Origin of the sequence: Actinoallomurus bryophytorum (assembly GCF_006716425.1) — a bacterium.
GTDB classification, from domain to species: domain Bacteria; phylum Actinomycetota; class Actinomycetes; order Streptosporangiales; family Streptosporangiaceae; genus Actinoallomurus; species Actinoallomurus bryophytorum.
The window spans coordinates 224,803-280,690 of sequence record NZ_VFOZ01000002.1; the positions used below are offsets into that span (position 1 = coordinate 224,803).

Below are 55,888 nucleotides of genomic sequence, written 5' to 3' on the forward strand. Positions count from 1 at the left end.
CGGCGGTCGCCGGCGCGAACATCGCCATGTTCGTCGGCGGGAGCGGCATGTACCTCCTGCTCACGCTCATCACCCGCTACGCGCAGACGCCGCACAGCGCCGGCTACGGCTTCGGACTGACCACCTTCGTGGCGGGGCTGGTCCTCATCCCGTTCTCCGTGCTGGGGTTCGTCGCCGGCAAGCTCACGCCGCGGGTCCGGAGGTGGATCGACGGCCCCCTGCTCCTGGCCGGCAGCGCCGCCATCGTCGGCGGCGGGTTCGTCCTGTTCGCCACCGCCCGGTCCAACCTGGCCGAACTGCTCGCGGCCATGGGCGTGCTGGGCTTCGGCGTCGGCAGCTTCTCGGCCGCCATGCCCGGCGTCATCCTGGCCGTCACCCCGAAGAGCGAGACGTCGAGCGCCATGAGCTTCAACTACGTCGTCCGCAGCGTCGGGTACTCCCTGGGCAGCGCCATCGGCGGTCTGGTCCTCGCCGCCGGCACCGCCACGGGCCGCCTCTTCCCCGACGACAGCGCCTACACCACCGCGGCGCTGGTCGGCATCGGCGCCATGGCGATCGCGACGCTGACAAGCCTCGCTCTCGCCCGCCGACGCTCGTCCGAGACCACCCCGTAAGTCAGACGCACTCATCCCGACACTGGAGGTTCCATGCCCAAGGGCTACTGGGTCAGCGCCTACCGCACCATTTCCGACCCCGAGAAGCTGGCCGCCTACAACAAGCTGGCCCCTCCGGCCGTCAAGGCCGGGGGCGGGCGGGTGCTCGCCCGCGACGGTCGGGTCGTCGCACACGACGCCGGAATCGCCGGGCGCACCGTCCTGATCGAGTTCGACAGCTTCGAACAGGCGGTCGCCGCACATGCGAGTGCGGCCTACCAGGAGGCGCTGGCCGCACTTGCTGACGGCGTCGAGCGCGACTTCCGCATCATCGAAGGCCTCGACTGACGATCGAGGCCGCGTCGGCGACGATCCGGCGTGACGAGCGACGTATCAGGTTCTCCTGGATCATTTCCGGTGGTCCCCGCGCCGGTCAGCGCGTGCTCGCGCGGGCGGCGGGGAACTCAACCAGGAGAACGCCGGTAACACCCCAGGAGAGGCCTCATGCCGAAGCCGTACGCCAGCGCCGTCCTGCCCGTCTCCGCCGATCTGGTGTGGGACTACCTCCGCGACTTCGCCAACATCGCCGACTGGCATCCGGGCATCTCCACCGGGGAGATGGAGGACGGCACCGGCGACCGGGTGGGGAGCGTACGCCGGCTGACCGGTCCGGGCGGTGAGGTGTTCCGCGAACGCCTGGTCGCGCTCGACGACGGCGAGCGCCTCTACACCTACGACCTGATCGAGGGCCCGTTCCCGATCCGCTCGTACCGCTCGACGCTCCGGATCGCGCCGGTGACGGACAGCGGGCTCGCGTTCGCCGAATGGTGGTCCTACTTCGACGCCGACGCGAAGGACGAGGCGGGACTGACCAAGACCTTCGCTCGCGGGGTGTACGCCACCGGCCTGGCCGCACTGCGCGAGCGGTTCAGCTAGTCAGGACCCGCCGTACGGCGATCGGTGGCCCGTCGACGCGCTGAGACCGGGGCGAGCCGTCGCCGGCTCGTCCCGTACGTGACCCGCCACCGGGTGCCGTTCTAAGCTCATGCCCATGGCGGCGACTCACACCTACGACGTGACGGTCGAGTGGACCGGCGACCTCGGGTCGGGCACGGACGGCTACAAGTCGTTCAGCCGCGCCCACGAGGTACTCGGGGACGGCAAGCCGCCCATCGCCGCGTCGTCCGATCCGGCCTTCCGCGGCGACGCCACGCGCTGGAATCCCGAGGAACTCCTGGTGGCCTCCGTCTCCCAGTGCCACATGCTCTGGTACCTGCATCTGTGCGCGACGAACGGGGTCGTCGTCACCGACTACGCCGACCACGCCCACGGAGTGATGACCATGGACGAGAGCGGCGGCGGAGGCCAGATCACCGCGGTCACGCTGCGGCCCGAGGTGACGGTCGCCGAGGCGTCGATGACGGAGAAGGCCCTCTCCCTGCACGACGACATCAACGCCGTGTGCTTCATCGCCCGCTCGGTGAACTTCCCGATCACCCACGTCCCAGTGATCCGCGCGGGCTAGAAGCTCGGTGGCCGCTTTTCGCGCAGGGCGCGTACGCCCTCGCGAAGGTCGGGGCCGGCGAAGCCGAAGAACTCCATCGCCAGGGAGGCGTCGAAGGCGGGCCCGGCGCTGCGGAGCCAGTTGTTGAGGGCCAGCTTCGTGAAGCCGATCGCCTGGGTCGCTCCCCCGGCGAGACGTCCGGCGATCTCGAGTGCCTTGTCGTGCACCTGGTCGTCGTCGACGCAGACGCTGACCAGCCCGATCCGCTCGGCCTCCTCTCCGGTCAGCGGCTCGCACAGGAGCAGGTGGTATTTGGCCTTGGCCAGTCCGCACAGCAGCGGCCAGACGATCGCGGCGTGGTCGCCCGCGGCGACGCCCAGGCGCGTGTGGCCGTCGATGATCTTCGCGGTACGGCCGGCGACGGAGATGTCGGCGAGCAGGGCGACGGCCAGGCCCGCGCCGACCGCCGGGCCCTGGATCGCGCTCACCACGGGCTTGGAGCAGTTGATGATGTTGTAGACGATGTCGCGGGCCTCGCGCAGGACGCGGGAGCGTACGTCGTAGTCGGCCATCATCTCCTCGATCATGTCGAGGTCGCCGCCGGCCGAGAACGCCTCACCCTCCCCGCGTACGACGATCGCGCGGACGTCGTCGTCGGCGTCCGCATCGCGCCAGATCTCGGCCAGCTCGCGGTGGCCGGTCGCGTCGACGGCGTTGCGTCTCCCCGGCGCACTGATGGTCACCCGCAATACGCCATCGGCGGCCCAGTCGATCTTCAGCCGCTCGTACGACTCGTAGGTCATCGCTCCTCCTCGCCGAAGGCCTGCCGGAGCCGGCTCACCGCCCACGCGCGGGCGACGGCGGCGTCGTCGAACACCTCCGGCAGCGTCATGAAGTTGTGGATCATGCCGTCGTAGCGTCGCAGCTCGACCGGTACCCCGGCGGCCTCGAGCGCGCGGGCGTACTCCTCGCCCTCGTCGCGGAGGATGTCGTACTCCGCGGTGAGTACGGTCGCGGGCGGCATCCCGGACAGGTCGCCGGCGCGCAGCGGCGCGATCCGGGGGTCGGACCGGTCGGCGCTTCCGATGTAGTGCCCCAGGAACCACGCCATGGTCGCGGCGCTCAGGCCGTATCCCACGCCGAACTCGGCGAAGCTGGGCGAGTCGAGCCCGGAGTCGGCGTTGGGGCACATCAGCAGCTGGTGGACGAGCGCGATGCCGTCGTCGCGGGCGATACGGGCGGCCACCGTCGCCAGATTGGCGCCCGCGCTGTCACCGCCCACGGCCACCGCCTCCGGCCTGACCCCATGGTGGTCCGCACGCCGTACGACGTCGGCCGTCACGGCGCAGGCGTCCTCGACGGCGGCCGGGAACGGATGCTCGGGGGCGAGCCGGTAGCCGGCGCTGATGACCACGCAGCCGGCCTCGTCCGCGAGCCGCCGGCACATCGGGTCGGCGGAGTTGAGGTCGCCGATCGACCAGCCGCCTCCGTGGAAGTAGACGAGTGCCGGCAGCACGCCGTCCGCGGGGCGGTAGGTCCGGACGGGGACGTCGCCGACGACACCGTCGGTGACCTCGGTCAGGGCCGGCCCGTCACCGCGCTCCGGATTCGCGCTCGTGATGGCGCGCATCGCCTCGATGTCGGGCTCCGCCAGGGCCGCGTTCGCCTCCATGACCTTCAAGAACGCGACGGTCTGCGGGTGCAGCGGCATGCGGGCGACCTCCAGACTCGGCTCGGGCCGACCTTATCTCAGGGCCGCCCGGCGAAGATCAGTCGCGGGCCTCGGCGACGAGGGCCTCGATGAGCCGGGGATCGTCGGACTCTTCGGGATGCCACTGCACGCCGATGCCGAAACGGTGCCCCTGAAGCTCGATCGCCTCGATGACCTGGTCGTCGGCCCACGCCACCGTGGAGAGCCCCTTGCCGAGGCGCCTGACGGCCTGGTGGTGGCCGCTCGCCACCTCCGCGTGGTCGCCGAGCGTCTTGCCGAGCACGCTGGCCACGCTGATCTGGACCGAATGCCGGCCCAGCCGGCCCGGCCCCGGCAGGTGGGCGTGGCCGCCGACGACTTCGGGCAGGTGCTGGATCAGGCTGCCCTCGCGTACGACGTTCAGCGCCTGCATGCCCCGGCCGATGGCGAGGAAGGGCAGGTCCGCGTCGATCGCCGCGCGCATGAGGGCGAGCTCGAAGCGGTCGCGATGCGGCTGCGGTGGCGCGGTCTCCTCGTGGGGTTCCTCGCCGTACAGCGACGGGTCGACGTCCACGCCGCCGGAGAAGATCAGGCCGTCGAGCCGCTCGATGAGAATGGGCACCGTGCCGCGGACGGACGGCGGCACCAGGACGGGTACGGCACGCGCTCGCTCGATCGCCCGCTGGTACGCCACCGGGAGCAGCGCCGCCTCGCGAACCCAGTCGCCCCAGCGGGCCGGTTCGAGGTTGGCCGTGATCCCGATGAGTGGGGGAACCGCATCGTACGTCGCCCCTGCCATGCCAGAGCCCCCTCCACGACGTCGCACCTCAGGACGTCTCGTTCGCGTCTGATCATCATTGCGCATAGTCGCGCTTTTCGGGCCCTTCGCCCCCAAGCCCCACCTTCCGGACCGGACCCGGCCGCCGGCGCGCACGCGAGGCACGGCGGTCCGGGCGGTCCGGGCGCGGCGGACGTCGGCACGGCCCGCAAAACTTTCGGATGGGCCGTGGAGTAGATGATCCTTAAAACTCGTTGGTATTTCTTCTATCCCCGTCGGGGAGATGATATCAGCGGATCTCGGAAGACTATTCTATACCGAGCGGTATTTGCATGTGCGAGGCAATTACTCTCCGATCACACATAATCCCCAGCCGATTACGCTTCGTATATGCCCTGACTCGACCGCCGTAAGAGGTTGATGTTGCCGCTGGTGAGATGCGAAAATCGTGGGCAGGGGAGCGTGATCGAGATCATCGAGCCGACAATGGGGGGATTGATGAAATCGCTGAATCCCCGGATCATCAAGGAAAGCTTCGCCCTCTTCGAACCCCGGGCGGAAGAGATATCCGCCTATTTCTACGGTCGTTTATTCGCCGAGAACCCTCGTCTCCGGGCGTTCTTCCCACCTGCCATGGATCGTCAACGCAGTCGTTTGTTCCATGCCCTGCGGGAGATCGTCTGGAGTCTCGACAGCCCCGACACGTTGTCGGCGTTCCTGTCCCGCCTGGGCCGCGACCACCGTAAGTTCGGGGTCACGCGCGAGCACTACGACGCGATGGGCCGGGCCCTGCTGGCCACGCTGCGTAAGTTCGGCGGTGATTCGTGGACGGCGGAGATGGAGTCGGCCTGGCGCGCCGCGTACGCGACGGCGGCCACGATGATGAACGAGGCCGCCGAGCAGCACGCGGCCGAGCAGCCGCCGTGGTGGACCGGCGAGGTGGTCGGGCACGAGCTGCGCGGACCCGACATCGCGCTGATTACGGTGCGACCGGAACACCCCCTGCCGTACCGGGCGGGCCAGTACGTCACGATCCAGACCGCCCGCTGGCCGTGGATGTGGCGGCCGTACTCCGTCGCCAACGCCCCCCGTCCCGACGGGCTGCTGCGCTTCCACGTACGCGCCGTGCCGGCGGGATGGGTCAGCGGCGCGCTGGTGCGCGACGCGAGGATCGGCGACTCACTGCTGCTCGGCCACGCGGCCGGCGCGATGACCCTCGACCCCGACTCCGGCCGCGACATCCTCTGCGTCGCGGGCGGCACGGGCCTCGCCCCGCTCAAGGCACTGGTGGAGGACGCGAACGACCGCGGACTGCGCCGCGACATCCACCTGCTGGTCGGCGCGCGTACGCCCGCCGAGCTCTACGACCTGCGGGACCTGCACGCCCTGGAGACGGACAGCCCGTGGGTACGCGTCGTGCCGGTGGTCTCCGACGACCCGTCCTTCGACGGCATGCACGGCCGGGTGCCGGACGTACTCGACCGCTTCCACGACTGGTCGGACCACGACGTGTACATCGCGGGCCCGCCGGAGATGGTCCAGCGGACCGTGGCGGCCCTGGACGACCTGGGGGTGCCGGCCGCCCGCATCCACCACGACCGGCTCGACCGTTAGAGGCGCCCGGCTCCGCGACGATCACCCGGCACGTAATGCGGTTCCCGTCGTGCCTGCCCGGGCGTGGTTTCTCTGGGCGAAGCAGACCAAGGCCGACGGTCTGTCCGGTTCGGCGGGAGTCGCGGCATCGGCCACGCCCGCGACGCACTCGCGCCTGACGTTCTGAGAAAGATTTCGAAGGCGGTGTCGGATCGGGTCAGGGGTGTTCGTAGCAGGGATGTAGGCCGCCCACGAGGGGCGCCCCGACGAGCCGAGAAGGACGTTCCCGATGACCACCTTGACCGAGCCGGGCGCGGTCACCGCACGCCGCTCCAGCCGCCTGATGTGGGCGATCCTGGGGCTGGTGCTGCTCGCCGACGCCCTCGACGTGATCGATGCGACGGTCACGAACATCGCCGCTCCCACCATCGCCGGCGAGCTCAACGGCGGTGAGAGTTTGATCAAGTGGCTGGGGCCGGCGTACATGCTCGCCATGGGTGTCCTGCTCGTGGTCGGCGGACGGCTGGGTGACAAGTTCGGCCAACGCAGGCTCTTCCTGATCGGCATCGGCGGGTTCACCCTGGCTTCGGCGGTCGCCGGGTTCTCGCCCGACCCGACCCTGCTCATCGCCGCCCGGGTCGCTCAGGGAGCGTTCGGGGCTCTGCTCATCCCGCAGGGCATGGCGATCATGACGAAGGCATTCGACCGAGACATGCTCGCCAAGGCGTTCGGGCTGTTCGGCCCGGTTCTCGGTCTCTCCAGTGTCGGCGGCCCGGTCCTGGCCGGTTTCCTCATCGGCACCGACGTGTTCGGTCTGTCCTGGCGCCCGATCTTCCTCATCAACATCGTCCTCGGCGTGGCCGGGCTGGTCATGGCCGTCAGGATCCTGCCGCGTGACGACGACGGCGACCGGTCCACCGTCGTCGACGGCTGGGCCTCCGGCCTGCTCGCGGTGACCATGCTCGGGCTGCTGTACGGCCTGATCGAGGGCTCGACCAACGGCTGGGGCGTCATCCCGACCGTCTCGATCACCGTCGGCGTCCTGTTCTTCGCCGCCTTCGCCCACCGTCAGCGCACCGCGGCCCACCCGCTCATCAAGCCCTCGCTCATGAAGAACCGGGGTTTCACCTCCGGACTGCTCGTGTGCCTGGTCGCCGTCGCCGCCGGCACCGGCCTGCTCTTCGTGCTGTCCCTGTTCTTGCAGGAGGGACTGCACGTCAGCCCGAGCGGCACCTCGCTCGGCCTGGTACCCCTCACCTTCGGGCTCGTCGCCGCCGGGTTCGCCGCCATGGGCGGCCTGGTCGCCAGGTTCGGTCGCACCCTCGTCTTCATCGGCCTCACCGTCGACCTGGTCGGTTGCGGTTGGGTCCTGGTCCTCGTCGATCATTACGGGACGAACCTCGGCCTCTGGGCGCTGGCCCCGGCGTTCTTCGTCATCGGCGTCGGCATCGGACTCAGCTTCGCCACGATCCCCACGGTCGCTCTCGGCGACGCGAAGCCCGACGAAGCCGGCAGCGCCAGCGGCTCGTTCAGCTCGATCCAGCAACTCGCATCAGCGATCGGCTCGGCCGCGGTCACCTCGGTCTTCTTTCAGGCCGCGGCCTCCGGCCTGGCCCACGCGATGAAGGTCGGTCTCATCGTCGTTCTGGCCGTCACCGCCCTCAGCCTCCCGGTCGTCGCCCTGATGCCCCGCATGGCACCGTCAGAACCCGGCCAGTGACCGGCCGAATTCGGGCGGCCCTGGTCCGCGGCCACGTGAGGCGCCGGTGGAGAAGAAGTCGACCTCTCAAACAGGCGTTTCCAGCCTGGCTTCCGCAGTTTCACACCGCCGGGGAAGGCGACTCTCCGGACGCACCGAGACCGCGTCGGAGCCTTTCGCCGGCGGCTGCGACCTCGCCCCCCGGTCCGAGCTGTGCCGCGGCCTGATCGAGGCTCGCCCTGAGCTCATCGCGCCGGGCAGTGACGAACAACAGCCACGCTGCCGCCAACGCAAGCTCGGCCGGCGGATAGACATATCCCACATAACTCATCAAGCTGGCGCAGATAGGCGCCATAAACGCTATTGTATTATTGAATTTTCGTTGCGCCTCCGCCGCGTCCGAGGACGAATCCGCTATCTCACCGAGGGCCTCCGCGAGGACTCTGGTAGGTCCCTCAAGTTGCGAGGTCACCGACGTCCGGAAGGCATCGCCGGTCTCCCCCTCCAGATAGTCATACGACGCGTTGACCGCGTGGTGGACGACGTCCGCGTGTCCGGACAGGTCGTCCTTGAGCCCTGCGGCCTCCGAGCCGCGGTCTTCCCAGACTCCGGGGTCCCGGAGGTTCCGGAGCAAGATGGTCGTCGCGTAGATGTTGACGCTCAGGGCGCTCAGGGCGCTGAAGGTACTGAGGCCCATGAAGACCGGTGATCTGGCGAGCCTCGCGGCCCTCATGTACCCGGCCAAGGAGCTGAGGGCACTCGACACCGGAACGGCTCCCGCAAAGATCCGAGCGGCGTAGGGCGGGCCGGAGCCCGGATCGGAGTGGTCGGCGAGCAGTTCGCCCTCGTCGCGGATCTTCCTGTCGTTCTCCGCCTCGGCCGAACCATAGCGGTATCCCGTAGCGCTCACTTTTTGGGTCGCGTTGCGATGGCCGGCGCTCAGCAGGCTCGCCAGGGTACCGGCTTCCTTCGAACGTTGATTGATCCGGATTGCGAAATCCGCCGCGGCTTCGGGAAAGTCCGTCGGAGCGGGGTGCAGCGCCGCGGTTCTTCTGGAGAAGTCATCTACGCTCGGCTGGAGGAGCCAGAATTTCTTGTACAGATCTTCAAGTTCCCCGAAGTCAACTCGATACCCGTTCAATTCGGCTCCTTTTGGTTGCACGCGGACAGCATGCGGCACACAACATCAAACAACAAAGAATGAGCCCGTAGCGGCCATTACCGGCAGCGCGCGGTAAAAGGGGAAATGAAGTCTTCGCCAACTCGCAATGACCGATACGTTGCCGTACAGAAGGTGAGGTGCTCAAAGAGCCGTTCAGGAGCTCCACATCGCGTTCGGCTCCGTACGCTGAGGGTGGCGCCGATGTCGAGAACGGCCTGTTCCCCCGCGGTCGTCGACCCGGGCCTTGCGAGACCCGGACCGCCTGGGGCGTGCCGCCGGGTCAGCGGGGGTGGATGCCGCCGTCGAGGCCGATCACCTGGTTGGTGAGGTAGCCGTTGCGGAGCACCGCCATCGACAGGTCGGCCACCTCTTCGGGGCGGCCGTAGCGGCCGACTGGGATGGGCAGCGCCGGGGCGTCACCGTCGCCGGCGGGCAGCATGCGGGTGTCCTCGATCAGGGCGGGTGCCACCGCGTTCACGGTCACGCCCTGGGCGGCGACGCGGGAGGCCAGGAAGTGCAGCAGGCCGTGCAGGCCGGCCTTCGAGGCGGCGTAGTGCGGGCCGACGACGCCGCCCGTGAAGGCCGCGACCGACGACATGAACAACACGCGTCCCCAGCCGCGTTCGGTCATGTTCGGCAGTACGGCCTGGGCCAGCAGGAACGGCGCGCGCAGGTTCACCGCGAGCGTACGGTCCCAGGTCGCGAGGTCGACCTTCGCGTACTCCCGCTGGGCCGAGTGGCCGGCGTTCGCGACCAGGATCTCGACCGGGCCGAGGGCCGCCGTGGTCTCCTCGACCAGCCGCGCCGGGACCGCGGCGTCGGCGAGATCTCCGGCCAGCGCGATCGCGTCGAGGCCGGCGTCCTTCGCCTCCGCCACGAGCCGCTCGGCATCCTCGGCGTGCTCGCCGTAGGTGAAGGCCACTCTCGCACCGGCGGCGATCAGCCGCCTGCCGAGCGCGCCGCCGATGCCGCCACTGGCGCCGGTGAGCAGCACCACCCGGCCGCGAAGGCCGGCCTCATCCGACACGCGGATCCCCCTCGCCTCGTTCCCTTCCTCATTATCCGCCCACCGCGATCAAGACCGCCCGGCTCGGCCTCGGAGAATCAGGAGACACTGGAGGTACGACCGTAAAAGCGCCGTCTCCGAGGAAGCAGACATGACCGAAGCCCGCCCGGAACACACCGGGGCGCTCCTGCGCCACTTCGCCGACCTGCGCGATGGCACCCATGGGGACGTCAGGTCCCGGCAGGACAAAGAACGACTCTTCGTCGACGCCGTCGCGCTGCTGGATCCGTACGCTCGCCAGGCGCTGGAGGAGATGAACACGCACCTGCTGCTGGGTACCGGCGAGCTGACCGCCACCGGCGTACGCCCGGGTGACGACGGTACCGAGGCCCTCTGGACGCTCTCCTGGCCCGAGCAACGGACCGCCGGCATCGACCCGATCACCATTCACGCCTTCTACGGCGCCGCGTTCCACCATCCGCACGTACGCGGCGCGACGGCCGGCGTGTGGCCGCTCAATGTCTTCACCCCCGAGCAGGCGGCCGCCGAACTCCCCACGCTTCGTACGATCACCGCCGCCGACTTGCACAATCTTGTCTTCCAGCGTGACTACCGGATCGTGCCGGCGACCACGGGCGGACAGCCGTCCTGATCGCCCTCTCGGCCGGCGCCTCAGGTGATCAGCCGGTCCGGTCCCACCGTCTGACGCGGGCGGATGGGACCGGACCGCGGGCGCCTCAGGAGACGCAGATGATGAGGAGGCAGCTGTCGACCTTCACCTTGTCGATGACCGGCCCGTACCCGCCGGGAGTCGTCGTACTGACGAATTCCAGCTTCGCGGAGGTGCCGGCCGACAGGAAGGTGAAAGCCTTCGTCACGTATCCCATGTTCGTCCGGCTCGTGCCGGTCGTGTCGAACGAGAAGTTCTGCGCGACATGGCCATTGACGAGTACCTTTCCGGTCTTCACGGCCGGGATGTCGTCGGGGTTTCCCGCCAGGGAGTAGGAGACCCTGTACGTGGTCAGCAGGTTCGTAGAGAAAATCTGCGAAAGGGCGCCCGTGTCGGCACCGTCCAGGTCGAGCGACTGGTCTCCGTCGGCCGCCTGCCAGAATCCCGCACCGTTCAATTCGACGCTGCCGCTGGTCACCGTCCACGGGCCGACGGACTCGCCCGCGAAGTACGTGTGGAAGGTATAGGGCTGGACGACCGGGGTCTCGAAACCGCCGTCGCCGAACCCCGACGCGGCGTCTGCCGGCGTGGTGACGGACGCACCCACGACGGTGAACGCTCCGACCAATCCCACGCCGGCGGACAGACGTCGCCAGCGGCTGCCGCGGCCCCGTCCGCGCTGGTGCGACGGCATGCTTCCCTGCGCGAAGCCATTGGTCGACTTGCCCGAATTTGTCATGCTTTCTCCCTTATGTGATTTGCTTTTGTCGCAGACCTGACGGCCTTACCGGCGTGAATGAGGAAGTGATCCGCGTCGACTTTAGGTAGGTATCTCGATAGGCACAGTGTCCGAGCGGACAGGGTTTAGCCCTCTTGACAAACTGCCGAGTCCGCTGCCATCGCGGGATACTCAGGTAGTCACGGCAAACGGCCGGGAACGGCGAAGGACGATGGCCTGCTGTGGCCATTCGGCGACTCTGTAAGAATCCTCACGGAGGAAATCGCCGCGGACGTTCTCTGCATTTCGGCGCTAGAGGCCGCCAAGAGAATGAGGTGACATGCGATGGTGAGGAGGCTGATCCGCGTTCCGCGGCGCGCGGTGGTCCGACTCGGCGACCCGGGCGGCATGGCCACGGCAGATCGGGAGGGAATCACCCCAGGCAAGTACTCATCGCCAGGCCGCCGCTGGCGCCACCCTTTTGCAGGAATAGGCCGGTGAGAGCGAGGCCTGTGGGAGCGGGGTCGGTGCGAGCAGGGACCAGTGAGAGCGGGGTCGGTACGAACACGGACCAGTGAGAACGGGGCCAGTGCGAGCGGGACCGGTATGAACAGGGACCGGTGAGAGCGACGCTCGTGAGAGCAGGGACCGGTACGAACGGGCCGGGAACGGGGCGCCACCGTACCTCGCAGCCGCAGTACGCCGGTCGTCCGTTCGACCGCGAGGTGCCGATCGGCGGCGGCCGGGCACCGCCGCCGCGTCCGCCGCCCGCCGGCGCCGGCCGCGGCTCCCCGGCGCGCGGGGCGGCCCCGGGCAGGCCGGGGACGGGTCCTCAGCCCGGAACCGAACATGGAGCCGCCGCGGCTCCGGCTCAGTCCTCCTTGTGCCGTGAGTCCTCGGCGAGCTCGTCGACGGCGACGGCCACGGCGATGACCAGGGGGACATCGGGATGGTCGATCTCGATGCCGTAGCTCTCCCGGATGCGGAACCACTTCCGTGAGGTCTGGGCGACCTCGCCCTGCTCACTCTCGATCTTGTAGTTCTTCTCGATGATGTCGCCCGTCGCCGTCCACTCCTGCCCGTCGGCGAGTTCGACCACCATCTTGTGGCGGAGCGGGCTGAACAGCTTCTTGTGGACCTTGGCCACCGTGTCACCGTCGCGTTCGACGATCATCGTGTCCCGGACGCTGACCATCTTCTTCTTGATGACGGCGAGGGTCTCGCCCTCGGGTCCCTTGAGCTCGAACGTCTGGCGCAGCCGCAGCGCCTTGCCGTCGACCAGGAAGACGCGCTCGCCCGACTCGTCCTCGATCCAGAAATCCTCGCCGATACTGAACATCCGCTCACGCATCAGGAACTTCATATCGCCTCCCCCGCCGCCCGCTCCCACCGAGAACGCGCGACAGGCACTTGGTGAACGACCGCCCTGCCTCTGGCGGCCCTGGTCTCCATCGTCCGATACCCGACCCTGCCGGATCAAACTCGACGGTCCCGCGCCGGCGCGTACGCCGTCAACGACCGTGCCGCGTCCGGACTGGCGCAAGGAAGTTAATTGTATTAACTTGGAGCGACTCGCATTAACCAAGGAGCTCCCGAGTGTCCGAATCTGCCGTTGCCCCCGCGCCGTCCGCCCAGCACGGCAGGCTTCTCGCGGTACCCGCCGTCACCGGCATCGCCTACACCGCATCCTGGATCGCCGGACTGTCGGTCGGTGCGCCGAGCCCGGCCCTCAACGCCGACGGGGCCGGGATCGTCGCGGCGTTCGCCGGACACGAGACCGTGACCGCCGCCGGTTTCGTCCTCACCGAAGGGCTGCCCGCGGCCGGCCTGGCCGTCATCTCCTTCTACCTGGCCCGCGCCACCCGAAGGTCCGCGGCCTCGACCGCCGCCGGGACCGCCGGTCTGCTCGCGGCGGCCATCTCCCTGACCCAGTGCGTACTCGGCCTGGTGCTGGCCGGTTCGGCCGAGCCCGGGACCGCGCATCTGCTCTACGAGGCGGTGAACCGGCTCGACGGGGTCAAGATGTTCGCCCTCGCCGTACTCGCTGTGGCGGGCGTCGCCTCACGGCTGCTGCCTCGATGGCTCGCGTACGCCGGGGTCGCGCTCGCCGTCTCCATCGCCGGCTCCGGCGTCGCGTACCTGCTGCTCATCCAGGGCCTCGCCGTCCTGGCGTACGTGTCGGGCGTCCTGCTGCTCCTGTTCGTCACCGCGACCGGTGTCGTCCTGGGCCGGATCGGCCGCTGAGCATGCCCCGCGCCGGACTGACCAGAGAGCGCATCGTCGCCGAGGCCGCGGCCGTCGCCGACGAGGCAGGGCTGGAGGGGCTCACCCTCGCGGCGGTCGCGAAGCGCTGCGGAGTCTCCCTGCCCGGTCTCTACAAGCACATCGACGGCCTGGAGGCCGTCAAGCGCGACATCGCCGTCCTCGCCGTCGGCGAACTCACCGGCGCGCTCGCCGCGGCGAGCGCGGGCCTGAGCGGCCGGGCCGCCCTGTACGCGCTCACCGTCGCGTACCGCGGTTACGCGACGACGTATCCCGGCCGCTACGCGGCGAGTGTGCGGGCTCCCGCTCCGGGCGACGAGGAGCACGCCGAGTCCGCCGTCCAGGCGATCGCCATCATCGGCAGTGCCCTGCGGGGCTACGACCTGCGGGAGACGGACCTGGTCCACGCGGTCCGCATGTGGCGGATCACCTGCCACGGTCTGGTGTCGCTGGAGGCGGCGGCCGGGTTCGCGCTGGCGGAGTCCATGGACACCACCCTCGACCGGCTGGTCGGCGCCCTCGACCACGCCTTCCGTACGAGCTCGGGATAGCGACGCAGAGGGACGGCGCGGGCACTGGTCACCGAGATCGCAAGGCCGCAGCGGGGGCCGTGCTCACCCGCCGATCGCCATGATGACCCGGGAGACGACCTCGGGGTCACCGTCGTCGAGGGTGATCCCGACTCCGTCACGTTCGACCGTCAGCGGGGAGGCGTATCGGCGCGTCGCGCGCCAGGCGACGTAGGCGCGTCCGAAGTTCAGGATCTTGAACTCAGCGTCGATCACCAGTTTCACCACGTCGAACATTCCCGCCGGGCGTGGCCCGCCGTGGCCCGGAGAGATCAGCATGATCACCGCGTGAAGCCGGACGTACGGCTCGTCGCGGAGCCACTGGCAGAACGAGTGGAGTTCTTCTTCCGCATTGTCCGCTCTGACCCGAATAACACCGGACACAGAGGACCTCTCATCCGTTGGCCATCGGAAGAATCACGCCCACGTGACGATAATTATGATGAGATTCAGTCGCTCCGAAAAGGCGTACTTTCCCGATGGCAATGAACGCGCCTCACTTCTGGCGGGCCCTGCGCTCGTCGCGGCGTTCGACGAACCGCGCCGCCGCCACGTCGAGCCCCTCAAGGAAGTCCGAGAGCTCCTGGCGCGCCTTGTCGCCGTCGGCGCGCAGGTTCTCGAGTTCGAACACCCCCCACTGGCGCAGGACCGGCGTGACCACGTCGTCGAGGTGGACGCGCAGGTCGTAGATGCCGGCGTTGGCGATGGCGACCGACTTGCGCAGGAAGCCGTCGATGGTGTGGCCGGGCATCTGGAAGCCGGTCACGACATCGGTGACGGCGCGCATCGTCTCGTCCGGGGCGAGCTCGAAGGCCGCGGCGAGCAGGTTGCGGTAGAAGAGCATGTGGAGGTTCTCATCGGCCGCCACCCGTGTCAGCATCCGCTCGCACAGAGGATCGCCGGAGGCGGTGCCGGTGTTGCGGTGGGAGACGCGCGTCGCCAGCTCCTGGAAGGCGACGTAGGCCAGGCCGTGGAGCATCTTGTCGCCGTGGTCGGCCTGGTAGCCACCCTGCATGTGCGTCATCCGCGCGCGTTCGAGCGCGACCGGGTCGACGGCGCGGGTGACGGTGAGGTAGTCCCGGATGACGATGCCGTGGCGGTTCTCCTCGGCCGTCCAGCGGTCGACCCAGGTGCCCCATGCTCCGTCACGGCCGAAGATGGTGGAGATCTCGCGGTGGTAGCCGGGCAGGTTGTCCTCGGTCAGCAGGTTGACCACCAGCGCTTCGCGCGCGGCCGGAGAGACCACCGAGTCCTCCGGTGACCACGCCTCGCCCTCCATCGGCCCGTCGTAGTCGCGGCCCTGGCTCCACGGCACGTACTGGTGGGGGAACCATTCCTTCGCCACCGACAGGTGACGGTCGAGCTCCCCCGCGACGGTCGGCTCCAGCTCGAGCAGCAGCTCGCTCGTCGTCTTCGGTCCACGCGTTTGCGGCATATAGGTTCCCCCCGCGGATCAGGTCAGGTCGCGCCACGATGCCCCGATCCCGGGGACACACCGTAAGTGAGTACGTGATCACCTTACGTTAAAGCGTTATGGCCCCAGTACGTCGGGACTCACCCTACGAGGCCGGGTGCACTCATGCCACGGCGGGGTGATCGATTCGGCGCTCGCCGAGCTGGGCCGCGGCGAGGGTCGGATAGATGGTGAAGGCGCGGTCGAGGCCGGTGATGCGCAGCAGCTTGCTCACGTTGCGCTGCGGCCCGGCGAGGACGACGGCGAGGCCGTGCAGCTTCGCCCGGCGCTGTGCGCCGACGAGCAGGGCCAGTCCGGAGGCGTCGCAGAAGGCGACACCGGACAGGTCGATGATGACCGGTGCGGCCGTGTCCCGCAGGATGGTGACGATCTGGTCGCGGAGGACCGCGGTGGTCGCCATGTCGAGCTCTCCGCGGACCGTCATGACCGTGTGGCCCTGTGTCCGGCGGCTGGACAGCGCCGCTCCGGAGGTGTCGTGATGCATCGGAATCTCCTATCCGAGAAGAAAGAACCTCGCCGAGCACGGGGAACAGGCGGTCCTGGGACACGCCGTCCGCTCCGTCAGGGCACGGGCCGCGCTATGCGCTGAGCCCGGTAGAGAAGTCGTCGTGGGCCGAGGCGCACCGCGCGTCGAAGGTCACCGCGTGATCGCGGATGTCGGCTCCTTGCGGCGTCATGCTCGCCGGCCCGTCTTGACCTGCACTGAGGCAGAGGTCGAAGTAGTGAGATGCCAAGGCGACCCCGACTCGGTGTCGGTGTGCGAAGTCCTCGGCTGATCTCGACAATACCGCACGGAGATCCGGTCGGCCTGCCGACGCCACGGGCTATCCGGCGTCCGTGGCGTGCCGTAGCGGGACGCCCACGGCGTGCAGGTGGCGCAGGACCTGGGCGTACGAGCCGAAAATGGTGCTCTCGTGGTAGGTGAGGCCGTGCTCGCGGCAGTGCGCGCGGACGATCGCCTGGGCGCGCCGCAGCTGGAACCACGAACGGCCCAGCAGGACGAAGGCCACGCCGCCGAGCAGCAACAGCCCCAGGTTCGCCGCGATCTTGATCGTGTAGTAGGCGGGCCGCCGCTTCAGCATTCCGGCCTGTCTGACCTGCCGGGACAGGGCGGCATAGTCGCTGCCGCGGTCGGCGGTCTCCTCGCCATCGGCACCGGGCGAACGCAGGGCACTGGACGTCATCGACTCTCCTTCGACGGGGAACAGGTGCAGGACCACAGCGCCTCGCGCACTGCTGCGACCATCCGCCGCCGAAGGCGGGCCTCGACTCCGGGAGAACGAACAATCCGGCGTACGTGGCCCGCCGGGACTCACCCGTGGCCGACGTCCGCCGCCAGCGAGCCCAACGGCCCGGCTCGCCTGGGAGTTCCCGCCGTGACGCCTCCCACGACGCCCGCGCGTGCCGCGTCGAGACGCCACTTTCCGCAGGTACGTGGGATACGCTCGTGCCGACCGAGGATTCCTCGCATGCTGACAGCCGTGTCGGCGTTATCCCGGCCGTACGCGACGTCGGTCCTTCTGGACCGGGACAGGTCCGGATGGTTTATGACGCATCACCACGGCGTCGCGGCGTGAACGCGAGCGGGCAGTCCTTCCAGCGATCCTCGAGATTCACCGGCCGTGGCGGCCGCGGCACCGGCCTGGGAGCGCCCGAGCCCGTGGACGCGCCGTCGTACGGCTCCTGGCGGGCCGCCCAGCGCCCGGACGTCGTGTCGGTGGACCCCACGGCCCCCGGCGAGTGCCTGTGCGGTGACCCGGCCGACTACATGGTCAGCACCAACTGGTTCGGCGGGCGCCGCTCCCGCGATCCGGTGTGTGATCGTCATCTCGCCGAAGTCCTTGCCGCCATAGGGAAACAGCAGGCACGGCGGGATGGTGGGTGAAGTTTTTACCGAGGCTGCTCACTCCGTGTGATAGCGTTCTTGGCAGTTGCAGTTGTGGTTCCCATGAACATTATGTGCGCCTGCTGGTTCTAACCTCAGGCGCATTTTTCATTTGTCCCGGGATTTTCCCCCGGGCGAGGGTCATTACAGCGACGTGGGGTTCGTAAGGTGCGAACTCCGGCATTACCCCAGAAAGAAGAAGGATCATGACCACAGGCACCGTGAAGTGGTTCAACGCCACCAAGGGATTCGGTTTCATCGAGCCGGACGGCGGCGGCGCGGACGTCTTCGCCCACCAGTCCAACATCGCGACTGAGGGGTTCCGGGAGCTTCAGGAGGGCCAGAAGGTCCAGTTCGACATCACGCAGGGCCAGAAGGGCCCGCAGGCGGAGAACATCACCCCCGCCTGACATACCTAAAGCTTGCCGCAGGGCCCGTACCTCCCAGAGGTACGGGCCCTGCTCGCATTCGCGGCGGCCCGCCCCGTCCCGCTCCGGGCGACCGTCCGGCGGACGCCGACGCGGCCCCGGCCGCGCGCGGGCCCCGGCGTCAGCCGGAGGCCGACGGCGGAGATAGCGGGATGAACTCGATGGTCTGGTCGGCGAGGCCGCGCGCCCGGTCCTCATAGCGCGTCCGCAGCCTCATCAGCACCTCCTGCCCGCGTACCGCGGGCCAGTCGCCGGGCAGCCGCTCCACCGGCAGCCGTGGGTCGGTGCGGACGAGTTGCAGCCACTCGGTGGTCATCCACAGGTAACGCGCGAGGTCGTCGGGGCCCTCCGGGATCGGGCCGGGACGGTCCCAGCGGTCCAGGAACGCCCGGTAGCCGGCGGCGAGCGCGTCCAGGTCGTACGCGCCGCGGATCATTCCCGCCACGTCGGTGGGCGCCTCGGCCGTGGCGGAGAAGACCTTGACGTGCCCGTTCAGGCCGAGGCCGGCGACGATCGGGGCGATGTCCACCCGGGATGGAGCGATCCACATCCCGTTGCCCAGGGAGCCGAACCCCGCCCATGTCAGCCGGGACCGCAGGTCGTGCCGTACCCGCTGCCAGGACTCCGGCATCGAGAACGCGAGCACGGTCCACCGCCCGTCCCAGTCGGTGTTGACCGCGCCGTACCGCCACACGCGGCGTTCGCCGTCGACCAGGATCTCCTCGGAGCGCGGAGTGAGGCCGAAGTACATGCGCCGGCCACGGCGGTGCCGGGAGAGAAGATCGCGGCTCACCATGCGGGTGAGCGTCGAACGCACCGCGTGCTCGCCCACCCCCAGCCGGCCGAACAGGCCGATGAAGCTGCCGGAGAAGACCGCGATGTCGCGCCCGAGCACGTAGTTGCCCAGGACGGTGAGCATCAGCGACTGCGGCCGCAGCCGCGGCGAGGGGCCGGCGGCCTCGCGCCATGCCGGGGAAGGCTCGCTCACCCGTTCGACTCCCATCTCGTCAGCGTAGTGACGCCCGGCGGCCGCCCCAACGGACGGGCCAGGCAAATATGGGCAAATTATTGACTGTCGTTACCAATCAGCCTAACTTCGAGCTGTCTTCCGATGCGACGGCAGCTCGGGCGGCGCCGGGCACGCGTTTCAGGGTCCGGGTCAGGGGGCGTCCGTGTCGGCCGGCGGCCATGTCCAGACACCGCCCCCTCCAGGAGGCCTCCTGTGCGCCGGCTCATCTCACTCTTCGCCGCGGTCGCGCTGACCGCCACCGCGTGCAACGGCTCCAGCGGAGACTCGACCATCAAGATCGGCTTCATCGAGTCCCTCACCGGCAACTACGCGCCGCTCGGCGGCGAGGCGAAGAAGACCGTCGACCTGGCGGTCGAGCAGGTCAACACGGCCGGTGGCATCGCGGGCCGCAAGCTCAAACTGATCACCCTTGACGACCGGACCGCCCCCGACCAGGGCGTCCTGCACTTCAACAAGCTCAGGTCCGAGAAGGTCACCGCGATCCTCGGCTCGACGTTCTCCAACGTCGGCCTGGCCGTAGAGCCGCTCGCCGAGCGCGAGAAGATCCCCTACATCTCGCTGGCGCCGGCCGACGAGCAGGTCAAGCCGGTGCGGAAGTACACCTTCGTCGTGCCGGCGATCTCCTCGACCTACGCCGAGGCGATGCTGCAGTACTTCCAGGCGCACGACATCACCAGGATCGCGGTCGCCTACGACACCAAGAGCGCCTACTCCAAGGCCGGTTTCGCCGGGATGCAGCGGCTGGCGCCGAAGTACGGCGTGCAGCTCGTACGGTCCGAGCCGTACGAGACGACCGCGACCGACTTCAGCCCGGTGTTCACGCACGTACGCGGCTCCGGTGCGCAGGCCATGGTCGCCTGGGCGAGCGGCGCGCCCGGCGTCACGCTCGCCAAGCAGTTCCCGACCGCCGGCCTCGGCATCCCGCTGTACATGACCGCCTCGCAGGCCAGCAAGCTGTGGCTCGCCCCGGTCGGCAAGGCCGGTGAGGGCGTCTACGTGCAGAGCGCCATCGGCGTGGTCGGCGCGTACCTGCCGGACGGCAGGCTCAAGCAGGCGATCCAGCAGATGTCCCAGCCGTTCATCCAGAAGTACGGGTACGAGCCGCCGCAGTTCGCCCAGGACGGCTACTCGGGCGTCAAGCTGCTGACCGCGGCGATCCAGAAGGCCGGCGGCACCGACCGGAAGAAGATCCGCGACGCGCTGGAGACGCTGACCCTCGTCACGCCGTGCGGCAAGTACACCTACTCGGCCACGGACCACTCGGGGCTGCGTCCGACCGACATCTCGATGAACCGCGTCAAGGACGGGAAGCTCGTCCCCACGGACTGGTCGCGCACGAGGATCGCCGAGACCGCACGGGCGGCCGGGTGAGCACGGTGGGCACCGTGCTCACCGTCGAGTCGGTCAGCCGGTCGTTCGGCGGCGTTTACGCCCTGCGCGACGTCAGCCTGACCGTGGCCGAGGGCGAGACCCGCGCCGTCATCGGCCCGAACGGCGCGGGCAAGTCCACCCTCTTCAACCTCATCAGCGGCCACCTCACGCCGGAGCGCGGCGCGGTGCGGTACGGCGTGGACGGCGACCGGCGGAGCCTGGACCACCTCGCCCCGCACGTACGTGCCCGGCTGGGCATCGCGATCGTCTTCCAGGGCTCGCGGCTGTTCCGCGGCATGACCGCCCTGGAGAACGTCATGGTCGGCGCGCACGCCCGTACCCGGCACGGTTTCCTGTCCGGCGCCCTGCGCCTGCCCCGGCACCGGCGGGAGGAGGCCGCGATCAGGGCCGACGCCCTGGCCGCGCTGGACCGGGTCGGCCTGGCCGGCTGGGCGGACCGCGCCGCCGACATCCTCCCCCTGGGCCAGCAGCGCGCCCTGCAACTGGCCCGTGCGCTGTGTGCCCGGCCGCGGCTCCTGCTGCTCGACGAACCCGCCTCAGGGCTGCGCGCCACCGAACGCGAGACGCTCGCCCGGCTCATCGAGGACCTGCGCGCGGAGGGCCTGACGATGATGCTCGTCGAGCACGACATGGCCTTCGTCGGCCGGCTCGCCGACCGGATCAGCGTGCTCGACCTCGGCCGGAACATCGCCGAGGGGACTCCGGAGGAGATCCGCGGCGACGAGGCGGTCATCGCCGCCTATCTCGGAGCGGAGGCCGCTGGGTGAGCGAGCCCGAACCCCTGATCGAAGTGACGGACCTCGTGGTCCGCTACGGTGCCGCGACCGCCCTGGACCGGGTCGGCCTGACGGTCGCCGCGGGCGAGCTGGTCGCCCTGATCGGGCCGAACGGCGCCGGCAAGTCCTCCCTCGTCAACGCCATCGCCGGCATCGTGACACCGGCGTCGGGCCATGCCCGGCTGCGCGGCCGCGCGGCGCTGGTGCCCGAGGGCCGGCAGATGTTCGGCGACCTCAGCGTCGAGGACAACCTCGTGCTCGGCGCCTGGCGGCGGCGCCGCACGGCCGGAGCCCGCGACACCGCCCGTGTGTACGAGGTGCTGCCCCGGCTCGCCGGCCTGCGCGACCGCCGGGCCGGCACGCTCTCGGGAGGCGAACAGCAGATGGTCGCGTTCGGGCGGGCGCTGATGGCCGAGCCGGACGTGATCGTCGTGGACGAGCTGTCGCTCGGGCTGGCCCCCATGGTCACCGCGGACCTCGCCGGGCACCTGCGTGAGATCAACGCCGCGCGGGGCGTGGCGGTGCTGCTGATCGAGCAGAACGCCCGGCTCGCGCTCGACCTGTGCGAACGGGGATACGTGCTCGAGGCGGGGCGGATCCGGGCCGAGGGCAGCGCGGCGGAGCTGGCCGGGAGCGCGGACGTGGCCGCCGCCTACCTCGGTGCCGGCACCGGCCCGGCGGCCGGGACGGCCGAGGACATCGATCGGAGCCGTCCATGAGCGCCTTCCTGGAGTACCTGCTGTCCGGGATCGCGGTCGGCTGCGGTTTCGCCCTGCTGGCCAGCGGCCTGGTGGTGATCCACCGGGTGACCCAGGTGGTGAACTTCGCGCAGGGCATGTTCGCCGTGGTCGCGGGGCTGACCGCGGGTTCGCTGCTGTCGGCGGGGCTGCCGCACGGCGTCGCCGAACTCGCCGCGGTCGCCGTCGCGGGCCTGACCGGCCTCCTGGTCGGCTTGATCGCGACCGGAAGACCCGGCACAAGCCCGCTGTCCGCGCTCATCGTCACGCTCGGCCTGGGCTTCCTGGCGTACGCGATCGAGATCATGGTGTGGGACGACAACCCGCACTCGTTCGCGGGCCTCGGCGGTGCCGTGACGATCGCGGGCGCCCGTATCCAGCGGCAGTCGTTCCTGGTCATCGTCGTCGCCGCCGTGGTGTTCGCGCTGCTGGCGGTGTTCTTCGGCCGCACCTACCTGGGCAAGGCGCTGAGCGCGTGCGCGTCCAACCCGTACGCGGCACGTGCCGTCGGCATCGACGTCACCCGGATGGGACTGATCGCCTTCGCGCTCGGCGGCGTGCTCGGCGGCGCGGCGGGCGTGCTGCTCACCCCACTGCAGCCCATCTCCTACAACAGCGACGTCCTGCTGATCACCAACGGGTTCGCCGCGGCCGTGCTCGGCGGGCTCACCCGGCCAGGTGTCGCGCTGGCCGGCGCACTGACGCTCGGCGTCGCCGAGGCCATGGTCGCCGGCTACTACGAGGCCTCGTACCAGACCGTCGTCGCGCTCGCACTGATGCTGACGATCATGGTCTGGCGGGCCTCACGCCGGACCACGCTCCAGGAGGAGGCCGCCCGGTGAAAAGGTCCTTGGCCGCGCGGCCGTCGGCGGGCCTCGTCACGGCCGTCGTCGTGGCCGTGGCGGCGGTGCTCGCCCCCGTGCTCCTGCAGGGGTCCCAGGTCTCGGTGTACGTCCTCCTGCTGCTCGCGGCGACGGTCGTCACCGGCCTGTCCATGCTCATGGGCTACGCCGGTCAGGTCTCCCTCGGGCAGGGGTCGTTCTACCTGATCGGCGCGTACACGGCGGCGCTCATCGCCACGCACGGCATGCCCACGTGGCTCGGCCTGCTGGCCGCCCCCGTGGCCGCCGCCGGGATCGCGGCGCTGGTCGGCGTCCCCCTGCTGCGGCTGCGGGGACACCAGCTGGCCTTCGCCACGCTGGCCATCCAGCTCATCCTGCTGAGCCTGGCCGGCCGGCAGGAGTGGGCCGGCGGCGACATCGGCCTCCAGGGCGTGCCACGGCTGGAGATCGCCGGGTACGAGTTCGCCGGCGACGCGTCCTACGCCTACCTCGCCCTCGGCGCGCTGGCGCTGGTGGCCCTGATCACCCGCAACGTGGTGGCCTCACGGCCGGGACGCGGCCTGCGCGCACTGGCCACCAGCGAGGTCGCCGCCGCCTCCTCGGGTGTGCCGGTGCCGGCGTACAAGCAGGCGGTGTTCAGCCTGTCGGCGGGATACGCGGGACTGGCCGGCGGCATCTACGCCTTCTACATCGGCTACGTCGCGCCGGGGTCCTTCCCGGTCCTGCAGTCCTTCGAGTACGTGGTGATGGTCGCGGTGGGCGGCGCGGGCACGGTCTGGGGCGCGCTGGCGGGCGCCACCGCGATCACGCTGCTCATCCAGCTGCTCAACAACGTCGGGACGATGGACGGGATGCCCGCCGCGGCCCCCACCGTGCTCTCGTACGCGGTCTACGGAGCGCTTCTCATCCTCTCGGTGCTCTTCCTCCCCCGCGGGCTGGCGCCCAGCGTCGCCGCCTGGTGGGAACGCCGTGCCGCACGCCGCCGGCCTCCGCCCGGCGACTCCTCCGTGCCGTCGCCGCACGATCTGGCCGGCACGCCCTCATGACGGCTCCTTCGCCCCCACTCGAGAGGAACCACAGCGAATGATCGATCTGACCGGCAGGGTCGCCGTCGTGACCGGCAGCGGACGTGGCCTGGGCCGTGCCTACGCCATGGCGCTGACGCGCGCCGGCGCCTCCGTCGTCGTCAACGACGTCGAGGGCGCGGCGGCCGGGGAGACGGTGGAGGCGATCCGCGCGGCCGGCGGCGCGGCGGCGGCCGAGCCCGGACCGGTCGGTACCGCCGAGACCGCCGCCCGGCTGGTCGCGCGTGCCGTCGAGAGCTACGGACGGCTCGACGTCATGGTCACCAACGCCGGCATCCTGCGCGACCGGGTCCTGTGGAAGATGACCGACGAGGACTTCGACGCGGTGGTCGGCGTGCACCTGCGCGGGACGTTCACGTGCGCGCGTGCCGCGGCGGTGCGGATGCGCGAGCAGGGCGAGGGCGGCTCGCTGATCCTCGTCGGGTCCCCCGCCGGGCAGCGCGGCAACTTCGGCCAGACCAACTACGCGGCCGCCAAGGCCGGGATCGCGGCGATGGTCCGCACCTGGTCGATGGAGCTGGCGCGGTCGCGGGTGACCGTGAACGCCGTCATCCCGGTCGCCGCCACCGCGATGACCGAGACCATCCCGGCCTTCTCCCCCTACGTCCAGGCCCACCGGGACGGCGCGGACTTCCCCGACTTCCTGCGCAAGGGCGAGGGGTTCGGGTCGGCCGAGGACTGCGCGGCGCTGGTGCCGTTCCTGGCCTCGGACGCCGCGCGGGAGATCACCGGCCAGTGCATCGGGATCGGCGGGGACAAGCTCGCCCTGTGGTCCCATCCGCGTGAGGTGACGGTCGCCTACGCCGACGGCGGATGGACGCCGGACGCCATCGCGGCCGCGTGGCCCTCGTCGCTCGGCCGCGAACCGGAGACCGTCGGCATTCCGGCTCCGGCGATCCCGGAGGCCTGAGATGGACCTGGCCGGGCTGACCGCCATCGACGTGCACACGCACGCGGAGGTGTCCTCACGCGGCGGCACCTCCCTCGACGATGCCCTGCACGAGGCGTCCAGCGCGTACTTCAAGATCGACAGCGCGGCGCGCAGGCCGACCCTCCAGGAGATGGCGGCCTACTACCGCGAACGCAAGATGGCCGCCGTGGTGTTCACCGTGGACGCCGAGCACGCCACCGGCAACGCGCCGGTGCCCAACGAGGAGGTCGCCGAAGCGGCCGCGGCCAACCCCGACGTCCTGATCCCCTTCGCCTCGATCGACCCGTTCAAGGGCAGGGCCGGGGTACGGCAGGCGCGCCGGCTGGTCGAGCAGTACGGCGTGAAGGGGTTCAAGTTCCACCCCAGCATCCAGGGCTTCTTCCCCGACGACCGGCTCGCCTACGGGTTGTACGAGGCGATCGAGGAGCTCGGCGCGATCGCGCTGTTCCACACCGGGCAGACCGGGATCGGCGCGGGCCTGCCCGGCGGCGGGGGCATCCGGCTGAAGTACTCCGATCCGATGCGCGTGGACGACGTCGCCGTCGACTTCCCCGACATGAAGATCATCCTCGCGCACCCGTCCTTTCCGTGGCAGGACGCCGCGCTGAGCGTCGCGACCCACAAGCGAGGCGTCCACATCGACCTGTCGGGCTGGTCGCCGAAGTACTTTCCGCCCCAGCTCGTCAAGTACGCCAACAGCCTGCTCCAGGACAAGGTGCTGTTCGGCTCGGACTACCCGGTCATCAGCCCGGACCGCTGGCTGGCCGACTTCGCCGCGCTGCCGATGAAGGACGAGGTCCGCCCGAAGATCCTCAAGGACAACGCGGCCCGCCTGCTCGGGCTGGTCGCCGACACCGCCCGGCCGGCCTCCTGAGACGGGGTACTCGATGCGCAACCAAGGGCTCGGCTCGTGGCCGGTACGGCGAGCGCGCAAGACCCCGAACGACATCGCCCTCGTCCACGACGGCACGCCGCTCACGTACGCCGGGCTGCGCGACCGCGTCGCCGACCTGGCCCGCGCGCTGCGCGAGCTGGGCACCGGCCCGGGTGACCGGGTCGCCTATCTCGGCTTCAACCATCCGTCGTTCCTGCAGACGCTGTTCGCCACCGGGATGCTCGGCGGCGTGTTCGTCCCGCTCAACGCCCGGCTGACCGGGCCGGAGATCGCCTACCAGCTCACCGACTCGGGCGCCTCGGTGCTCGTGTACGCCCCGACCCATGCCGCCGTGGTCGGCGGCCTGCCGGTACGGGCCACGATCGGGCTGGAGGAGCTCGAGCGGCTGCCGGTCTCCGAGCCGGTGGACGTGCCCGTCGAGCTCGACGACCCCTGCATGATCATGTACACGTCCGGGACGACGGGGCGCCCCAAGGGGGCGATGCTCACCCATGGCAACATCACCTGGAACGCCGTCAACGTCCTGATAGACCACGATCTGATCGCGGACGAGGTGGCCCTGGTGTCCGCGCCGCTGTTCCACACCGCCGGGCTCAACATGCTCACGCTGCCGGTGCTGCTCAAGGGCGGCACGTGCGTCTTAACGACCGGCTTCGACCCCGATGCGACACTCGACCTGGTCGAGCGGCACCGGATCACCTTCATGTTCGGCGTACCGGCGATGTTCCAGGCCGTGGCGCGCGCGGCACGGTGGGAGGCCGCGGACCTGTCCTCGCTGCGCCTGCTGACCTGCGGCGGCGCACCCGTTCCGCCCTCGCTCATCGCGACCTACCAGGCGCGCGGCCTGACGTTCCTGCAGGGGTACGGGATGACCGAGGCCGCACCCGGCACGCTGTTCCTGGACGCCGCGCACGCGGTGACCAAGGCCGGCTCGGCCGGTGTCCCGCACTTCTTCAGCGACGTGAAGGTGGTCGGGCCCGGGCTGGCCGAGGTGCAGCCCGGCCAGCCCGGCGAGGTCGTCGTGAAGGGACCGCACGTGATGCCCGGCTACTGGGGCCTGCCGGAGGAGACCGCCCGGTCCTTCACCGACGGCTGGTTCCACACCGGCGACGCCGCCCGCCTCGACACCGACGGCTACGCCTACATCGTGGACCGGATCAAGGACGTGATCATCTCCGGTGGGGAGAACATCTACCCCGCCGAGGTCGAGAACGCCCTCCTCTCCGATCCCGACGTCCTGGAGTGCGCCGTCATCGGCGTACCGCACGACCGATGGGGCGAGACCGGCCGCGCCATCGTGGTCCCCCGCGAGGGTTCGGGGCTGACCGCCGAACGCCTGCTCGGCTCCCTCGCCGGCCGCATCGCCAAGTACAAGCTCCCCACATCAGTGGTCTTCGCCACCGAGATCCCCCGCAACGCGACCGGCAAGATCCTTAAGGCCCGGCTGCGTGATCTCTACGGAACGGAGTGACCGTGAACGTTCATATCGACGACCTCCCCGAACTGATCGGCAAGGACCTCGGTCCGGGCGGCTGGCTGACCGTCGCCCAGCACCGGATCAACACCTTCGCCGACGCCACCGACGACCACCAGTGGATCCACGTCGACGCCGAGAAGGCCCGGCAGGGTCCGTTCGGCGGCACCATCGCGCACGGGTACCTGACCCTGGCGCTGTTCATCCCGCTCTTCAGCTCCCTGCTGGACGTCACCGGCGTCACGACCAAGGTCAACTACGGGCTCAACAAGGTGCGCTTCCCCGCGCCCGTACCGGCCGGTGCCCGGATCCGTCTCGGCGCCAGGATCACCGAGGTGCGGCCGGTCCAGGGCGACGGCGTGCAGGTCACGCTGGACGGCACGATCGAGATCGACGGCTCCGCCAAGCCCGCGTGCGTCCTGGAGAGCGTCCTGAGGTTCTACCGGTGACCGCCGCCGGCCCTCCCGGGCTGAGAGCCCCCTACGATCGCGGCCTCCCGTGGATCTCCTCCACGTCCAGACCCCGGTCGACGCCGTGCGGGATCACGGTCTGGCCCGGTGCGAGCTTGAGCCGCTCGCCGTCGAGCAGCACCGAGATCCGGTCCGGCTCGAAGGACACCATCCCCGAGACGCGCGCGGACTCGGGGTAGGCATTCGGGTACGACCACGCCGCACGGCCCGAGTCGCCGATGTCGTAGTAGTCGCACACCCCCTTGTAGGGACAGAAGGTCTGACCCTTGGCCGGGGTGAGCGCGGACTCGTCGACGTCGGCGCGGGGGACGTACCAGCGGGGCGCGAACCCGGACTCGTAGAGCGCGACGGGGCTTCTCGTGTCGGCGACGATCCGGTCGGCCGAGTAGACCACCAGCCGGCGCGACGTCGCGCGGATGTCGATGCGGTGGTAGTTGTCGGCGGCGTGGCCGAAGATCCTCTCGTCCTCCTCGTAGAACGCCTCCATCGCGCGCCAGGCGAAGGCGACCCGTTCGCCGAGCTCGCCCGCGTGGCCGGGCAGGTCGGTGTGCCGCCAGGCCCCGCGCTGCGCGAGGTCCGCACCGGCACGGACCGCGTACCAGGCGGTCTTGCCCAGATCCTTGTGCTCGGTGACGTGCTCGGTGGACTCCAGCACGCCGGGCGCGATGTCGCCCAGCGGGAAGTAGGCCACCGGATAGCGGCCGGGTTCGTGCAGCAGGAGGACGTCTTCGCTGTCGGCGATCCACTGACCGCCGAACCTCACCTGCATCCGGCGCCGTAGGGGCTCGGCGAACAGCAGGCGCTGGGGCAGCGGTTCGGGGGTGAGAAACCGTCCGATGGAGCGCGGGGAGATCGGACCCTGCTGCCAGGACAGACCCATGGTTTTCCTCTCCGCACGCCGGTCAGGAACGTGCTGGTCAGAGCGGTGGGGGTCGGGCTCTCGTGTCCTGCGGAGCCCATATCAGCGAGGCTAATCCCCTCACAACGGACGATCAGCGTTCGGGACATGAAACCTTTGGGGACTATTGATAGGTTTTGCGAATGGCCACCCTCCGGGCGCTCGAGTGCCTCGTGGCCTTGGTCGACACCGGATCGGTGACCAAGGCGGCGGCCCAGCTGCACATGTCCCAGCCCGCGCTCTCCCACCAGATCGCCGCTCTGGAGCGCGAGCTCGACACGCCGGTCGTGGAGCGGCTGTCGCGCGGTGTCCGGGTCACGGCCGCGGGCCGCGCCGCGGCAGGCGAGGCGCGCGTCGCGCTGCACGCCGCGGCCCAGACCGTCCAGATCGGCCGCGACGTCGGTGCCGGGCGCGCCGGGCGGCTACGGATCGCCTGTGCCGAGACGATGACCGCCTGGCTGCTCGTGCCGGTCCTGCGCCGATGGCGCACGCACCGTCCCGGCGTGCATCTGGACCTGAAGGAGTTCACCAGCTCGGACCGGATGGTGGCCGAGCTGGTGGCGGGCGCCGTGGACCTCGTCGTGGGTCCGCGGCCGACCAGCGTCTCCGCCCACGTCGACGTGCTGGGACAGGAGGAGATGGTCGTGGTGGCCGCCGATCACCATCCCTTCGCGGACCGGTCCTCGGTCACCGTCCCGCAGCTCGCGGCCGAGCCGTTCGTGCACTACGACCCCGGCAACGGCCTGGCGATGTGGGTCGACCGGCTCGCCGCCGCACACCAGGTCGCGCTCACCCCCGTACTCCGGACGCGCAGCCCGCGGACCGCGGCCCAGCTCGCAGGGGCCGGAATGGGCGTGACCGTCGTGCCGGCGTCGGCTCTCCTTGCCCGGCCGACCGGCGTCGTCCGCCCGCTGGAGCCACGTGTCCATCGCGACGTGATCGCGATCGTCGCCGCCCCCGGCGACGGGCTCGCCCGGCGGTTCGTCGCCGACCTGCGCCGGGGCGGCCTTCCCCCGTCCACGGCTTGACCGCTTTTCGAAAAGCACGCTCGGCCGGGTCCGCAGGGAAAGGCGCGCGAATTTCCCGGGCGCCGATCCGCCGGCCATTGGCGGCCGTCTTCCCCAATCGCGGTATTCGCGAAATCTCGCCTTCTCCACCGGAAATCTCATGTCGCGGCGGCCGCCGCGCCAGATGGGCGCCTTTAGGCTCGATTGCGATGAGCCAAAGGAGAACTCCCATGTCAGCGATATTGCGCGACCAAACCGTGCTCGTGGTCGGCCGCGGAGGCGGAATCGCGCGTGCGGTCACACTGGCCGTGCGCGACGCCGGCGCGCGCGTCGTCGTCGCCGGCCGCGACCGCGACGCCCTGGACGCCGCCTACGACGACCCCGACATCAGCGCCGAGACGGTCGATCTCACCGACGAACCCTCCGTCGCCTCACTGGCCGAACGCCTCGGCCAGGTCGACCACGTGGTCTCCACCGCCTCGGCGCGGGCCCGCGGACGCGTCGCCGACCTGACCCAGGAGCCCCTGCTGCGGTCCCTCAACACCAAGGTCATCGGCCCGATCATGCTCGCCAAGCACTTCGCGGCCCGGATGCCGCAGCACGGGTCGTTCGTCCTCTTCTCCGGTTCCTCCGCGCTCAAGCCGGCCGTCGGCGCCCTCGGCGTCGCCATCACCAACGGCGCGGTCGACGTCCTCACCCGCTCTCTCGCCGTGGAGCTGGCGCCGATCCGCGTCAACGCCATCTCTCCCGGCACCATCGACACCGGCGCCTGGGACGGCCTCGGCGACGAGAAGAAACAAGAAATGTTCGCCGACCGGGTCGCGCGCAACCCCGCGCGCCGAATCGGAATCGCGCAGGACATCGGCGAGGCCGTTCTCTTCGCGCTCACCAACACATTCATGACCGGCGTCTCCCTGCCCATAGACGGCGGCGAACCTCTCGTCTGACCCTCCGGCGCGACCTGGCCACAATCGGCGCCGGCGCATCTCCTCCTCACCCCTTGACGCGAAGGCACGGAAGCGCGTTCATGGGGCAAAACCCGAACTCCGTTCGGGTTGCCGTTCACCGGCCGGCTCCACCGCGGCCGGTCGTGACGAGGAGACGACCATGAGGCCCCGCCGCCTTGCCGTTCAGGGCGTCGTCATCGCGTTAGGCCTGGCGATGACGTCCCCGGCGATCCACGCCGCCGCCTCGGCCGGGGCGACGGTACGTACGGAGTCGGGCCTGGTCGGCGGGAGGTCCGCGCGGGAGTTCCTCGGCATCCCGTACGCGGCGCCCCCGGTGGGGGCGTTGCGCTGGCGGCCACCGCGGCCGCACGCGGCATGGTCCGGCGTACGCGCCGCGACCTCCTTCGGCGACGGCTGTGTCCAGGGCGCGTCCTGGGACCCCGGCTACGAGACACCGAAGCTGACCGAGGACTGCCTCTACCTGAACGTCTACCGGCCCCGGCCCGCGCCGCACGGGCTACCGGTCATGGTGTGGATCCACGGTGGCGGTTTCACCGGGGGCGCCGGCAACGACGTCGTGCCCACCGAGTTCGCCCGCAAAGGCGACGTCATCGCGGTTACCGTGAACTACCGGCTCGGCGCGATGGGCTTCCTCGCCCACCCGGCGCTCGGCGCCGGCTCGGGGAACTACGGCCTGATGGACCAGCAGGCCGCGCTGCGCTGGGTCCAGCGGAACATCGCGCGCTTCGGCGGCGACCCGGCCAAGGTCACCATCGCCGGCGAGTCGGCGGGCGGCCAGTCGGTCTGCGACCAGCTGGCCTCGCCCGCCGCACGTGGCCTGTTCCGCGGCGCCATCATCGAGAGCGGCTCCTACGGCGACTGCGCCGCACGTGCGCGTACGGACGCCGACCAGGCGGGCATCGCGTTCGCGCGGTCACTGGGGTGCGCGGACGCCGCCTGCCTGCGCGGCAGGCCGGCTCAGGAGATCCTGACCGCGCAGGGCGGGTTCTCCTTCGGCCCGGTCGCCGGCGGCCCCGTCCTGCCGGTCCAGCCGGCGGACGCGTTCGCGTCCGGCCGCTACAACCGCGTGCCGCTGGTCAACGGCGCCAACCACGACGAGGGCCGTCTCTTCGTCTTCGGCGCCTACGACGCGGGCGGGCATCCCCTGACGGCCGAGCAGTACCCGGTGGCACTGCGGAACTCCTACGGTGACGCCGCCGGCCGGATCCTGGCGCGTTACCCGCTGAGCGCCTATCCCTCGCCCGGCCTGGCGCTGTCGGCGGTCGAGACCGACCAGCTGATGTCGTGCCCCGTACTCGACGTCAACGCGCTCGTACGGCGCCACTCCCCCGCCTACACCTACGAGTTCGCCGACGAGACCTCGCCGCCGTTCGAGTCGCTGCGCGACCTGCACACGGACTTCCCGTTCGGCGCCACCCACGTGAACGAACTGCAGTACCTCTTCCTGCACTTCGGCCATCCGTCACCGCTCGATCCCGCCCAGCGCGAGCTGTCGGACCAGATGATCGGGTACTGGACGACGTTCGTCCGCACGGGAAGGCCGGTCGTCGCGGGGCTGCCGCCGATGCCTCGCTATGACGCGACGCAGCGGGTGCTGAGCCTCAGTACGCACGGCAACGCGATCTCCGGCGGCTTCGACGGCTTCCACAAGTGCGCGTTCTGGAGAGAGGTGAACCGATGAGAGGACCGGCCTTCGGAGCGCTGGCCGTCGCCGTCGCGCTCGTGAGCCTGGCGGGTCAGGTACACGCCGTCGCCGCACCCGCGCGTCCCTGGATGGACACCGCGCAGAGCCCGCGGACCCGCGCGGAGCGGCTGCTGGCCCAGATGACCCTGGACGAGAAGATCACGATGGTGCATGGCGACGGGTTCGCCTTCAACACCGGCTACGCCGGTCACGTCCCGGCCAACACCCGGCTCGGCATTCCCGGCCTGTACCTGTCCGACGGCCCGAACGGCGTCGGCAACGGCAGTACCGGCGTCACCGCGTTCCCGGCCGCGGTGAACGGCGCGGCCACCTGGGACACCGGCCTGATGCGCCGGTACGGCACCGCCTACGGCGAGGAGCAGTCCGCCAAGGGGCACAACATCGCCCTGGCACCGACGATCAACATCCTGCGCACGCCGAAGTGGGGACGCGCGGCCGAGACGTTCGGCGAGGACCCGTACCTGACCGGCCGGATCGCCGCGGCCGAGACCGCGGGCACCCAGAGCCGTCACGTCATCGCGACGCCGAAGCACTACGCCGCCAACAACCAGGAGCTGTTCCGCAGCGGCATCGACGTGAGGGTCTCCGAGCGGGCGCTGCGCGAGATCTACCTCCCCGGCTTCGAGGCCGCGGTGCGCGAGGGCGGGGCGGGCGCCGTGATGTGCTCCTATCCGCGTGTCAACGGCACGTACGCCTGCGAGAACCCCTCGACGCTCGGCACGCTCAAGACCGACCTCGGCTTCGACGGCCTGGTCATGTCGGACTGGGGTGCCACGCACAGCACGGTCGGCTCCGCCAACGCCGGGCTGGACCTGGAGATGCCCGGCGGCACACTGCTCGGCCCGGAGTACTACGGCACCGCGCTCAAGGCCGCGGTCCTCGCCGGCCAGGTCACGATGGCGACGCTCGACGACAAGGTCCGGCGGATCCTGACGTCGATGTTCCGCATCGGGCTGTTCGACCATCCGCCGACGGGCGGCAGGGACACCACGGCCGGCACGCAGGCCCACCGTGACCTGGCGCGCGACCTGGCCGCGCAGGGCACCGTCCTGCTCAAGAACGAACGCGGCGTCCTGCCCCTGAACGTCCGGTCGCTGGCCGTCATCGGCGACGACGCCGGCCAGAACGCGCAGATCGGCATGGGCGGATCGGCCGCCGTCACCCCGACCGGCGCGGTGAGCACGCCGATCGGCGGCATCACCGCGCGAGCCGGCTCGAAGGTGAAGGTGACGTACGCGCGCGGCACCCTCGGCACCAAGCCGCTGCCGGTGCTGTCCGGAGGCACGCTCGGCTCCGGCTTCACGGCGAGCTACTACAGCGGCCCGGATCTCAGCGGGCCCGCCACCATCACCCGGACCGAGCCGAGCGTGGACCTCACCGCGGCGCCCGCCGGCCTGCCGGCCTCCTGGTCGGCGCGGTGGACCGCGACCTTCACGCCGCCCGCGACCGGCGCGTACCGGTTCTCCCTGGACGGCGCCGGTGACGCGAGCCTGTACGTCGGCGGCCACAAGGTGGCGACGAATCACCAGGAGTTCTCCGGCGTCTCCCACGCCGTGGTCGACCTCACCGCCGGGCAGGCCGTACCGATCTCCGTGGAGTACGCCTCCGCCGCCGCGCTCACCGGCCCCGCGCTGCACCTGGGCTGGGCCGCGCCGGACCCGGGCCTCACGGGCGACGCCGTCGCCGCGGCCAGGAGATCCGACGCCGCGGTGGTCTTCGTCAACGACGTGACCAGCGAGGGCAGCGACCGTACGACGCTGGCGCTTCCCGGCGACCAGGACCGGCTGATCCAGGCGGTGGCCGCCGCGAACCCCCACACGATCGTCGTGCTCAACACCAGCGGCCCCGTGCTGATGCCGTGGGCCGGTCGCGTGGCCGGTGTCCTCGAGGCCTGGTATCCGGGCCAGGAGGACGGGAACGCGATCGCCTCGGTGCTGTTCGGCGACGTCGACCCGGCCGGCAAACTGCCGATGACCTTCCCCGCCGACGAGCGGCAGGGGCCCGCCAAGACCCCGGCCGAGTATCCGGGTGACGGCGTGACCGTGCACTACGACGAGGGCGTGCTCGTCGGCTACCGCTGGTACGACGCGAAGGGCGAGAAACCGATGTTCCCGTTCGGCCACGGCCTGTCGTACACCACCTTCCGCTACGGCGGCCTGAAGGTGAGCCGGGACACCGTACGCGTGCGCGTCACCAACATCGGGCGTCGGGACGGGACCGAGGTCGTCCAGCTGTACCTCGGCCTGCCCGCCTCCGCGGGCGAGCCGCCGGACCAGCTCAAGGGCTTCCAGAAGGTGCGCCTGTCCCCCGGCCGGACCGCGACGGTCACGTTCCGGCTGACCTCGCGGTCGCTGTCGACCTGGGACGGCGCCTGGCGCGTACGGCCGGGCACCTACAAGGTCGCCGTGGGGAGCTCCTCCCGCGACATCCGCGCCACCGGCCGCTTCACCGTCGCGCGCTGACCCGGTGCCGCCCCGCACGGCACCGCGGAGGGGAAGAGCGGTCGCGGTTTCGAGCTCGCCGGTGCCCGCTGTGGGCCATTGGCCGACCCTGGCTTCCCGTGGCATTTCCGTTCAACGCGTCCTCATGAAAGCCGAAAGGCGGAGCGGGCGAGCGAATCGGTCGATCGGCACGTTGCCGGTATCCGTAGTGGCCCATAATGGCCCGGGGAGATCACGGCATTTGTCGACCGTTCAGTCTTTTGAGCGGCGCGGGGAGACACGGGTGGAACATGTCACAAGAGTCGTCTGAGGATACGCCTTTCGCATCACCGGCCGGCCCCTCACCGGCACCGCCGGAGCAGCCCATTCCGCCGCCGCCCCCGCCCTACCCGCAGCCGTACGGTCAGCCTTACGGCGCGCCGCCGCCAGGCCCGTACGGAGCGCCGCGACCAGGCCCGTACGGTCCGCCGCATCCCGCGCCCGGCGGAGGATGGCAGCCACCGAACGCCTATGGCCGGCCGCCGATGGACCCGAGCCTCGCCGAGGCGTGGCAACGCCTCGTCGCCCGGCTCATCGACGGCCTCGTCCTCGCGGTGATCATGTCACCGCTGTGGATCTGGTTCTTCGACTGGTACTTCAACAAGATCAGGAGCATCCTCCCGGACGATCCCGGGGATCCGGTCGCCATGGACCGCTTGATGAGCGCCGAGCTGAGGCTCATGGGAATCAGCCTCCTCGTGGGGTTGGTCGGCGGGACCATCGCCTTTGTCTACGACGGCTTTCAGCACGCCAAGTGGGGCCAGACGATCGGCAAGCGCGCGATGAGCATCAAGGTCGTCGCGCTTCCCGACCGGGCGCCGCTGAGCATGTTCGCCGCCGTGAAACGAGCCGCGATCTACGCGCTCGTCCCTCAGGTTCCCGGCATAGGCGGTTTCTTCAGCCTGCTCGACTCCCTGTGGCTGCTCTGGGACAAACCGCACCGCCAATGCCTCCATGACAAGGTCGCCGACACGATCGTCGTCAAGGTCTAGACGGGCCGCGGAAGCCACCGGCATGCAGGTCACGCGGGTCGGGGTCGTACGATCTGGCATGTGGAAAACCGCGAATTGGGCAGAACAGGCAGGCAGGTCGGAGTAGTCGGGCTCGGGGCGTGGCAGCTCGGCGCCGACTGGGGCGAGGTCACCGAGGACGACGCGCTGGCGACGCTGAACACCGCCGTCGACGCGGGTGTCACCTTCATCGACACCGCCGACGTGTACGGCGACGGGCGCAGCGAGCAGGTCGTCGGAAAGCTCATCAAGGAGCGGCCCGGCCTCACCGTGGCCACGAAGATGGGCCGCCGGGTCCCGCAGGAGGCCTCCGCCTACACCCTGGACAACTTCCGCGCCTGGAACGACCGTTCCCGGGAGAACCTCGGGGTCGACACGATCGACCTCGTGCAGCTGCACTGCCCGCCGACCGCCGTCTTCTCCGACCAGGCCGTCTACGACGCGCTGGACTCCATGGTCGAGGAGCGCAGGATCGCCGCGTACGGCGTCAGCGTGGAAACCTGCGAGCAGGCCCTGACGGCCATCGCCCGGCCGGGCGTCGCCACCGTGCAGATCATCCTCAACGCCTTCCGCCTCAAGCCGCTGGAGCAGGTCCTTCCCGCGGCGGCCGGGGCCGGGGTCGGCATCATCGCCCGGGTCCCGCTCGCCAGCGGGCTGCTGTCGGGGCGCTATGACCGCGACACCACCTTCGGCCAGGACGACCACCGCAACTTCAACCGGCACGGCGAGTCGTTCGACGTCGGCGAGACCTTCGCCGGGGTCGACTACGAGACCGGGCTGGCGGCGGTCGAGCGCCTCAGGTCCCTCGTGCCGGACGGCATGACGATGGCGCAGTTCGCGCTGCGCTGGATCATCGACCAGCCCGGCGTCAGCGTGGTCATCCCCGGCGCGCGGAACCAGCGCCAGGCGGAGGCGAACGCCGAGGCCACGCGCCTCTCCCCGCTGGACGAGCAGACCCACGCCGCGGTGACCGCCGTCTACGACGAGCTGATCCGTCCCCTGGTCCACGACCGCTGGTAGCACCCACGGGAGCCGCCGATGACCGAGCACGACCACATCGTGGTGGGCGGCGGGACCGCGGGCTGCGTCCTGGCGTCCCGGCTCTCCGAGGACCCGCGCCGCAGTGTGCTCCTGGTCGAGGCCGGTGCCGCCACCGGCCCGCCCGCCATGGCCGATCCGCTCGGCTGGGCCGCCCTGCAGGGTGGCCCGGCCGACTGGTCCTACGAGACGGTCGAGCAGCCCGGACTGGGCGGGGCGCGCCTCCCGGTACCCCTGGGAAAGGTGCTCGGAGGCTCCAGTGCCATCAACGCGATGTGCCACGTCCGAGCCCATCGCGCGAGCTTCGACGCCTGGGCCGCCGCGGGCGGCACCGCCTGGAGCCATGACGAACTGCTCCCGTTCCTGCGCCGCAGCGAGCGCGCGGACGGCCGGGACCCGGCGTACCGGGGTCTCGACGGGCCGATGCGGGTCGCCGCGCCGGTCGTGGACGACCCCCTGTGGCTCGCGATGCGGCGGGCGGCGCTGGAAGCCGGGCACGCCGAGACGACGGATCTGAGCGGTGCCGTCCAGGAGGGTGTGGCCTGGCTGGAGGTCAACGTGGTGGACGGGCGCCGGCAGAGCGCGGCCGACGCCTACCTGCGTGACGTGCTCGACCGCCCGAACCTCACGGTACGCACCGGTGCCCGCGTGCTGCGCCTGACCGTGGAGAACGGCCGCTGCCGAGGCGTGGAGTACGTCGCCGGGGGCGAGCCTCGGCGCGCCCGGGCCGGTGCCGAGGTCGTGCTGGCGGCGGGCGCGATCGGATCCCCGCGCTTGCTCATGCTCTCGGGGATCGGCCCGGCCGGGCATCTGCGGGAGGTGGGCGTCGAGGTGGTGACCGACCTGCCCGGGGTCGGCGCGAACCTCCAGGACCATCCGCAGACTCGCGTCGGCTACACCGCGACGCGGCCGACACGGATGCCCGTCCTCGCCCGCAGGCCGCTGGTCGTGCTGCGCAGCGACCCGTCCGCGGCCGAGCCGGACCTGCAGTTCGTGTTCGGTCGCGCGGCGAGGCGCCTGCGTGGCGTAGCCGTCCCCGGAGACGGCTACTCGATCAGTGTCGGGCTGATGACACCGGCTAGCCGAGGCGGCCTGCGGCTGGCGAGCGCCGACCCTGCCGCCGCCCCGCTGATCGATCCGGCGTACCTGGCCGACGAACGCGACCTGGAGCGGCTGGTCACCGGCCTGCGCCTGGCCCGCGAGATCGGCGCCGCTCCGGCCCTGGCGGACTGGCGGGACGAGGAGATCTCTCCCGGCCCATCGCTGCGGAGCGACGATGATCTACGCGACTATGTGCGGCGCAGCGTGAGCACCTACTTTCACCTGACCGGCACCTGCGGGATGGGCACCGGCGAGATGGCCGTCGTGGACCCGCGGCTGCGCGTACGCGGCGTCGAGGGGCTACGGGTGGCCGACGCGTCGGTGATGCCCGCGATCGTGTCGGCGAACACCAACGCCACGGTCCTGGCCATCGCCGAACGCGCGGCGGCCTGGCTCACCGGGCGCGACGGCTGATACGGACCGCACGCGCACCCACGAGCGTCGCATCGGTTCGGTATCGCGGTCGCGATGGATGCAACCTCCTGGCGACCCGGCGGCATTAGAAACGGTGTGAAGCATCCGACGAGAGGGCGGTGCCTGTGGCGGGAACAGCACGGGACGAGCAGTACACCGCGTACGTCGCCGCGCGACTTCCGTGGCTGCAGCGCGTCGCCTACCTGCTCTGCCAGGACTGGGACCGTGCCGACGATCTCGTACAGGCGGCCCTGACCAGGTTGTACGTGAAATGGCACCGCGCGGGCTCGGTGGAGAACGTCGATGGTTACGCGCGGACCGTCCTCGTACGGGTGTTCCTCGCCGAACAGCGAACCGGCTGGTGGAGACGGGTGTCGCCGGTACGGGAACCGCCCGAGCCCAGCCCGTACCTCGCCGACCGCGACAGCGACCTGGACCTGCGCGCGGCACTGCGGGAGCTGGCCCCACGGCAGCGCGCGGCCGTGGTGCTCCGCTTCTACTGCGACCTGTCGATCGAACAGACGGCCGAGGTCCTGAACTGCTCCACCGGAACCGTCAAGAGCCAGACCTCGCGAGGGCTGGCGGCGCTGCGTCAAGCACTCTTGCCGACCATGAGTCTCGAGGAGGGAACGGCCTGATGACCGACGAGACCCTGGATCTCCACCGCAGGCTGGAACAGATCGCGAGCACTCCCCGCCGGCGCCCGCAGATCGACGTCGCCGCGCTCGCCGCTCGTGGCCGCCGGAGGCTGCGAGTGCGGCGCGCTTGTGCCCTGGCGGGAACGGCCGTGGCGGTTGGCCTGGTCGTGACGCTGGCGGCCACCGGGCTACCACGACTCGGCGCCGAACCCGACCGGCGGCCCGCCTCCCCGCCGCCGCAGTCGAGTGACGGGGCCTATCCCAACCCGCTCGTGCAGCGCGCCTTCTTCGGGTGGCTGCCCAAGGGATACACGCCACGGACGGTCATCGAGGACCACCAGAACGGCCGGCACACGTTCGAAGTGATGGCCGCCGGCCTGGGCGGTGCCCGCGGAGGGACCATTGACCTGACCGACCTCGGTGCGGGTCCTGAACCGATACTCGGCTATCTCTCAGGCGGCAAGCCGATCAATCCGCTGCCCGCCGCTCCCGTGAACAAAAGGCAGGCTCACTGGGCCACCAAGCCGGGTACCGGATACGGCGGCAGGTTGCGCTGGCAGTACGGGTCGCGCCGCTGGGCCGAAGTCTCCGTAAAGGGAGCCGCTGACGACACCGGCACCATCTACCGGATCGCCAGGTCGATCACGTTCGGCACCGCCAAGCCCACCGCGTTCCCCTTCCACGTCGAAGGACTGCCCGGCGGGCTGAAGATCTATCTGTCTACAGCCGGCCCGGGTCTGGGGGGCGGGTCCGCCGATTCGGCCGCGGTCAGCCTCGCCGCCGGAGCGTATTCACCGGACAACGGGCTGGAGATCGGGGTGACCCCTGCGGGGCTGGTGGCTCGTCCCGCCGGCGATCCCGGCCACAGGGTCATCGTCGACGGTCACCGCGCCATCAATCGCCAGTCCACGTCAGGTGGCGTGGCCAGGCACACACTCATCGTCCTGGGCGTCGACGGGTTCGACGTCACGATCCAGTCCTCCGGCCAGACGTTGCGGCGGCTCCAGGCCACCGGAGGGGTCACCGGCCTGTACCGCCGGATCACCGTGCTCGGCACGGCCCCGTCCCGGTGGACCACCGCGCCTCTCGGATGACGTGGGCACCGGATCCGTCTGTCGTCTGGGGCGGAAGGACCGATCCGGGCCGCTGCCTTTACAATGTAGATCACAAGCGGAACGCGCCAGGAGGGCGGCTCGTGGATCAGGGAGCGACCCGGCCGCCCGCCTCGAAGGCCGCGTGGGTCAGTGGCATCAGTGCGGCCCACTCGCGCTCCATCTCCTCCGCCACCATCTCGATCTCCCGCTGCGGGAAGGAAGGGAACTTGGAGTCGTCCCGCCGGGTGCGCAGCGACAGGAAGTTCATCAGGGCGCGGGCGTTGCACGTGGCGTACATCGAGGAGTAGAGCCCGACGGGCAGCACCGTGCGTGCCACCTCGCGGGCCACGCCCGCCTCCAGCATCTCCCGGTAGGCCGCGTACGCCTGCCGGCACGCCTCCCGTGTGGACTCGGACACGAGCTTGTGCTGCTCCGGCGTGCCCTCGACGAACTCATACTTTCCCGGCTTGCCCTGCTGGACCAGCTTGCGCGACGGGCCGGGGACGTAGAACTCCGGCGCCAGCTCGCGGTAGCGGCCGCTCTCCTCGTTGTAGCTGAACGTGCGGTGCCGCATGAACTCGCGGAACACGAAGATCGGCGCGCGGACGTAGAAGGTCATCGTGGAGTGCTCGAACGGCGTGCCGTGCCGGTCGCGCATCAAGAAGTTGATCAGGCCGCGGGAGCGCTCCGGGTCGGCCTCGACATCGGCCAGGGAGCTCTCCCCCTTGGTGGACACCCGGGCCGCCCAGACCACGTCGGCGTCCGAGGCGGCGTGCTTGACCAGCTCGACCGTCATGTCGCCGCGGAACCGGATCTCGTCCGTCATCGGGTCACACCTTCCGCCACTCAGGGGTCCACGCGCCGTCCTCGACCACGTAGTCGCCGAAAAGCGCCGGGGCCTCCCGCCGCATCAGCTCGCCGACCTTACCGAAGAGCAGGCGGATCTCCTCCTCGGCCCCCGCGGCCGTACGTGCCTCGATCACGTGCCGGAGGGTGCGGACGTTGGCGGTCCAGACCAGGCCGGTCCCCACGCCCTCGGGTGCGAAGCGCCGCATGAAGCTCGTCTTGTGCTTCTTCTCCTTGAACGGGACGCCCTCGGTGTCCAGGCCGAAGTGCTCGGCCATCCAGCCCTGGAACTCCTCCATCTGGGTGAGCAGGGCGGAGGCACGCTTCATCAGCTCCGCGTCCTTCTGCGCCCACTCGGGGAACCAGAACGGGATGTCCTGCAGGCGCACGAAACGCAGCGACTCCTGCGAGATCGCCACGCCGGGCCGGTGCCGTGCCAGCTCGTGGGTGAGGACACGGCTGACGTTGTGCAGGACGAACGAGAAGCTGACATGCTCCAGCACCGACCCGTGCAGGCTGCGGAGGATGTTCTCCAGATACTGCGTCTGGTCGGTACGCACCTTGGTCACGTTGGGGTTGAGCCCCGGCTCCCAGGACCGGTAGCAGAGGCGGCCGGCGAACTCGGCGAGGTTCTGCGGGTCGCTCAGCTCCTCCTCGAGGTCGCCGCGGTCCAGCCGCTCCAGCCAGGCGGTGCCGCCCACCTCACCGAGGTACCGCGCCACCTCGTCGTAGTCGAGCTCGGGACGGGCGACCAGGTAGACCTCAGGTTCAACGCTCTTCATGAGCCACCAGCCTAGAGCCGGCCACCGTCACGGCGACGGGCGACACCACCACCCGCCCGGCCAGGGCGTAATGCCCGTCCAGGGATGACATACCTGGCAGGTATAAATAAGGGAGTATCCGTCTCAGGAGGACCTGTGAGTGATCGGACCGAGGGACCCCATAGGCCCGTGGGGTCGACGAAGGAGGCCCCGTGACGGAAGCCGCGATCACCAGGACCGACGCTTACCAGCCCCGCACCATCGGCTTCCTCAAGCTGCACGAGGCGGCCGGCTGGCGGCTGAAGTTCTACGGCATCACCACGACCGGCGCGCCGCCACGGCCCGAGCTCGTCACCGTCGCCGAGGCGCTGGTCCCCTCGGTCCTGCCGAGCCCGGCCGTCCACAGCGGCGGCGACGACCCGTACGACATCGACCGGTACGGCATCGGCTACGTCATCCTCCACGAGGCGAGCGACTACGCCTTCGCGATCTTCGACTGGTGGGCCGGTGAGAACGAGCTCCACCAGCGGATGTACTCCTCGCTGCCGACCAGGCTCGGCACGATGCGCCCGCACCCGACCTCCGCCATCGGCTGCGTGTGGGAGCTCGCCGTCTCCGACTTCGAACGGCGGGCCTGGCTGCGGCACGTACTCGCCCGGCCCGAGGGCCCCGACATCGAGGGCTACCTCGGCGAGCGTTACGAGGATGAGGTGTGAAGAAGGTCCTCGGAGCCTGCCCGCTCGACTGCCCCGACGGATGTTCGTGGGTGGTGTCCGTCGAGGACGGCGAGGCCGTCGGCATGCGCGGAAACCCCGAGCACCCGGTCACGCGGGGCGCGCTGTGCGTCAAGGTGAACCGCTACCTCGAGCAGACCAGGGCGCCCGACCGTGTCCTGCATCCGATGCGGCGCGTCGGCCGCAAGGGCGAGGGGCGGTTCGAGCGGATCGGCTGGGACGAGGCCCTCGACGAGATCGCCGGGCGCCTCGGCGAGGTCACGCGGGAGTACGGCGGTCAGGCCGTCTGGCCGTTCCAGGGCACCGGTTCACTGGGCTACATCCAGGGGCTGGAGGGCTTCGCGGGGCGCCGTTTCTTCAACGTGCTCGGGGCCTCGATCCACGATCCGACCATCTGCTCGATCGCGGGCAGCACCGGCCTGAAGTACACGCTCGGCACCTCGGGCGGCATGGACCCCGAGGACTTCGCGCACGCGAAGCTGATCCTGCTGTGGGGCACCAACCCGCTCACCAGCGGCCACCACGTCTGGAAGTTCATCCAGGACGCCCGCCGCGACGGCGCGTACGTCGTGGCCATCGACCCGGTACGCACGCGGTCGGCGGCGCAGGCCGACGAGCATCTGGCCCCGATGCCGGGCACCGACGCCGCCCTCGCGCTCGGCCTGCTCAACGTGATCGTCGGCATGGGCGCGCACGACCAGGCCTACATCGACGCGCACACGCTCGGCTGGGACGCCTTCCGCGCCCGGATCGAGGAGTTCCCGCCGGAGCGGGTGGCACGGATCACCGGGCTGCCGGAGGAGAGCATCGTGGCGCTCGCCGAGCGCGTCGCGCGAACCCGGCCGACCGCGATCCGCGCGACGCAGGGCATGCAGCGGCACGCGGGCGGCGGGATGGCGCTGCGGACCCTCGCCTGCCTTCCCGGCGTGACCGGCGACTGGGCGCTGCGTGGCGGGGGGCTCTGCTACTCCACGAGCGGGCACTTCAAGCTCAACCTGCCGAAGCTGGTCAGGATCGACCTGCTGCCGCACCCGGTGCGGACCCTGTCGATGACCCGCCTCGGCGAGGGCCTGCTCGACGTCGGCGACCCGCCGGTCAAGGCGCTGTTCGTGATCGGCGCCAACCCGGTGGGCAGCAACCCGCACCAGCGCAAGGTGGTCCGTGGCCTGGCCCGCGAGGACCTGTTCACCGTCGTCCTGGAGCACTTCCTCACCGACACGACCGACTACGCCGACATCGTCCTGCCCGCGACGATGCAGACCGAGCACCTGGACCTGATCGCCGGCTACGGGCACCTGTACCTCGTATGGAACGAACCCGCCGTCGACCCGCCCGGTGAGTGCCTGTCCACCTCCGAGACGTTCCGGCGGCTGGCCCGCCGGATGGGGATGACCGAGCCGAGCCTGTACGACTCCGACGAGGACCTCGCACGGCAACTGCTCGACTCACCGCACCCCTCGCTCGCCGGCATCACCGTCGAGGGGCTGCGCAAGCAGGGATACGCGCGGCTGAACGTCGACCGGCCGTTCCTGCCGTTCGCCGAGGGGTTCCCGACCACCTCCGGCCGGCTGGAGTTCCACTCCCAGCGCGCCCTACGCGCCGGGCACGAACCACTGCCCGGTTTCACCCCGCACGCCGACCCCGGTGACGGCCTCGTCCTGATCTCCGCCGCCTCGCACCACTTTCTCAACACGACCTTCGGCAACAACCCCGAGCTGCGGCGGCGTACCGGCAAGCCGGTGATCATCCTGCACCCGGACGACGCGGCGGCCCGCGGCATCTCCGGTCAGGACGCCGTGCGCGTCGAGAACACGCGGGGGTCGTTCGAGGCCGTCGCCGAGGTCTCGGACCGGGTACGGCCCGGGGTCGCGGCGACGACCAAGGGACACTGGGCCAAGTTCAACGGGGGCGCCACGGTCAACGCGACCATCGACGAACGCGATGCCGACATGGGCGGCGGCGCGGTCTTCCACGACAACCGCGTCGAGGTCGCCCTCGCCTGACCCTCCTGGTGCCCGCCGGGACCTCGTGTCCTGGATCGCCCGCGAACGGCCGGGGCGGGTGAGGAGCGGATCGGCCGTGCGGCGCCTCTCACCCGCCTGGCCGCGCCGTCGCCGGAGCGGTCGCGCGACGGCCTGCGGCTCACCGCCGCGGGGCGCGGCACATCTCCAGCACGTTGGCGATGATCCGGTGACCGGTCTCGCCGGTGGCGGTGAGGATCGACTCGGGATGGAACTGCACCGCCCAGCGCCGGCGGACCGGGTCCTCGATCGCCATGACGACGTCGCCGAGCGCCGCCGTGACCTCGAACTCCCCGCCCACCCGGTCGGGTGTCGTGTGCAGCGAGTGGTAGCGCGCCGCGGTGAACGCGCCGGGCAGCCCGTCGAACAGGTGCCCGCCGCCCACCTCGACCCGGCCGGGCTTGCCGTGCGACGGCTCGGGCAGCAGTGCGAGCTCGCCGCCCGCGTGCTCGACCATGCCCTGCAGCCCGAGGCAGACCCCGAACACCGGGACGTCACGTGCGTACACCGAGTCCAGCAGCGACGCCGTGTCGAAGTCGGCCGGACGGCCCGGCCCCGGCGAGAGCACCACGAGGTCGGGGCGGATCTCGTCCAGCATCTTGTCGGGGAAGCCGAAGCGCAGCGTCGTGACGTCGGCGCCCTGCTGACGGAAGTAGTCGGCGAGCGTGTTGACGAAGGAGTCCTGATGGTCGACGAGCAGGACCTTCAGCCCGTCGCCCGCGTGCTCGCGCGCGCCGGCCGCCCCGGCGGCGGCCGCCGACGGGGACAGCGCCTCGATGAGGGCGCGCGCCTTGAGGTAGGTCTCGCGCTCCTCCTCGTCGGGATCGGAGTCGTACAGCAGCGTGGCCCCGGCGCGTACGGCGGCGATGCCGTCGCGGATCTGCGCGGTCCGCAGGGTGAGGCCGGTGTTCATCGAGCCGTCGAAGCCGATGCAGCCGACCGCGCCGCCGTACCAGCGCCGCGGGGTCTGCTCGTGGTCCTCGATGAACTGCATCGCCCAGGTCTTGGGGGCGCCCGTCACCGTGACCGCCCACATGTGGGTCAGGAAGGCGTCGAGGGCGTCGTAGCCGGGCCGCAGCCGCCCCTCGATGTGGTCGACGGTGTGGATTAGCCGGGAGTACATCTCGATCTGCCGGCGGCCGATCACCTTCACGCTGCCGGGCACACAGACCCGCGACTTGTCGTTGCGGTCGACGTCGGTGCACATCGTCAGCTCGGACTCGTCCTTGGCCGAGTTGAGAAGCGTGCGGATGTTGTCGGCGTCCTCCAGAGGGTCGCCGCCACGCTTGATCGTGCCGGAGATCGGGCAGGTCTCGACCCGGTCCCCGGTGACGCGCACGAACATCTCCGGCGACGCGCCGACGAGGTACTCCCCCTCCCCCAGGTTGAAGAAGAACTCATACGGCGCGGGGTTGGTGACCCGCAGCCGCTCGAAGAAGGCCGCAGGCGAGTCGACCGGGCCGTACATCACGTGGCCGGGGACCACCTCGAACAGGTCTCCGCGGACGAACTTCTCCTTGGCCTCGCGCACCACCTCGGCGTACGCGCCCGGAGTCGGGCCCGGCGGCAGTTCGCGTGCCTGTGCCGGAGGCGTCGTCTCGGTACGCCTCGGCATGCCCCGCGTGCTCACGCCGCCGACCTCGAAGTCATAGGACAGCCGCGCCGACGTCTCACGCTTGCGGTCGACGACGATCATCTCGTCGGCGAGGTGGAGCACGAGGTCGCGCTGGTCGGCCGGGCGCTCGATGTTCATCCTGATCGGCTCGAACTGGAACGCCAGGTCGTACCCGAACGCCCCGTACAGGCCCAGGTGCGGGTCGTCTCCCGCGAACAGGTCACCGATGGCGCGCAGCGCGGTGAACACGGTGGGCCGCCGGCTGCGGTCCTCCTCGGCGAAGACCTCGTCGGAGGAGGGCACGAAGACCTCGACGCCGCCGGGCACCTCGGCGGGCTCGCCGGCGGCGGCCAGCGCCGCGGTGATGGCGGGGAGCAGGACCGTGCCCCGGTCGTTGAGCGCGTGCACGGCCAGGTGACGGCCGCGCGCGACCACCTCGAGGCAGGGGTCGATGTAGGCCATGTGCCAGCGGCTGTAGCGCCCGGGGTACTCCATGCCGGAGCTGAGGACGCCGCCCCGGCGCGTGCCCACGGCCGCCACCAGAGCGTCCAGCTCGTCGGTCTTGCGCCCGGAGTCCACCGGCGTGGCGCTGCGGACGACGCGCACGCCGCCCGCCGTCATATAGTCGGTCGTCGTCTCCACGATCGGCCCCTCGATTTTCTGGCCCTCGCGGCGGAAACGAAGAACGACCGCCGGACGAGGGCGGTCGCTGCGGTGTCTGAGAATGCGTGAACCCGCGCCGCCTAGCGGCGCCACCACCACTGCCTGGCCGGGGTTCGCATGGCCTGAAGGCTACCCGGTCACCGGACGGTGCGCCAGCAGGACACGACGGGCGGGCGCGCACAACGCCCCTGATAGCGGCTCGAAACGTCCAAAGAGACGCGCAGCCGAGACCGAACCGAGATCCACTCTTCCTTAAATCTTCTGCCAAGGAATTCGGTCGTCCGGATACCCGCCGGGCGGCCGATTCGCGCGTTGGCATTTGGCATAGGAGGACCGTTGGCCGACACAGAGCCCGGACCACGCCGGAGTGACCGCAGTCCGTGGAACTGGCTGCTGATCCTTCCGGTCGTCGTTCCGCTCCTGACGTTCCTGTTCAACAGGGACAAGCCGCGGCTCGGCGGGTTCCCGTTCTTCTACTGGGCGCAGTTCGCCTTCATCCTGCTCGGGGTCGGGTGCACGACCCTGGTCTACCTGATGACGCGGCGCCCGCAGGACACCATCGCCCGTGACTCCGGCACGGCTTCAGAGACGGAGGACTGAGCGATGTCCGGCAGGCACACCACCGAGCTCGTCATCTTCGCCGTCATCTTCGTGATCGTCAGCGGGATGGGCTTTCTCGCGGCGCGCTGGCGCCGCCCCGACAACATGAAGAGCCTGGATGAATGGGGTCTGGGCGGCCGTAGCTTCGGCTCGTGGGTCACCTGGTTCCTCGTGGGCGGTGACCTTTACACGGCCTACACCTTCGTAGCGGTGCCCGCGCTGGTGTTCGGCGCCGGCGCGGCGGGCTTCTACGCCGTGCCGTACACGATCGTCGTCTACCCGCTGGTGTTCCTGGTGCTGATCCGGCTCTGGTCGGTCTCGCACGTGCACGGGTTCGTCACCCCGGCCGACTTCGTACGCGCCCGCTTCGGATCCTCCACCCTCGCGCTACTGGTGGCGATCACCGGCATCGTCGCGACCATGCCCTACATCGCCCTGCAGCTCGTCGGCATCCAGGCGACGCTGGAGGCGATGGGCGTCAAGGGCCACTGGCCGATCGTCATCGCGTTCGCGATCCTGGCCGCCTACACCTACCAGTCCGGTCTGCGCGCCCCGGCGCTCATCGCGTTCGTCAAGGACGCACTGATCTACGTCGTGATCCTGGTCGCGATCTTCTACATCCCGCACAAGCTCGGCGGCTGGAGCCACATCTTCGGCTCGGCGCACGCCAAGTTCGAAAAGACACCCGCACCCACGGACGGGACGTTCCTCAACCACAACAACCAGCTCAACTACGCCATGCTCGCCCTCGGATCGGCCCTGGCGCTGTTCCTGTACCCGCACAGCGTCACCGGCGTGCTGGCCAGCAAGAACCGCAACGTCATCAAGCGGAACATGGCCGCGCTCCCGGCGTACAGCTTCCTGCTGGGCCTGATCGCGCTGCTCGGCTTCATGGCCATCTCCGCCGGCATCAAGCCGGTCACCGGGGCGAACGGCAAACCGGACGGCAACACGATCGTGCCGCTGCTGTTCGACCACGTCTTCCCCAGCTGGTTCACCGGCGTCGCCTACGCCGCCATCGGCATCGGCGCACTCGTCCCCGCCGCGATCATGTCCATCGCCGCCGCGAACCTGTTCACCCGCAACATCTACACCGAGTACATCCGCAAGGACGCCAGCCCGGCCGAAGAGGCCACCGTCAGCAAACTCGCCTCACTCGTCGTCAAGATCGGCGCGGTGCTCGCGATCCTGCTGCTGGACCCGCAGTTCTCCATCGACCTGCAACTCATCGGCGGCGTGGTCATCCTCCAGACCCTGCCATCGGTCGCACTCGGCCTCATCACCCGCTGGTTCCACCGCGGCGGCCTCATCGCCGGCTGGGTCGCCGGCATGGCGGCGGGCATCTGGATGCTCTACCGCATCCCCAACCCCGCCAACGGCCACAAGCACTTCGGCGGCTCCGCCTACGCCCTGAGCGACATCGGCATCGACACCAAGATGACCGTCTACGTCGGCGCCATCGCACTGGCGGTCAACCTCGTCGTCGCGGTGGTCGCGACGATCGTGCTCAAGGCGGCCAAGACCGCGGACGGCGTGGACGTCACGCGTACGAGCGACTACTACGCCGACGAGGGCGACCCCAAGGTCGTCCGCGGCACCCGCGAGGTCGAGGAGGGCCTCGCCACCTGACCGTGCGCCTCCGGCGGCCGTGCCCCTCGTGCGCGGCCGCCGGAGCTCTCAGGTACGGCCGCCCGCGGGAAAGCCGTCCAGGAGCAGGTCCACGATGCTGTCGACCACGGTCGCGCGCGGCACACCGGAGTGGTCGAGCCACCACTCCCCCGCGGCCTGGACCATGCCGACCGTGGCATGGCCCCAGATGTGACCGCGGACCGGGTCCGGCAGGCGTCCCTCGGCGAGCAGGATCTCGGCCAGCTCCCCGCCCAGGCCGCGGATGAGCGTGCTCATCGCGCTGTGCGTCGCGGTGTCCTCGGCGCCGGCACGATGGACGAGGAAGCCGTACAGGTGCCGGTTGGCCGCGATCGCCGCGAGATAGGTGTCGATCGCCGCCCGCGCCCTCTCGCGTACCTCACCCGGCCGCCGGAACGCGGCGCGTACCGCGTCCACGAGCAGGCCGGTGTGGCGTTCGGCCAGCGCCTGGTAGAGACCGCTCTTGTCGCCGAAGTGGCGGTACAGGATCGGCTTGGTGATGCCCGCCTCGGCCGCGATCGAGGCCATGGAGACGTCGGGCCCCTCGCGGCGGATGATGCGGTCGGCGGCCTCCAGCAGAGCGCGCCGGCGGCGCGGGTCGCGCCCCGGCGCCGTCGTACGGCTCGCCGCGGCCGTCTCGGTCCTGTCCGCACCGGCACTCACGCGACGAGCGTAGTCCGGCAGAGGTCCTGCTCAAATCTGTGCCAGCCCGGCGTCCGGTGCGTCGCTCCCTTTGATCCACGGTGACGGGTCGACTGGCGGGAGGCGTTCCGGATCCCCGCGTCGTGCTGCGGCGTGGTCGGTCTCAAACCGACGCAGGGGCGGGTGTCGCTCGGGCCGTACGGTGACGAGAGCGGACCCGCCGTCCATTTCTGCCACACGCGCTCCGTCCGTGACGCCGCCGCCGGCGCGTACGTACGTGAGCTCGGCGCCGACCCCGGTTCGCTGCGCATCGATCTGTACTGGCGGCGCGGTCGGACCGGTGTGTGGCCTTCACGCAGCCGTTCAACATCAGTGGCCAGCCCGCGATCAGCCTGCCGCTGCACTGGTCCGCGGACGGCCTGCCCGTGGGCGTGCAGCTCGTCGCCGCGTACGGACGCGAAGACGTGCTGCTGCGGGTGGCACACCAGCTCGAACAGGCCCGGCCGTGGGCCGGCCGGCATCCCGGCACCGGCGCCTAGCCCGTCGTCTCGGTCATGGGAGGTGCGTTCCCGTGGCAGACTCTGTCCCCGTTTCTCCTGCCGCCGCGCCCTGGAGGGGTTCTCGAATGGTCACGCCGCGCCTTCCCCGTGCCCGTGGTCTGGGCAGGTGCCTGGCGGCCGTGGCGGTCATCATCGCGGTCTGGGTCACCACGCTGGGCGCGGCACGGGTCGACCTGTACGCCAGGCCCGGTGCGCTGCCCGCGCTCTCGGTGTCCACCCTCGCCGCGCGGTACAAGGCGAACCGGCGGGCGATCGGGCAGGCGCTCAGGACGGCACGGCGGATTCAGGACGGTGACCGGGCACGGGCCCTGGACCGGCTGCTCACGCCCGGCCGCAAGTTCCTGTTCTTCGACCCGCGGGGCACGGGCCGTGCGGTGGAGGTCATCGGCGACCTGGCCCATGCCCGGCGGCTGGCGATCCTCGTGCCCGGCGCCGACACGACGCTGTCCACGTTCGACGAACGCGGGCAGCAGCCGTACTCCACTCCCGGCGGCGGCGCGCGCGCCCTGCTGGCCCAGGCGCGGCGGCTCGCCCCGCACCCGCGTCTCGCCGTCGTCGCGTGGCTGGGCTACAGCCCGCCGCAGGTCACCAGCGCGGGGGTGATGACCGACGTACGTGCCGACGCGGGGGCGGTCCGGCTGCGCCGGCTGGTCGATGAGCTGCACGATCTCAACCCGGCGGCGGAGACGGCACTGCTCTGCCACAGCTACGGCTCGGTGGTCTGCGGCGAGGCGCTCAAAGGACTGCCCGTCGACGACGTGGCGGCGTTCGGCAGCCCCGGGATGCGGGCGTCCACGGCCGGCGCCCTCGGCACGCGCGCGAACGTCTGGGCCGCGCGTGGCTCACGTGACTGGATGCAATTCGTGCCCCATGTCCGCGTGCTCGGACTGGGATTCGGCACCGATCCCGTCTCGCCTGGATTCGGGGCTCGGGTATTCGCCGCCGGTGCGGCCGGGCACGGCGACTATCTGCGTCCGGGCTCATTGTCACTGCGGAACCTCGCGCTCATCGCGCTCGGACGCGGCCCCCAGGTCTCGCTCGCCTGAGCCATCTATCTGACACTTTTTTCTCAAGGGTGTCAACGGCGAAATCAACTAGAAATCGGCCAATTTCGGCTTCTCCACAAAAGGCGAAAACGGTGTTTGAGTAAAGCGAGCGCCAGTCCCGTCTTGGAGAGCCGATGAAAATCCCCCGCCTCGTCGCTTCAGCCGTCTGTGCCGTGTCTCTCTCGGCCGCCGCCATCACCGCCGCGACGACTCCCGCCTACGCGTCGACCACCAACTACGTCGCTCTCGGCGACTCCTACTCGTCCGGAAACGGAGCCGGGTCCTACGACGGAAGCAGTTGCGAACGCAGCAGCAACGCCTATGCCTCCAAGTGGGCCGCCGCGCATTCACCCGCGTCGTTCAGTTTCGTCGCGTGCTCGGGTGCGAGAACGGCGGACGTCCGCAACAACCAGCTCAGCGCCCTCAACTCAGGAACGACGCTCGCGAGCATCACGATCGGCGGCAATGACGCGGGCTTCGCCGATGTGATGCAGACCTGTGTACTCAGCTCCGACTCGACCTGTGTCTCGGCGGTCAACAACGCCGAGAACACGATGCGGACCACCCTTCCGGGAAGCCTCAGTTCGCTTTACGACGCGATGCGCGCCAAGGCCCCGTCCGCGCGTTTCGTGGTGCTGGACTATCCGCATCTGTACATCATCACCAGCTTCTGCATCGGGCTGAGCAACACCAAGCGGAACGCGCTGAACGCCGCGGCCGACGTGCTCGACGGTGTCATCTCCACGGCGGCCTCGAACGCCGGTTTCACCTTCGCCGACGTGCGCAACCAGTTCAAGGGCCACGAACTGTGCTCGGGCGACAACTGGCTCAACTCAGTCACCTGGCCGATCGGCGACTCGTACCACCCGACCGCGCTCGGGCAGTCGTCCGGATACCTGCCGGCGTTCACGTCGGCGGCCGGTGCGGCGCTCGCCCACTCGCACGCGAAGGACAGCTGAGCGGCGATCGACCGCCCGGAATCGGCTCTATGGCCGGGCCGCCCGCACATGGGCGGCCCGGCCGCATTACGATCTCCCGCAGCGCCGGGACGCCCTCCGGCGCCGGAGCGACTGCGATGGACGATCTCGAGCGGCTGATGGCAGGCCTGGACGAGCTGTTCCCGGGCCATGCCCTGGATGAGTCACTCTCCGTGACATTGCCGGCCGGATACGCGGTCTGGCCTGATCCCGGTTTTCCCCAGCACCGGCCGGCCGAGCGTCCCGCGTTCTGGATGAGCGAGGAACCGGTGACCGGTGACGTGTGGGCGCGTTTCCGCGCCGGGCACTCCTCCTCGGGACTGTGGCCCGTGCTCCTGGACGACTCCGCCCAGCCCTGGTCGGCCGGGCAGATCGCCCCCGAACCGGTCGCCGAGATCGCGACCTACGATCCTGCCGCGTTCATGGCCGAGGTCTGGACCGAGTGGCACGAGCCGCCCATGGACATCACCCCGTTCGGCTACTACTCTCCCGGCCCGGCGATGCCCGGAGAGCCGGTGGAGGACGCCGACGCGGCGGCGGACCGGTACGCGGGACACCTGCCCGGCCGCCCCCTGGGCCTCGTACCCGCCGGGCGGGGCGCCGACGTGCTCGCGGCCATCGGCTGGCAGGGCGCGCGCCACCACAACCCGCTGACGGCGCCGCTCTCCGCGGTGATCCGCGGCTGGGAGGACAGGTTCGGGGCGCGGGTCGTCGGCATCGGGTTCGACACCCTCGACCTGAGCATCGCCGCACCGCCCATGACCTTCCGGCACGCGCTGCACGTGGCGGCCGAACACGCGACGTTCTGCCCCGAGGCCATCGTCCAGGGGCCGGGCACCCTGGAGGGTCACGCCGAACAGATTCGCGGCGCGCGGGCCTGGTCGTTCCACTGGGAATGACGAGCCGTCACACTGGACCGTCACACTGAGAGATGGCCCCGCGCCATACCGTTGCGACGGACGGGAGTCCGATCATGTCCGGCCTGACCGACGAGGCCAAGGCGCTGCTGGCCGAGGCAATCCCCGGATGGGCGACGACGGTGCGCCCCGACGGGTCCCTGCACAGCACGGTCGTCTGGGTGGACGTCGAGGGAGACGACGTCATCTTCAACACGGCGATCGGGCGCGCCAAGGAGAAGCACCTGCGCGCCGACCCCCGGGTCTCGGTCAGCGTGGCCCACCCCCGCGACGCCTTCCGCTTCGTCAGCGTCTCCGGCATCGCGCGGCTCGAGGAAGAGGGCGCCGCCGACGTCTTCGACCAACTCGCCCGTAAGTACCTCGGGATCGCCGACCATCCCCACCGCTCGGGCGCCGGGGAGCGCATCACCATCCGCGTACGGCCCGACCGCGTCATCTTCAAGCCCGGCGGTCAGGGGTGAGCGACGCGGGAGCCTCGTGCGTGCCGTACCGGCGCGGGCAAACATCCTCGCCGGTACGGTGCCGCTTCCGGACATAGCCGTTGACGCCGCGTCACGTACGTGAAAGTCCGTGGTGCGGAGCATCCGTGAGGAGACGCCATGCGCCCGCACCCCCGCTGGATCCTGGCCGCCGCCGGCGTCCTGGTCGCCCTGTCGCTCGCCACGCCCGCGCGTGCGGCGGCGCCCCGGCAAGTGACGATCGACGGTGCGGCGGGCGGCCGTGTCTTCGACGGAGTGGGCGCGCTCAGCGCGGGTGGTTCGTCGCGCTTACTCATCGACTACCCCGAGCCGCAGCGCAGCCGGATCCTCGACTACCTGTTCAAGCCCGGCTACGGCGCCGCCCTGCAGATCCTGAAGGTCGAGATCGGCGGCGACACCAACTCCACCGACGGCGCCGAGCCGAGCCACATGCGCACGCCGTCGGACCTCGACTGCGACCGCGGGTACGAATGGTGGCTCATGGAGCAGGCCAAGGCGCGCAACCCTCGCATCAAGCTGTCCGCGCTGCAGTGGGGCGCCCCCGGCTGGGCCGGCAGCGGTGAGGCGCGCCCGACCGTCTGGACGACGCCCGACATCGACTACCTGACCTCCTGGCTCGGCTGCGCCGCACGGCATCATCTGCACATCGACTACCTGGGCGGCTGGAACGAGGCCTACTCCGACCCCGGCTGGTACGTCCGCCTGCACCAGGCCCTGCGCGACCACGGCCACGGCGACATCAAGGTGGTCGCCGACGACAGCTTCAACTGGGACGTCCTCGGGCCGATCGCCGCCGACGCAGGTTTCCGCGACGCCGTCGACGTGGTCGGCCAGCACTACGTCTGCGGATACCTCAGCGACTACCTGCGCTGCCCGAGCCCGGCGGCGGCGCAGGCGCTCGGCAAGCCGCTGCACGCGAGCGAGCAGGGGTCGCTGCCCTACGACTCCGGCGCCGCACCGCTGGCACGCGCGCTCTCCCGTCCCTACATCGACGGCGGGATGACCTCGACGATCAACTGGTCGCTGATCGCGTCGTGGTACGACACGATGCCGTTCCAGGCGTCCGGGCTGATGGGCGCCGACGAGCCCTGGTCCGGCGCGTACGTCGCCGGGCCGAGCATCTGGGCCACCGCGCACACCACGCAGTTCACGGCGCCGGGCTGGCACTACGTCGACTCGGCCAAGGGCTACCTCAACGGCGGCGGCAGCTATGTCGCGCTGCGCTCGCCGGACTCGCGGGACTACAGCCTGGTCGCCGAGACCGTGGACGCGACCGCGCCGCAGCGGCTGAGGTTCTCCGTGACGGGCGGCCTGCCGGACCGCCCGGTGGCCGTGTGGTCGACGGACCTGTCCTCCACGGACTCCCGCCGGTGGTTCGTGCGGGCCGGGTCCGTACGGCCCGGCGACACGCTCACGCTACGGCCCGGCCACGTCTACACGCTGTCCACGACGACGGGGCAGGGGAAGGGCCGGGCCGTCTCACCACCGCCCGCGCCGCTGCGGCTGCCGTACCGCGACGGATTCCAGTCCTACGCCGACGGAGCGACGCCCCGTTACATCTCCGACCTGGACGGGGCGTTCGAGGTCTCCCCCTGCACGGGCCGCGCGGGACGCTGCCTGCGGCAGGTGATCGGGACGCAGCCGGTGTGGTGGAACGGCTGGCTCAGGCGCCCGGTGACCGTCGTCGGGGACCTGAAGTCATGGCGCGACTACGAGGCCGGAGTGGACGTACGCCTCGACGGCGACGGCTGGGCCGAACTGCTCGGCCGCGTCGACGGCCAGTGGGCCGACGCCGTGTCCGGAATCCACCTGCGGCTGTCGGCCGACGGCGACTGGCAGCTCTACGACGAGAACCTGCGGGGGCAGGACTCCACGCTCTGCGTGCCTAGTGACCCGGCGTGCGCCGGCGTGGCGCGGCAGCGTACACATCCGGCCCAGCGCCGGACGCTGGCCGCCGGCCATGCGGCCGTCCCGGCACGTAAGTGGCACCGGCTGCGGCTCGGCTTCTCCGGCGACCAGGTCACCGCCTCCCTGGACGGTGCGAGGCTCGCACGGGTGGGCACCCCGGTGCACGCCTCGGGTCAGGTCGGCCTCGGCGTCTCACCATGGCGGCACGCGGAGTTCGACGACCTGTCGGTGACGCCGGTCCGGCCCACGGGCGACATCCGCTATCTGCCGGCGCGGTCACTCAGGGCGACGGGCACCGGCTTCCACCACGGCTACGAGCCGCGCAAGGCCGTCGACGGGAGCGTCCAGTCGATGTGGCACAGCGAGTGGAGCCCGCTCACCCCGCTCCCGCAGTCGGTGACGGTCGACACCGGCCGTACGCGGCGGATCTCCCAGGTCACCTACCAGCCGCGTGAG

Annotated in this window: 56 protein-coding genes and 1 pseudogene (2 of these 57 running past the window's edge); 40 read left to right on the top strand and 17 right to left on the bottom strand. The window is 70.4% G+C overall.

The features are described from left to right. The 4 genes from FB559_RS37285 to FB559_RS37300 form a co-directional block, all read left to right on the top strand. Nucleotides 1–614, top strand: partial view of an MFS transporter gene (locus FB559_RS37285; protein WP_221640623.1) — the end only. The gene continues 817 nt to the left of window position 1, outside the view; only the last 614 of its 1,431 coding nucleotides appear in the window; the start codon falls outside the window, past its left edge; it ends in the stop codon at nucleotides 612–614. A 33-nt stretch (nucleotides 615–647) separates the two neighbouring features. Then, nucleotides 648–941 (top strand): DUF1330 domain-containing protein, encoded by a 294-nt coding sequence (locus FB559_RS37290; RefSeq protein WP_141962329.1) that lies wholly within the window; start codon nucleotides 648–650, stop codon nucleotides 939–941. 156 nt (nucleotides 942–1,097) lie between these two features. Then, nucleotides 1,098–1,529 carry an SRPBCC family protein gene (locus FB559_RS37295; RefSeq protein WP_141962330.1) on the top strand — a complete coding sequence of 144 codons (432 nt, stop codon included), beginning with the start codon at nucleotides 1,098–1,100 and terminating at the stop codon, nucleotides 1,527–1,529. Nucleotides 1,530–1,644: 115 nt separating this feature from the next. Then, complete coding sequence (locus FB559_RS37300) at nucleotides 1,645–2,118, top strand: OsmC family protein (protein WP_141962331.1); 474 nt, start codon at nucleotides 1,645–1,647, stop codon at nucleotides 2,116–2,118. Here the strand turns inward: FB559_RS37300 and FB559_RS37305 are convergent. Genes FB559_RS37305 through FB559_RS37315 form a run of 3 tightly spaced genes read right to left on the bottom strand, consistent with a single transcriptional unit; the run spans nucleotide 2,115 to nucleotide 4,586 of the window. Then, the gene (locus FB559_RS37305) at nucleotides 2,115–2,900 is read right to left on the bottom strand and encodes an enoyl-CoA hydratase/isomerase family protein (RefSeq protein WP_141962332.1); all 786 of its coding nucleotides are present in this window, start codon (nucleotides 2,898–2,900) and stop codon (nucleotides 2,115–2,117) included. The genes FB559_RS37300 and FB559_RS37305 overlap by 4 nt on opposite strands. Continuing rightward, nucleotides 2,897–3,808, bottom strand: coding sequence for an alpha/beta hydrolase (locus FB559_RS37310; protein ID WP_141962333.1), 912 nt, complete (start codon nucleotides 3,806–3,808; stop codon nucleotides 2,897–2,899). Before FB559_RS37310 ends, FB559_RS37305 begins: the two co-directional genes overlap by 4 nt. 58 nt (nucleotides 3,809–3,866) lie before the next feature. After that, nucleotides 3,867–4,586 carry a gamma-glutamyl-gamma-aminobutyrate hydrolase family protein gene (locus FB559_RS37315; RefSeq protein WP_141962334.1) on the bottom strand — a complete coding sequence of 240 codons (720 nt, stop codon included), beginning with the start codon at nucleotides 4,584–4,586 and terminating at the stop codon, nucleotides 3,867–3,869. Between the two features lie 477 nt (nucleotides 4,587–5,063). On the opposite strand from FB559_RS37315, the gene FB559_RS37320 reads away from it, so the two are divergent. Together FB559_RS37320 and FB559_RS37325 are read left to right on the top strand one after the other, a co-directional pair. Next, on the top strand, nucleotides 5,064–6,179 hold the full coding sequence (locus FB559_RS37320) for a globin domain-containing protein (RefSeq protein WP_141963151.1): 1,116 nt from the start codon (nucleotides 5,064–5,066) through the stop codon (nucleotides 6,177–6,179). Nucleotides 6,180–6,447: 268 nt separating this feature from the next. Beyond that, nucleotides 6,448–7,878, top strand: a complete 1,431-nt coding sequence (locus tag FB559_RS37325; protein ID WP_185792658.1) for an MFS transporter — start codon at nucleotides 6,448–6,450, stop codon at nucleotides 7,876–7,878. Nucleotides 7,879–7,978: 100 nt separating this feature from the next. Here the strand turns inward: FB559_RS37325 and FB559_RS37330 are convergent, their stop codons facing one another. Together FB559_RS37330 and FB559_RS37335 are read right to left on the bottom strand one after the other, a co-directional pair. Then, nucleotides 7,979–8,998, bottom strand: coding sequence for a hypothetical protein (locus FB559_RS37330; protein WP_141962335.1), 1,020 nt, complete (start codon nucleotides 8,996–8,998; stop codon nucleotides 7,979–7,981). A 301-nt stretch (nucleotides 8,999–9,299) separates the two neighbouring features. After that, the gene (locus FB559_RS37335; protein WP_141962336.1) at nucleotides 9,300–10,046 is read right to left on the bottom strand and encodes an SDR family NAD(P)-dependent oxidoreductase; all 747 of its coding nucleotides are present in this window, start codon (nucleotides 10,044–10,046) and stop codon (nucleotides 9,300–9,302) included. Nucleotides 10,047–10,176: 130 nt separating this feature from the next. On the opposite strand from FB559_RS37335, the gene FB559_RS37340 reads away from it, so the two are divergent. Beyond that, the gene (locus tag FB559_RS37340) at nucleotides 10,177–10,677 is read left to right on the top strand and encodes a hypothetical protein (protein ID WP_141962337.1); all 501 of its coding nucleotides are present in this window, start codon (nucleotides 10,177–10,179) and stop codon (nucleotides 10,675–10,677) included. An 85-nt stretch (nucleotides 10,678–10,762) separates the two neighbouring features. Here FB559_RS37340 and FB559_RS37345 read toward each other — a convergent pair whose 3' ends face one another. Beyond that, entirely contained in the window at nucleotides 10,763–11,434 is a 672-nt protein-coding gene (locus FB559_RS37345; protein ID WP_221640624.1) for a choice-of-anchor C family protein, read from the bottom strand. 850 nt (nucleotides 11,435–12,284) lie between these two features. Beyond that, nucleotides 12,285–12,776 (bottom strand): LURP-one-related/scramblase family protein, encoded by a 492-nt coding sequence (locus FB559_RS37350; protein WP_141962338.1) that lies wholly within the window; start codon nucleotides 12,774–12,776, stop codon nucleotides 12,285–12,287. Between the two features lie 233 nt (nucleotides 12,777–13,009). On the opposite strand from FB559_RS37350, the gene FB559_RS44310 reads away from it, so the two are divergent. Then, nucleotides 13,010–13,657, top strand: a complete 648-nt coding sequence (locus FB559_RS44310; RefSeq protein WP_185792659.1) for a hypothetical protein — start codon at nucleotides 13,010–13,012, stop codon at nucleotides 13,655–13,657. A gap of 2 nt (nucleotides 13,658–13,659) precedes the next feature. Beyond that, complete coding sequence (locus FB559_RS37355) at nucleotides 13,660–14,226, top strand: TetR/AcrR family transcriptional regulator (RefSeq protein ID WP_185792660.1); 567 nt, start codon at nucleotides 13,660–13,662, stop codon at nucleotides 14,224–14,226. A gap of 63 nt (nucleotides 14,227–14,289) precedes the next feature. Here the strand turns inward: FB559_RS37355 and FB559_RS37360 are convergent, their stop codons facing one another. From FB559_RS37360 to FB559_RS37375, 4 genes are all read right to left on the bottom strand, one after another. Then, entirely contained in the window at nucleotides 14,290–14,628 is a 339-nt protein-coding gene (locus FB559_RS37360; protein ID WP_141962340.1) for an effector-associated constant component EACC1, read from the bottom strand. 112 nt (nucleotides 14,629–14,740) lie between these two features. Next, nucleotides 14,741–15,679, bottom strand: a complete 939-nt coding sequence (locus tag FB559_RS37365) for an acyl-ACP desaturase (protein ID WP_141962341.1) — start codon at nucleotides 15,677–15,679, stop codon at nucleotides 14,741–14,743. Between the two features lie 142 nt (nucleotides 15,680–15,821). Then, the gene (locus tag FB559_RS37370) at nucleotides 15,822–16,202 is read right to left on the bottom strand and encodes an STAS domain-containing protein (RefSeq protein ID WP_141962342.1); all 381 of its coding nucleotides are present in this window, start codon (nucleotides 16,200–16,202) and stop codon (nucleotides 15,822–15,824) included. Between the two features lie 340 nt (nucleotides 16,203–16,542). After that, nucleotides 16,543–16,902 (bottom strand): hypothetical protein, encoded by a 360-nt coding sequence (locus tag FB559_RS37375; protein ID WP_141962343.1) that lies wholly within the window; start codon nucleotides 16,900–16,902, stop codon nucleotides 16,543–16,545. 389 nt (nucleotides 16,903–17,291) lie between these two features. Here FB559_RS37375 and FB559_RS37380 point away from each other — a divergent pair, with 389 nt between their 5' ends. Next, the gene (locus FB559_RS37380) at nucleotides 17,292–17,603 is read left to right on the top strand and encodes a hypothetical protein (RefSeq protein ID WP_141962344.1); all 312 of its coding nucleotides are present in this window, start codon (nucleotides 17,292–17,294) and stop codon (nucleotides 17,601–17,603) included. A gap of 206 nt (nucleotides 17,604–17,809) precedes the next feature. Next, nucleotides 17,810–18,013, top strand: a complete 204-nt coding sequence (locus FB559_RS37385; protein ID WP_141962345.1) for a cold-shock protein — start codon at nucleotides 17,810–17,812, stop codon at nucleotides 18,011–18,013. 139 nt (nucleotides 18,014–18,152) lie between these two features. Here the strand turns inward: FB559_RS37385 and FB559_RS37390 are convergent, their stop codons facing one another. Continuing rightward, the gene (locus FB559_RS37390; RefSeq protein WP_246122739.1) at nucleotides 18,153–19,034 is read right to left on the bottom strand and encodes a PaaX family transcriptional regulator; all 882 of its coding nucleotides are present in this window, start codon (nucleotides 19,032–19,034) and stop codon (nucleotides 18,153–18,155) included. A gap of 219 nt (nucleotides 19,035–19,253) precedes the next feature. On the opposite strand from FB559_RS37390, the gene FB559_RS37395 reads away from it, so the two are divergent. The 9 genes from FB559_RS37395 to FB559_RS37435 are packed head-to-tail and all read left to right on the top strand — an operon-like array spanning nucleotide 19,254 to nucleotide 27,642. Beyond that, nucleotides 19,254–20,432: an ABC transporter substrate-binding protein gene (locus tag FB559_RS37395; RefSeq protein WP_221640625.1), complete on the top strand. Its 1,179-nt coding sequence runs from the start codon at nucleotides 19,254–19,256 to the stop codon at nucleotides 20,430–20,432. Then, nucleotides 20,429–21,220 carry an ABC transporter ATP-binding protein gene (locus FB559_RS37400; protein ID WP_246122741.1) on the top strand — a complete coding sequence of 264 codons (792 nt, stop codon included), beginning with the start codon at nucleotides 20,429–20,431 and terminating at the stop codon, nucleotides 21,218–21,220. The genes FB559_RS37395 and FB559_RS37400 overlap by 4 nt, the downstream gene beginning before the upstream one ends. Next, nucleotides 21,217–21,948, top strand: a complete 732-nt coding sequence (locus FB559_RS37405; protein WP_246122743.1) for an ABC transporter ATP-binding protein — start codon at nucleotides 21,217–21,219, stop codon at nucleotides 21,946–21,948. The genes FB559_RS37400 and FB559_RS37405 overlap by 4 nt, the downstream gene beginning before the upstream one ends. Beyond that, nucleotides 21,945–22,808, top strand: a complete 864-nt coding sequence (locus FB559_RS37410) for a branched-chain amino acid ABC transporter permease (RefSeq protein WP_141962347.1) — start codon at nucleotides 21,945–21,947, stop codon at nucleotides 22,806–22,808. The genes FB559_RS37405 and FB559_RS37410 overlap by 4 nt, the downstream gene beginning before the upstream one ends. After that, complete coding sequence (locus FB559_RS37415; RefSeq protein ID WP_246122745.1) at nucleotides 22,805–23,854, top strand: branched-chain amino acid ABC transporter permease; 1,050 nt, start codon at nucleotides 22,805–22,807, stop codon at nucleotides 23,852–23,854. The genes FB559_RS37410 and FB559_RS37415 overlap by 4 nt, the downstream gene beginning before the upstream one ends. Before the next feature lie 37 nt (nucleotides 23,855–23,891). Then, nucleotides 23,892–24,803 (top strand): SDR family NAD(P)-dependent oxidoreductase, encoded by a 912-nt coding sequence (locus FB559_RS37420; protein WP_141962348.1) that lies wholly within the window; start codon nucleotides 23,892–23,894, stop codon nucleotides 24,801–24,803. Nucleotide 24,804: 1 nt separating this feature from the next. Beyond that, nucleotides 24,805–25,698 carry an amidohydrolase family protein gene (locus FB559_RS37425; protein ID WP_141962349.1) on the top strand — a complete coding sequence of 298 codons (894 nt, stop codon included), beginning with the start codon at nucleotides 24,805–24,807 and terminating at the stop codon, nucleotides 25,696–25,698. A gap of 13 nt (nucleotides 25,699–25,711) precedes the next feature. Next, nucleotides 25,712–27,190, top strand: a complete 1,479-nt coding sequence (locus FB559_RS37430; RefSeq protein ID WP_141962350.1) for an acyl-CoA synthetase — start codon at nucleotides 25,712–25,714, stop codon at nucleotides 27,188–27,190. A gap of 2 nt (nucleotides 27,191–27,192) precedes the next feature. Then, nucleotides 27,193–27,642 (top strand): MaoC family dehydratase, encoded by a 450-nt coding sequence (locus tag FB559_RS37435; RefSeq protein ID WP_342781041.1) that lies wholly within the window; start codon nucleotides 27,193–27,195, stop codon nucleotides 27,640–27,642. A gap of 31 nt (nucleotides 27,643–27,673) precedes the next feature. Here the strand turns inward: FB559_RS37435 and FB559_RS37440 are convergent, their stop codons facing one another. Continuing rightward, nucleotides 27,674–28,543, bottom strand: coding sequence for a DUF427 domain-containing protein (locus FB559_RS37440; RefSeq protein ID WP_141962352.1), 870 nt, complete (start codon nucleotides 28,541–28,543; stop codon nucleotides 27,674–27,676). Nucleotides 28,544–28,704: 161 nt separating this feature from the next. Between FB559_RS37440 and FB559_RS37445 the strand changes: the two genes are divergently transcribed. The 9 genes from FB559_RS37445 (at nucleotide 28,705) to FB559_RS37485 (ending at nucleotide 40,016) form a co-directional block, all read left to right on the top strand. Then, on the top strand, nucleotides 28,705–29,589 hold the full coding sequence (locus tag FB559_RS37445) for a LysR family transcriptional regulator (protein WP_141962353.1): 885 nt from the start codon (nucleotides 28,705–28,707) through the stop codon (nucleotides 29,587–29,589). Nucleotides 29,590–29,798: 209 nt separating this feature from the next. Then, nucleotides 29,799–30,515 carry an SDR family oxidoreductase gene (locus tag FB559_RS37450; RefSeq protein WP_141962354.1) on the top strand — a complete coding sequence of 239 codons (717 nt, stop codon included), beginning with the start codon at nucleotides 29,799–29,801 and terminating at the stop codon, nucleotides 30,513–30,515. Nucleotides 30,516–30,675: 160 nt separating this feature from the next. Next, complete coding sequence (locus tag FB559_RS37455) at nucleotides 30,676–32,217, top strand: carboxylesterase/lipase family protein (RefSeq protein ID WP_141962355.1); 1,542 nt, start codon at nucleotides 30,676–30,678, stop codon at nucleotides 32,215–32,217. Continuing rightward, nucleotides 32,214–34,703: a glycoside hydrolase family 3 C-terminal domain-containing protein gene (locus FB559_RS37460; protein ID WP_141962356.1), complete on the top strand. Its 2,490-nt coding sequence runs from the start codon at nucleotides 32,214–32,216 to the stop codon at nucleotides 34,701–34,703. The genes FB559_RS37455 and FB559_RS37460 overlap by 4 nt, the downstream gene beginning before the upstream one ends. Nucleotides 34,704–35,206: 503 nt before the next feature. Next, nucleotides 35,207–35,713, top strand: coding sequence for an RDD family protein (locus tag FB559_RS44315; RefSeq protein ID WP_185792661.1), 507 nt, complete (start codon nucleotides 35,207–35,209; stop codon nucleotides 35,711–35,713). 60 nt (nucleotides 35,714–35,773) lie between these two features. Then, entirely contained in the window at nucleotides 35,774–36,751 is a 978-nt protein-coding gene (locus tag FB559_RS37470; RefSeq protein ID WP_141962358.1) for an aldo/keto reductase, read from the top strand. A gap of 18 nt (nucleotides 36,752–36,769) precedes the next feature. Continuing rightward, nucleotides 36,770–38,284 (top strand): GMC family oxidoreductase, encoded by a 1,515-nt coding sequence (locus tag FB559_RS37475; RefSeq protein WP_141962359.1) that lies wholly within the window; start codon nucleotides 36,770–36,772, stop codon nucleotides 38,282–38,284. A gap of 125 nt (nucleotides 38,285–38,409) precedes the next feature. After that, the gene (locus tag FB559_RS37480) at nucleotides 38,410–38,922 is read left to right on the top strand and encodes a SigE family RNA polymerase sigma factor (RefSeq protein ID WP_141962360.1); all 513 of its coding nucleotides are present in this window, start codon (nucleotides 38,410–38,412) and stop codon (nucleotides 38,920–38,922) included. Further along, entirely contained in the window at nucleotides 38,922–40,016 is a 1,095-nt protein-coding gene (locus FB559_RS37485; RefSeq protein ID WP_141962361.1) for a hypothetical protein, read from the top strand. Before FB559_RS37480 ends, FB559_RS37485 begins: the two co-directional genes overlap by 1 nt. Before the next feature lie 106 nt (nucleotides 40,017–40,122). Here FB559_RS37485 and thyX (FB559_RS37490) read toward each other — a convergent pair whose 3' ends face one another. Together thyX (FB559_RS37490) and thyX (FB559_RS37495) are read right to left on the bottom strand one after the other, a co-directional pair. After that, complete coding sequence (gene thyX, locus FB559_RS37490; protein ID WP_141962362.1) at nucleotides 40,123–40,842, bottom strand: FAD-dependent thymidylate synthase; 720 nt, start codon at nucleotides 40,840–40,842, stop codon at nucleotides 40,123–40,125. 4 nt (nucleotides 40,843–40,846) lie between these two features. Then, on the bottom strand, nucleotides 40,847–41,644 hold the full coding sequence (thyX, locus tag FB559_RS37495; protein WP_141962363.1) for an FAD-dependent thymidylate synthase: 798 nt from the start codon (nucleotides 41,642–41,644) through the stop codon (nucleotides 40,847–40,849). Between the two features lie 191 nt (nucleotides 41,645–41,835). Between thyX (FB559_RS37495) and FB559_RS37500 the strand changes: the two genes are divergently transcribed. Together FB559_RS37500 and FB559_RS37505 are read left to right on the top strand one after the other, a co-directional pair. Further along, nucleotides 41,836–42,339 carry a hypothetical protein gene (locus FB559_RS37500; protein WP_141962364.1) on the top strand — a complete coding sequence of 168 codons (504 nt, stop codon included), beginning with the start codon at nucleotides 41,836–41,838 and terminating at the stop codon, nucleotides 42,337–42,339. Beyond that, the gene (locus tag FB559_RS37505) at nucleotides 42,336–44,360 is read left to right on the top strand and encodes a molybdopterin-containing oxidoreductase family protein (RefSeq protein WP_246122747.1); all 2,025 of its coding nucleotides are present in this window, start codon (nucleotides 42,336–42,338) and stop codon (nucleotides 44,358–44,360) included. Before FB559_RS37500 ends, FB559_RS37505 begins: the two co-directional genes overlap by 4 nt. 139 nt (nucleotides 44,361–44,499) lie before the next feature. Here FB559_RS37505 and FB559_RS37510 read toward each other — a convergent pair whose 3' ends face one another. Then, nucleotides 44,500–46,635, bottom strand: coding sequence for an anthranilate synthase component I (locus FB559_RS37510; protein ID WP_141962365.1), 2,136 nt, complete (start codon nucleotides 46,633–46,635; stop codon nucleotides 44,500–44,502). 357 nt (nucleotides 46,636–46,992) lie between these two features. On the opposite strand from FB559_RS37510, the gene FB559_RS37515 reads away from it, so the two are divergent. After that, a complete protein-coding gene (locus FB559_RS37515) occupies nucleotides 46,993–47,256 on the top strand; it encodes a DUF3311 domain-containing protein (RefSeq protein WP_141962366.1) in 264 nt (87 codons plus the stop codon). A 3-nt stretch (nucleotides 47,257–47,259) separates the two neighbouring features. Then, entirely contained in the window at nucleotides 47,260–48,885 is a 1,626-nt protein-coding gene (gene mctP / locus FB559_RS37520) for a monocarboxylate uptake permease MctP (protein WP_141962367.1), read from the top strand. A gap of 48 nt (nucleotides 48,886–48,933) precedes the next feature. On the opposite strand, the gene FB559_RS37525 is transcribed toward mctP, so the two are convergent. After that, nucleotides 48,934–49,566 carry a TetR family transcriptional regulator gene (locus FB559_RS37525; protein WP_141962368.1) on the bottom strand — a complete coding sequence of 211 codons (633 nt, stop codon included), beginning with the start codon at nucleotides 49,564–49,566 and terminating at the stop codon, nucleotides 48,934–48,936. Between the two features lie 111 nt (nucleotides 49,567–49,677). Between FB559_RS37525 and FB559_RS46955 the strand changes: the two are divergent. The 7 genes and pseudogenes from FB559_RS46955 to FB559_RS37560 all read left to right on the top strand — a co-directional run. After that, nucleotides 49,678–49,797 (top strand): annotated as a pseudogene (locus FB559_RS46955) (amidase family protein); the annotation flags it as partial. Between the two features lie 68 nt (nucleotides 49,798–49,865). Next, nucleotides 49,866–50,084, top strand: coding sequence for an amidase family protein (locus FB559_RS37535; RefSeq protein WP_141962369.1), 219 nt, complete (start codon nucleotides 49,866–49,868; stop codon nucleotides 50,082–50,084). 86 nt (nucleotides 50,085–50,170) lie between these two features. Continuing rightward, on the top strand, nucleotides 50,171–51,151 hold the full coding sequence (locus tag FB559_RS37540; protein ID WP_141962370.1) for an alpha/beta hydrolase: 981 nt from the start codon (nucleotides 50,171–50,173) through the stop codon (nucleotides 51,149–51,151). A gap of 173 nt (nucleotides 51,152–51,324) precedes the next feature. Beyond that, a complete protein-coding gene (locus FB559_RS37545) occupies nucleotides 51,325–52,110 on the top strand; it encodes an SGNH/GDSL hydrolase family protein (protein ID WP_281286349.1) in 786 nt (261 codons plus the stop codon). A gap of 116 nt (nucleotides 52,111–52,226) precedes the next feature. Continuing rightward, the gene (locus FB559_RS37550) at nucleotides 52,227–53,027 is read left to right on the top strand and encodes a DUF4253 domain-containing protein (protein ID WP_141962372.1); all 801 of its coding nucleotides are present in this window, start codon (nucleotides 52,227–52,229) and stop codon (nucleotides 53,025–53,027) included. A 74-nt stretch (nucleotides 53,028–53,101) separates the two neighbouring features. Next, on the top strand, nucleotides 53,102–53,506 hold the full coding sequence (locus FB559_RS37555; protein ID WP_141962373.1) for a PPOX class F420-dependent oxidoreductase: 405 nt from the start codon (nucleotides 53,102–53,104) through the stop codon (nucleotides 53,504–53,506). 138 nt (nucleotides 53,507–53,644) lie between these two features. Continuing rightward, a protein-coding gene (locus tag FB559_RS37560; protein ID WP_141962374.1) for a discoidin domain-containing protein crosses the window boundary here: on the top strand, nucleotides 53,645–55,888 show its 5' portion. 222 nt of this gene lie beyond the right edge of the window; 2,244 of the gene's 2,466 nt are visible here — the first part of the coding sequence; its start codon is at nucleotides 53,645–53,647; its stop codon lies off the right edge, out of view.

What these genes read in the sequence shown, in the direction of transcription:
- FB559_RS37290 (WP_141962329.1), top strand. Translation starts at nt 648, where the DNA reads ATGCCCAAGGGCTACTGGGTCAGCGCCTACCGCACCATTTCCGACCCC.
- FB559_RS37295 (WP_141962330.1), top strand. Translation starts at nt 1,098, where the DNA reads ATGCCGAAGCCGTACGCCAGCGCCGTCCTGCCCGTCTCCGCCGATCTG.
- FB559_RS37300 (WP_141962331.1), top strand. Translation starts at nt 1,645, where the DNA reads ATGGCGGCGACTCACACCTACGACGTGACGGTCGAGTGGACCGGCGAC.
- FB559_RS37305 (WP_141962332.1), bottom strand. Translation starts at nt 2,900, where the DNA reads ATGACCTACGAGTCGTACGAGCGGCTGAAGATCGACTGGGCCGCCGAT.
- FB559_RS37310 (WP_141962333.1), bottom strand. Translation starts at nt 3,808, where the DNA reads ATGCCGCTGCACCCGCAGACCGTCGCGTTCTTGAAGGTCATGGAGGCG.
- FB559_RS37315 (WP_141962334.1), bottom strand. Translation starts at nt 4,586, where the DNA reads ATGGCAGGGGCGACGTACGATGCGGTTCCCCCACTCATCGGGATCACG.
- FB559_RS37320 (WP_141963151.1), top strand. Translation starts at nt 5,064, where the DNA reads ATGAAATCGCTGAATCCCCGGATCATCAAGGAAAGCTTCGCCCTCTTC.
- FB559_RS37325 (WP_185792658.1), top strand. Translation starts at nt 6,448, where the DNA reads ATGACCACCTTGACCGAGCCGGGCGCGGTCACCGCACGCCGCTCCAGC.
- FB559_RS37340 (WP_141962337.1), top strand. Translation starts at nt 10,177, where the DNA reads ATGACCGAAGCCCGCCCGGAACACACCGGGGCGCTCCTGCGCCACTTC.
- FB559_RS37345 (WP_221640624.1), bottom strand. Translation starts at nt 11,434, where the DNA reads ATGACAAATTCGGGCAAGTCGACCAATGGCTTCGCGCAGGGAAGCATG.
- FB559_RS37350 (WP_141962338.1), bottom strand. Translation starts at nt 12,776, where the DNA reads ATGAAGTTCCTGATGCGTGAGCGGATGTTCAGTATCGGCGAGGATTTC.
- FB559_RS37355 (WP_185792660.1), top strand. Translation starts at nt 13,660, where the DNA reads ATGCCCCGCGCCGGACTGACCAGAGAGCGCATCGTCGCCGAGGCCGCG.
- FB559_RS37365 (WP_141962341.1), bottom strand. Translation starts at nt 15,679, where the DNA reads ATGCCGCAAACGCGTGGACCGAAGACGACGAGCGAGCTGCTGCTCGAG.
- FB559_RS37370 (WP_141962342.1), bottom strand. Translation starts at nt 16,202, where the DNA reads ATGCATCACGACACCTCCGGAGCGGCGCTGTCCAGCCGCCGGACACAG.
- FB559_RS37375 (WP_141962343.1), bottom strand. Translation starts at nt 16,902, where the DNA reads ATGACGTCCAGTGCCCTGCGTTCGCCCGGTGCCGATGGCGAGGAGACC.
- FB559_RS37385 (WP_141962345.1), top strand. Translation starts at nt 17,810, where the DNA reads ATGACCACAGGCACCGTGAAGTGGTTCAACGCCACCAAGGGATTCGGT.
- FB559_RS37390 (WP_246122739.1), bottom strand. Translation starts at nt 19,034, where the DNA reads ATGGGAGTCGAACGGGTGAGCGAGCCTTCCCCGGCATGGCGCGAGGCC.
- FB559_RS37410 (WP_141962347.1), top strand. Translation starts at nt 21,945, where the DNA reads ATGAGCGCCTTCCTGGAGTACCTGCTGTCCGGGATCGCGGTCGGCTGC.
- FB559_RS37420 (WP_141962348.1), top strand. Translation starts at nt 23,892, where the DNA reads ATGATCGATCTGACCGGCAGGGTCGCCGTCGTGACCGGCAGCGGACGT.
- FB559_RS37425 (WP_141962349.1), top strand. Translation starts at nt 24,805, where the DNA reads ATGGACCTGGCCGGGCTGACCGCCATCGACGTGCACACGCACGCGGAG.
- FB559_RS37430 (WP_141962350.1), top strand. Translation starts at nt 25,712, where the DNA reads ATGCGCAACCAAGGGCTCGGCTCGTGGCCGGTACGGCGAGCGCGCAAG.
- FB559_RS37440 (WP_141962352.1), bottom strand. Translation starts at nt 28,543, where the DNA reads ATGGGTCTGTCCTGGCAGCAGGGTCCGATCTCCCCGCGCTCCATCGGA.
- FB559_RS37445 (WP_141962353.1), top strand. Translation starts at nt 28,705, where the DNA reads ATGGCCACCCTCCGGGCGCTCGAGTGCCTCGTGGCCTTGGTCGACACC.
- FB559_RS37450 (WP_141962354.1), top strand. Translation starts at nt 29,799, where the DNA reads ATGTCAGCGATATTGCGCGACCAAACCGTGCTCGTGGTCGGCCGCGGA.
- FB559_RS37455 (WP_141962355.1), top strand. Translation starts at nt 30,676, where the DNA reads ATGAGGCCCCGCCGCCTTGCCGTTCAGGGCGTCGTCATCGCGTTAGGC.
- FB559_RS37460 (WP_141962356.1), top strand. Translation starts at nt 32,214, where the DNA reads ATGAGAGGACCGGCCTTCGGAGCGCTGGCCGTCGCCGTCGCGCTCGTG.
- FB559_RS44315 (WP_185792661.1), top strand. Translation starts at nt 35,207, where the DNA reads ATGGACCCGAGCCTCGCCGAGGCGTGGCAACGCCTCGTCGCCCGGCTC.
- FB559_RS37475 (WP_141962359.1), top strand. Translation starts at nt 36,770, where the DNA reads ATGACCGAGCACGACCACATCGTGGTGGGCGGCGGGACCGCGGGCTGC.
- FB559_RS37485 (WP_141962361.1), top strand. Translation starts at nt 38,922, where the DNA reads ATGACCGACGAGACCCTGGATCTCCACCGCAGGCTGGAACAGATCGCG.
- thyX (WP_141962362.1), bottom strand. Translation starts at nt 40,842, where the DNA reads ATGACGGACGAGATCCGGTTCCGCGGCGACATGACGGTCGAGCTGGTC.
- thyX (WP_141962363.1), bottom strand. Translation starts at nt 41,644, where the DNA reads ATGAAGAGCGTTGAACCTGAGGTCTACCTGGTCGCCCGTCCCGAGCTC.
- mctP (WP_141962367.1), top strand. Translation starts at nt 47,260, where the DNA reads ATGTCCGGCAGGCACACCACCGAGCTCGTCATCTTCGCCGTCATCTTC.
- FB559_RS37540 (WP_141962370.1), top strand. Translation starts at nt 50,171, where the DNA reads ATGGTCACGCCGCGCCTTCCCCGTGCCCGTGGTCTGGGCAGGTGCCTG.
- FB559_RS37550 (WP_141962372.1), top strand. Translation starts at nt 52,227, where the DNA reads ATGGACGATCTCGAGCGGCTGATGGCAGGCCTGGACGAGCTGTTCCCG.
- FB559_RS37555 (WP_141962373.1), top strand. Translation starts at nt 53,102, where the DNA reads ATGTCCGGCCTGACCGACGAGGCCAAGGCGCTGCTGGCCGAGGCAATC.